Annotated in this window: 48 protein-coding genes, 2 pseudogenes and 1 CRISPR repeat array; of the genes and pseudogenes, 23 read left to right on the plus strand and 27 right to left on the minus strand. The window is 32.5% G+C overall.

The genetic code is table 11. From position 1 onward, the window contains the following. Window positions 1-163: 163 nt before the first annotated feature. The 3 genes from ispD (at window position 164) to Q0929_RS01490 (ending at window position 2383) form a co-directional block, all read left to right on the plus strand. Window positions 164-829 (plus strand): 2-C-methyl-D-erythritol 4-phosphate cytidylyltransferase, encoded by a 666-nt coding sequence (gene ispD, locus Q0929_RS01480; protein WP_299237818.1) that lies wholly within the window; start codon window positions 164-166, stop codon window positions 827-829. A gap of 403 nt (window positions 830-1232) precedes the next feature. Then, window positions 1233-1808 (plus strand): class II aldolase/adducin family protein, encoded by a 576-nt coding sequence (locus Q0929_RS01485; RefSeq protein WP_299237819.1) that lies wholly within the window; start codon window positions 1233-1235, stop codon window positions 1806-1808. Next, window positions 1778-2383 (plus strand): hypothetical protein, encoded by a 606-nt coding sequence (locus Q0929_RS01490; RefSeq protein ID WP_299237820.1) that lies wholly within the window; start codon window positions 1778-1780, stop codon window positions 2381-2383. The genes Q0929_RS01485 and Q0929_RS01490 overlap by 31 nt, the downstream gene beginning before the upstream one ends. Here the strand turns inward: Q0929_RS01490 and Q0929_RS01495 are convergent. Next, a complete protein-coding gene (locus Q0929_RS01495) occupies window positions 2380-2730 on the minus strand; it encodes a rhodanese-like domain-containing protein (RefSeq protein WP_299227734.1) in 351 nt (116 codons plus the stop codon). The two genes, Q0929_RS01490 and Q0929_RS01495, sit on opposite strands and share 4 nt — an antisense overlap. A 326-nt stretch (window positions 2731-3056) precedes the next feature. Here Q0929_RS01495 and ccsA point away from each other — a divergent pair, with 326 nt between their 5' ends. Next, window positions 3057-3857: a cytochrome c biogenesis protein CcsA gene (gene ccsA, locus Q0929_RS01500; RefSeq protein WP_299237823.1), complete on the plus strand. Its 801-nt coding sequence runs from the start codon at window positions 3057-3059 to the stop codon at window positions 3855-3857. On the opposite strand, the gene Q0929_RS01505 is transcribed toward ccsA, so the two are convergent. Both Q0929_RS01505 and Q0929_RS01510 read right to left on the minus strand, forming a co-directional pair. Continuing rightward, the gene (locus Q0929_RS01505) at window positions 3854-4222 is read right to left on the minus strand and encodes a c-type cytochrome (protein ID WP_299237824.1); all 369 of its coding nucleotides are present in this window, start codon (window positions 4220-4222) and stop codon (window positions 3854-3856) included. The genes ccsA and Q0929_RS01505 overlap by 4 nt on opposite strands. A 41-nt stretch (window positions 4223-4263) precedes the next feature. Then, window positions 4264-4587 carry a c-type cytochrome gene (locus tag Q0929_RS01510; protein ID WP_299237825.1) on the minus strand — a complete coding sequence of 108 codons (324 nt, stop codon included), beginning with the start codon at window positions 4585-4587 and terminating at the stop codon, window positions 4264-4266. A gap of 486 nt (window positions 4588-5073) precedes the next feature. Between Q0929_RS01510 and Q0929_RS01515 the strand changes: the two genes are divergently transcribed. Then, on the plus strand, window positions 5074-5679 hold the full coding sequence (locus Q0929_RS01515) for a peroxiredoxin (protein ID WP_299227748.1): 606 nt from the start codon (window positions 5074-5076) through the stop codon (window positions 5677-5679). Window positions 5680-5687: 8 nt separating this feature from the next. After that, window positions 5688-6050 carry a hypothetical protein gene (locus Q0929_RS01520; RefSeq protein WP_299237826.1) on the plus strand — a complete coding sequence of 121 codons (363 nt, stop codon included), beginning with the start codon at window positions 5688-5690 and terminating at the stop codon, window positions 6048-6050. Here the strand turns inward: Q0929_RS01520 and Q0929_RS01525 are convergent. Then, window positions 6031-7371: an MFS transporter gene (locus tag Q0929_RS01525; RefSeq protein WP_299237827.1), complete on the minus strand. Its 1341-nt coding sequence runs from the start codon at window positions 7369-7371 to the stop codon at window positions 6031-6033. The genes Q0929_RS01520 and Q0929_RS01525 overlap by 20 nt on opposite strands. Next, window positions 7368-7556, minus strand: coding sequence for a hypothetical protein (locus tag Q0929_RS01530; RefSeq protein ID WP_299237828.1), 189 nt, complete (start codon window positions 7554-7556; stop codon window positions 7368-7370). Before Q0929_RS01530 ends, Q0929_RS01525 begins: the two co-directional genes overlap by 4 nt. A 296-nt stretch (window positions 7557-7852) precedes the next feature. Here Q0929_RS01530 and argH point away from each other — a divergent pair, with 296 nt between their 5' ends. Beyond that, window positions 7853-9232, plus strand: a complete 1380-nt coding sequence (gene argH, locus Q0929_RS01535) for an argininosuccinate lyase (protein ID WP_299237829.1) — start codon at window positions 7853-7855, stop codon at window positions 9230-9232. 206 nt (window positions 9233-9438) lie between these two features. Further along, window positions 9439-10788, plus strand: a complete 1350-nt coding sequence (locus tag Q0929_RS01540) for a sodium:solute symporter family protein (protein ID WP_299237831.1) — start codon at window positions 9439-9441, stop codon at window positions 10786-10788. Here the strand turns inward: Q0929_RS01540 and Q0929_RS01545 are convergent. The 7 genes from Q0929_RS01545 to Q0929_RS01575 form a co-directional block, all read right to left on the minus strand. Next, window positions 10778-10963, minus strand: coding sequence for a hypothetical protein (locus Q0929_RS01545; protein WP_299237832.1), 186 nt, complete (start codon window positions 10961-10963; stop codon window positions 10778-10780). The genes Q0929_RS01540 and Q0929_RS01545 overlap by 11 nt on opposite strands. 404 nt (window positions 10964-11367) lie before the next feature. Next, entirely contained in the window at window positions 11368-12213 is an 846-nt protein-coding gene (locus Q0929_RS01550; protein WP_299237833.1) for an NAD(P)-dependent oxidoreductase, read from the minus strand. Between the two features lie 126 nt (window positions 12214-12339). After that, entirely contained in the window at window positions 12340-12924 is a 585-nt protein-coding gene (locus Q0929_RS01555; RefSeq protein ID WP_299237869.1) for a CDC27 family protein, read from the minus strand. Then, complete coding sequence (locus tag Q0929_RS01560) at window positions 12807-13613, minus strand: M48 family metallopeptidase (protein ID WP_299237834.1); 807 nt, start codon at window positions 13611-13613, stop codon at window positions 12807-12809. Before Q0929_RS01560 ends, Q0929_RS01555 begins: the two co-directional genes overlap by 118 nt. A 282-nt stretch (window positions 13614-13895) precedes the next feature. After that, window positions 13896-15125 carry a gephyrin-like molybdotransferase Glp gene (gene glp / locus Q0929_RS01565; protein ID WP_299237835.1) on the minus strand — a complete coding sequence of 410 codons (1230 nt, stop codon included), beginning with the start codon at window positions 15123-15125 and terminating at the stop codon, window positions 13896-13898. Between the two features lie 2 nt (window positions 15126-15127). After that, complete coding sequence (gene carB, locus Q0929_RS01570) at window positions 15128-16720, minus strand: carbamoyl-phosphate synthase large subunit (RefSeq protein ID WP_299237836.1); 1593 nt, start codon at window positions 16718-16720, stop codon at window positions 15128-15130. Next, window positions 16717-17280, minus strand: coding sequence for a YqiA/YcfP family alpha/beta fold hydrolase (locus tag Q0929_RS01575; RefSeq protein ID WP_299229118.1), 564 nt, complete (start codon window positions 17278-17280; stop codon window positions 16717-16719). Before Q0929_RS01575 ends, carB begins: the two co-directional genes overlap by 4 nt. A gap of 385 nt (window positions 17281-17665) precedes the next feature. Here Q0929_RS01575 and bioB point away from each other — a divergent pair, with 385 nt between their 5' ends. The 7 genes and pseudogenes from bioB (at window position 17666) to panC (ending at window position 24703) form a co-directional block, all read left to right on the plus strand. Next, window positions 17666-18664 (plus strand): biotin synthase BioB, encoded by a 999-nt coding sequence (gene bioB, locus Q0929_RS01580; protein WP_299237837.1) that lies wholly within the window; start codon window positions 17666-17668, stop codon window positions 18662-18664. Between the two features lie 687 nt (window positions 18665-19351). Continuing rightward, window positions 19352-20374: pseudogene (locus Q0929_RS01585) on the plus strand (IS200/IS605 family accessory protein TnpB-related protein); the annotation flags it as partial. 174 nt (window positions 20375-20548) lie between these two features. Further along, window positions 20549-21547, plus strand: a complete 999-nt coding sequence (locus Q0929_RS01590) for an NAD(P)H-dependent glycerol-3-phosphate dehydrogenase (RefSeq protein WP_299237838.1) — start codon at window positions 20549-20551, stop codon at window positions 21545-21547. Beyond that, entirely contained in the window at window positions 21544-22767 is a 1224-nt protein-coding gene (locus tag Q0929_RS01595) for an MFS transporter (protein WP_299237839.1), read from the plus strand. The genes Q0929_RS01590 and Q0929_RS01595 overlap by 4 nt, the downstream gene beginning before the upstream one ends. Then, window positions 22754-23419 (plus strand): rhomboid family intramembrane serine protease, encoded by a 666-nt coding sequence (locus tag Q0929_RS01600; RefSeq protein WP_299237841.1) that lies wholly within the window; start codon window positions 22754-22756, stop codon window positions 23417-23419. Before Q0929_RS01595 ends, Q0929_RS01600 begins: the two co-directional genes overlap by 14 nt. Window positions 23420-23423: 4 nt before the next feature. After that, window positions 23424-23861: a hypothetical protein gene (locus Q0929_RS01605; RefSeq protein ID WP_299237842.1), complete on the plus strand. Its 438-nt coding sequence runs from the start codon at window positions 23424-23426 to the stop codon at window positions 23859-23861. Then, window positions 23861-24703 (plus strand): pantoate--beta-alanine ligase, encoded by an 843-nt coding sequence (panC, locus tag Q0929_RS01610; protein WP_299237843.1) that lies wholly within the window; start codon window positions 23861-23863, stop codon window positions 24701-24703. The genes Q0929_RS01605 and panC overlap by 1 nt, the downstream gene beginning before the upstream one ends. Before the next feature lie 75 nt (window positions 24704-24778). Here the strand turns inward: panC and Q0929_RS08930 are convergent. Continuing rightward, window positions 24779-25656, minus strand: a pseudogene (locus Q0929_RS08930) (transposase). A gap of 365 nt (window positions 25657-26021) precedes the next feature. On the opposite strand from Q0929_RS08930, the gene Q0929_RS01625 reads away from it, so the two are divergent. From Q0929_RS01625 to Q0929_RS01635, 3 genes are read left to right on the plus strand one after another with little or no spacing between them, the layout of a single operon-like run. Then, the gene (locus tag Q0929_RS01625; RefSeq protein WP_299237846.1) at window positions 26022-26696 is read left to right on the plus strand and encodes a polysaccharide deacetylase family protein; all 675 of its coding nucleotides are present in this window, start codon (window positions 26022-26024) and stop codon (window positions 26694-26696) included. Further along, a complete protein-coding gene (locus Q0929_RS01630) occupies window positions 26678-27781 on the plus strand; it encodes a glycosyltransferase family 4 protein (protein ID WP_299237847.1) in 1104 nt (367 codons plus the stop codon). Before Q0929_RS01625 ends, Q0929_RS01630 begins: the two co-directional genes overlap by 19 nt. A 4-nt stretch (window positions 27782-27785) precedes the next feature. After that, entirely contained in the window at window positions 27786-29438 is a 1653-nt protein-coding gene (locus Q0929_RS01635; RefSeq protein WP_299237870.1) for an ABC transporter ATP-binding protein, read from the plus strand. Between the two features lie 123 nt (window positions 29439-29561). On the opposite strand, the gene Q0929_RS01640 is transcribed toward Q0929_RS01635, so the two are convergent. From Q0929_RS01640 to Q0929_RS01655, 4 genes are all read right to left on the minus strand, one after another. Beyond that, window positions 29562-30626 carry a glycosyltransferase family 9 protein gene (locus Q0929_RS01640; RefSeq protein WP_299237848.1) on the minus strand — a complete coding sequence of 355 codons (1065 nt, stop codon included), beginning with the start codon at window positions 30624-30626 and terminating at the stop codon, window positions 29562-29564. Then, entirely contained in the window at window positions 30610-31737 is a 1128-nt protein-coding gene (locus tag Q0929_RS01645) for a citrate synthase (protein WP_299237849.1), read from the minus strand. The genes Q0929_RS01640 and Q0929_RS01645 overlap by 17 nt, the downstream gene beginning before the upstream one ends. Window positions 31738-31746: 9 nt before the next feature. After that, on the minus strand, window positions 31747-32592 hold the full coding sequence (locus tag Q0929_RS01650) for an RNA polymerase sigma factor RpoD/SigA (RefSeq protein ID WP_299237850.1): 846 nt from the start codon (window positions 32590-32592) through the stop codon (window positions 31747-31749). Window positions 32593-32662: 70 nt separating this feature from the next. Then, window positions 32663-33247: a hypothetical protein gene (locus Q0929_RS01655; protein ID WP_299237851.1), complete on the minus strand. Its 585-nt coding sequence runs from the start codon at window positions 33245-33247 to the stop codon at window positions 32663-32665. A 106-nt stretch (window positions 33248-33353) separates the two neighbouring features. On the opposite strand from Q0929_RS01655, the gene gmhA reads away from it, so the two are divergent. The 5 genes from gmhA to Q0929_RS01680 all read left to right on the plus strand — a co-directional run bounded on the left by gmhA (window position 33354) and on the right by Q0929_RS01680 (window position 37996). Then, the gene (gene gmhA, locus Q0929_RS01660) at window positions 33354-33938 is read left to right on the plus strand and encodes a D-sedoheptulose 7-phosphate isomerase (RefSeq protein WP_299237852.1); all 585 of its coding nucleotides are present in this window, start codon (window positions 33354-33356) and stop codon (window positions 33936-33938) included. A 430-nt stretch (window positions 33939-34368) separates the two neighbouring features. Next, window positions 34369-35508, plus strand: coding sequence for an alanine--glyoxylate aminotransferase family protein (locus tag Q0929_RS01665; protein WP_299237853.1), 1140 nt, complete (start codon window positions 34369-34371; stop codon window positions 35506-35508). A gap of 15 nt (window positions 35509-35523) precedes the next feature. Further along, the gene (locus Q0929_RS01670; RefSeq protein WP_299237854.1) at window positions 35524-36159 is read left to right on the plus strand and encodes a phosphoserine phosphatase PspA; all 636 of its coding nucleotides are present in this window, start codon (window positions 35524-35526) and stop codon (window positions 36157-36159) included. A gap of 18 nt (window positions 36160-36177) precedes the next feature. Beyond that, complete coding sequence (gene hisZ, locus Q0929_RS01675; protein ID WP_299237855.1) at window positions 36178-37425, plus strand: ATP phosphoribosyltransferase regulatory subunit; 1248 nt, start codon at window positions 36178-36180, stop codon at window positions 37423-37425. An 88-nt stretch (window positions 37426-37513) separates the two neighbouring features. Beyond that, on the plus strand, window positions 37514-37996 hold the full coding sequence (locus Q0929_RS01680; protein ID WP_007545443.1) for a peptidylprolyl isomerase: 483 nt from the start codon (window positions 37514-37516) through the stop codon (window positions 37994-37996). 286 nt (window positions 37997-38282) lie between these two features. Here the strand turns inward: Q0929_RS01680 and rnr are convergent, their stop codons facing one another. The 10 genes from rnr to Q0929_RS01730 all read right to left on the minus strand — a co-directional run bounded on the left by rnr (window position 38283) and on the right by Q0929_RS01730 (window position 50430). After that, the gene (gene rnr, locus Q0929_RS01685; RefSeq protein WP_299237857.1) at window positions 38283-40388 is read right to left on the minus strand and encodes a ribonuclease R; all 2106 of its coding nucleotides are present in this window, start codon (window positions 40386-40388) and stop codon (window positions 38283-38285) included. Beyond that, window positions 40389-41552, minus strand: coding sequence for an aspartate aminotransferase family protein (locus Q0929_RS01690; RefSeq protein WP_299237858.1), 1164 nt, complete (start codon window positions 41550-41552; stop codon window positions 40389-40391). A 7-nt stretch (window positions 41553-41559) separates the two neighbouring features. Then, window positions 41560-42522 (minus strand): Rpn family recombination-promoting nuclease/putative transposase, encoded by a 963-nt coding sequence (locus Q0929_RS01695; protein WP_299237859.1) that lies wholly within the window; start codon window positions 42520-42522, stop codon window positions 41560-41562. Next, window positions 42522-44123: a CTP synthase gene (locus Q0929_RS01700; protein ID WP_299237861.1), complete on the minus strand. Its 1602-nt coding sequence runs from the start codon at window positions 44121-44123 to the stop codon at window positions 42522-42524. Before Q0929_RS01700 ends, Q0929_RS01695 begins: the two co-directional genes overlap by 1 nt. Window positions 44124-44137: 14 nt before the next feature. Then, on the minus strand, window positions 44138-44596 hold the full coding sequence (smpB, locus tag Q0929_RS01705) for an SsrA-binding protein SmpB (protein ID WP_299237862.1): 459 nt from the start codon (window positions 44594-44596) through the stop codon (window positions 44138-44140). A 29-nt stretch (window positions 44597-44625) separates the two neighbouring features. Continuing rightward, window positions 44626-45420, minus strand: coding sequence for a Dam family site-specific DNA-(adenine-N6)-methyltransferase (locus tag Q0929_RS01710; RefSeq protein ID WP_299237864.1), 795 nt, complete (start codon window positions 45418-45420; stop codon window positions 44626-44628). Further along, window positions 45421-46467, minus strand: a complete 1047-nt coding sequence (gene hemE / locus Q0929_RS01715) for a uroporphyrinogen decarboxylase (protein ID WP_299237865.1) — start codon at window positions 46465-46467, stop codon at window positions 45421-45423. Then, on the minus strand, window positions 46448-46747 hold the full coding sequence (locus Q0929_RS01720; protein ID WP_299237866.1) for an HU family DNA-binding protein: 300 nt from the start codon (window positions 46745-46747) through the stop codon (window positions 46448-46450). The genes hemE and Q0929_RS01720 overlap by 20 nt, the downstream gene beginning before the upstream one ends. Next, window positions 46744-49563 carry an isoleucine--tRNA ligase gene (ileS, locus tag Q0929_RS01725; protein ID WP_299237867.1) on the minus strand — a complete coding sequence of 940 codons (2820 nt, stop codon included), beginning with the start codon at window positions 49561-49563 and terminating at the stop codon, window positions 46744-46746. Before ileS ends, Q0929_RS01720 begins: the two co-directional genes overlap by 4 nt. A gap of 369 nt (window positions 49564-49932) precedes the next feature. Beyond that, complete coding sequence (locus Q0929_RS01730; RefSeq protein ID WP_299237868.1) at window positions 49933-50430, minus strand: DUF3592 domain-containing protein; 498 nt, start codon at window positions 50428-50430, stop codon at window positions 49933-49935. Between the two features lie 829 nt (window positions 50431-51259). Then, window positions 51260-52150: a CRISPR direct-repeat array (repeat unit 28 nt; unit sequence GTTTGTAGCCTACCTATGAGGAATTGAA). Window positions 52151-52405: the final 255 nt, after the last annotated feature.

Raw genomic sequence — 52405 nt, forward strand, 5'->3', positions numbered from 1 at the left:
AATTTCAATCTTATAAGTAGATGGAGAAAGGTTAAGACTTTTGTTGCTTATCTATATGCATATGCTATTGGTTATAGCTTTTTTAGAAAAAGTAAACTATGGAGGTAATTTCTCACCCGACGTATTGATTTATAATTATATTTTAAATTCTTTGGAGTGCAATATGATAGGATGCATACTTTTAGCAGGTGGGAAAGGTAATAGATTTGGTTCAAAAAAACAATTTTTAGAAATAAATGGTTTAAAGATTTTTGAATACTCTTTAAAAACGATAGAAAGGGTGGAAGAGATAGATTTTGTAGTTGTTGTTTTACCAAAAGAAGATTTGGATATTGAGATAAAATCTTCCAAAAAAATATTAAAGGTCGAGGGTGGTAGCGAAAGACAGTTTTCTGTATTTAATGGCTTAAAAGCAATTGCAGATTGTGATATTGTAGCAATTCATGACTCTGCACGCCCTTTTGCTACTGTAAATATGTTTAGAGATGGAATTAAAAATGTCAAAGCTGGGTGGGATGGTTCTATTACTGCCTACAGGTCTCCGGATACAATAAAGAGAGTGATAAACAATAAGATTATTGAAACTTTAAACAGAGAGGAGATTTATGTAGTTCAAACACCCCAGGTTTTTGATTTTAAAAAGCTCTTAAAAGCTCATGAGTATGCATCAGAGAATAATATTTTAGCAACAGATGATTCAGCATTGATGGAAAAGCTTGGTTATAGAATTACTGTAAATGAGGGCAGTTTTTTTAATTTTAAGATTACTTATTTAAAGGATTTAGAGATGGTTGAGTGTTTTATCAAAGGTGAAAAAGTGAAGAGTTAACGGCTTACGAGCAGCCCCCAACTGCCTGATTGAATAATGAAAGATAAAAAGCAAAATTTTCATTTAACTTGTTTCACTTACTTCTAAACTCTTAACCATGCCAACCCGTCAAAATATTACTTTCTAGTTTGATCTACATAGAGAGTGTTCCAAAATTCCCGTAAGCTTACCTTTCCGTGTCATTCCGAGGCTGTAAGGTCGAAGGATCTCGTTTTTGATTTTTTGATTTGAAAAGAAAATTATGAGATTCTTCGCCGGCTGCAGAATGACGGTTTGAATTTTTGGAACACCCTGGATCTACATAAAACTTATGCGAGCCAACCTTATAAAAAACCAAGCTTATTAAAACTTAAAAAAATTCTGATATAATTAGATAAAACAAAACCCAGAAAGGATTTTAACCTTGAATGATATAATCCAGCAAATAATCTTTACTGGTAGAGTTTTGCATGAGTTAAAACTCGTATCATCCCACGGTGGAAATCTTAGCATAAAAGATGGAGAATATCTTTACATCACAAAAACAGGAAGGATGGCAGGCTTTTTGACAGAAGAAGATATTATAAAACTTCCAATCCACCAAGAAACAAAGCAAGATAAAGAAGCATCGATAGAGCTTATCGTCCACAGACAGATCTATAAAGACAATCCAAGCATAAATGCAGTAGTCCATGCTCATCCAATTACAGCCACAGCCTTAGGCTACTTTCTAAGAGAATTCATACCAATGGATATAGAAGGAGAATTATTCATAAAAAAAGTACCAATCTTAGAAGTAGAAAAACCATCAGCATCCTTAGAGCTTGCTATTGGGTTAAGTAAATTATTTCAAGAAGGTTATAAAATCTGCATAGTCAAAAATCACGGCTCATTTTCAACGGGAAAAACCATCAATGAAGCGTTAAAATATACATCAACCTTAGAAAACTCAGCGGAGATATTCTACAAATGGATGACTCTAAAAAAGATGCAGTCATAAATCACTATCTAAATAAGTTTAACATCCTTCCTACTCAGCTAAACCCAAAAGAAAGAGAATTTTTAGAGTCTTTAACCGAAAAATATGAACTTCAAGATATCATCGAAGCAATCAACTTGCTTGAAAAAAGACCGAAAAGTTTAAAAACTCTTGAAAAAGAATTGATTAAACATCTAAAAGATTTATCATTTGTCAAGCATAAAGAAATTGAAAATAATCTTCAAACTAAGCCACCGGAAAATAAAGAAACTCCAAAGCCTAAAGCCAAAGTTTTAAATTCTAAATCTTCCTTGCCTGAAAAATGGAGTTTATTATTTGATAAATACAGCATTCCTGAAAGTATTGTAAATATCTCAAAGCTTGAAATGTTAAACGACTATCTTAAAAATGTCTACTTATCCGACCTTGTAGCTGATTATCTGCTAAAAAATTTACCATCTGAAAAATTAAGCAAATACATAAAAAAAGCAGAAAAACATTTTTCAAAAATAAACTTAACAGAATCAGAAAAGGAAGAAGCCTATAAAATTTACATTAAGTATTTGATTAAAAAAGATTTAAAAATCTTATTTTAATATTTTGGCACGGTTGGGTCTATTTCGTCAGACCAAGCTAAAATGCCGCCTTCTACGTTTTTAACACGGGTAAATCCGTGTTGCAACAGCCATAAAGTAGCCTGAAGACTTCTGTTTCCACTTCTACAAAATACATATATATCCTTATCTTTTGGAAGGCTGTTTATAACTTTTGGAAGACTCATAAGTGGAACAAGCATCGCATCTTTCTCTTTAATTCTTGAAAAAGCGTATTCTTGCGGTTCTCTAACATCTAACAATATAAAATCTTCACCTTTATCTATCTTTTCTTTTAACTCTTTAACGGATATATGTATTTTTTTGTACGTCTCTTTGTCTAAGTACATTCTTATCTCCAATTTTCTTATTTTGTAAATTATTATAATATTTTAATATTCTAAATACAAAATCATGATGATAAAAGTCATTTCTAATCATATTGAGAGTGCTGTAAAAAATTTTGTAAGCCTACCTTTCAGTGTCATCCTGAGGCTGTAAAGCAGAAGGTTCTCTTTTAAAAAGTGAGAAGAAATGAGCGAGAGGTAAAAGGATGAAGATTCTTCCCACGGCTGAATAATGACGATACTGGTTTTTTCAAGCAGTCTCTATTCGTCATAGTTAAAATCGTAAATTTTCTGTTATAATTAAAAATAAAAACCTAAGAAGGTGCTGGATGTTTAAGCTTTTTACGATTTTATTCATAGTCATATACTTTTTTTCTTCCATTAGCTTTTGGGTTTATTTATATACAAAAAACTCTAAATACCAAAAACTCGGCTATTCTTTCTTTGGAGCTGGGTTTACACTTCAAATTTTAGTATTCTTATTAAGAACCTATGAAATTAAAGCCTTGCCTTTAAACACTTTGGAAGAACTTTTAAGCTTTTTAGCAATTATTATATCAGCTGTTTTTTATGGGTTTTCCTTTGTTTACAGAAAAAAATTAATAGAGTTTGGCTCTCTGATCGCTCCTTTGGTTATGTTTTTGACTGCTTTTTCTTTGCCTTTACACTCAGAAGCTCAAAATATCTATAACAACATCTGGTTTTATCTTCATGTGGCATCTTTGATTTTATCTTACGGATTGATAGTTTTTTCTTCTATTGCTGCAACTTTATATATTCTTACAGATAGAGATTTGAAAAATAAAAAACTAAACTCTTTTTTTGTCTCTAAATTTTCTTCTTCTTTAACATTGATTCAAAATCTTGAGTATAAATCTGTCATTTTAGCTTTCATATTTTTAAGTCTTGGATTAATAGCATCTTCTATATGGACTGCTATTTACATAGGTAAACATTGGACTTGGGATATAAAGCAGACAATGTTATTTTTACTTTGGATTTTTTATGGTTTTATTTTACATACAAGAATCATTAAACAGATTAAAGGTAGGAAAGCTTCTTATTTAACATTAATCGGTAGTTTATTTGCTTTTATAGTATTTTGGCTTATAGGCCATCCAACTTTTTAATAGTGGTCGCTTTCTAAGTCATAAGATTTAGTTTGACTTGGTTTTTCTTTCTCCGAGTAAATCAGTACATACTCTGCTAATTTTCTTGCTTCTTCATAAGGAATGTTAAAAGGTGGCATATATGCAAATCCTGGCCAGTTTGATGGATTTGGTTTTATGATAAGTTTTGCGACTTTATCAATAGCTTGCTTACTTTTTCCATACCTTTCTCTTATCTCTTTAAAAGAAGGTGCTGCAAGTCTTTCTGTTGGTGAGTGACAAGAACCACATCCATACTTTTTAAATAAAGATTTTCCGTCTTCCGCAAAAGAAATGTTTGATATTAGAAGTATCAATAAGATTGAAATATTTTTTGAAAATTTCATGACAAAAGAAAATCAGGGGGCTGCTGCCCCCATTTTTAGAATTACTTGTGTGAAAGAATGAATTGTGCTAATGCTTTTAATTCATCGTCTTTCATAGCTTTTGTTGTGTTGATTTGTGGCTTCATTACAGCTTCTTTAGCTGGGTCAACGATAGCCTTTCCTTGTCCTTTTAAGAACTTGATAAGGTCAGCTTCTTTTCCAGCGTAAGCACCTGCAATTTTCTTTAAAGCCGGTCCAACTGTGTCCTTGTCAGCTTGGTGGCAAGCTGTACATCCTTTTTGTTGGAAAAGAGCTTTTCCGTCAGCCGCAAATGAGCCAGCAGCTAATACTGCTACTGAGAGTGCAGATAAAACTAACTTCTTCATGCTTCATACCTCCTATTAAAAATTTTCATTTAATAATCTAACCTATTCTAAATACTCTGTCAATTACAAATTTTTAATTTAACTTTAATTTTTAATTACTCAAAAACCATGCCAAAATAAAATGTTAATCTGTTAGCTTTTCCATAAGCTTAGATTTTTAATTTTGCAATTTTTCAAAAAAGTTTGCAAAAGTTTTTAAAGATTGTATATTTATATTAGTAGGGGATGATACCTTGAGAGAGAAATTATGTGGTTTTTATATAATTTAAAAAAGGAGATCCTTCGGCCTCAGGATAACAGAGAAAGGTTGAATGATAAGCATCAAAGGAAGGATAACCTTATTTGTCATTCTGAGCGAAGCTAAGAATCTCATTCTTTTATTGAATTTTTTACCCGACTATATTTATATAGGATGATTTAAGTCATAACAAAATAATAATGATTACTGATAAGATTGATTAAAACTTTTAAAGGGAGGTGTATCACATGGAAGAAAAAGTAATCTTAGTAGGTCAGCAAGTACCGGATTTTGAGATGGAAACTTACGACCCATCAACAGGGAAGTTTGGAAAGTTCTCTTTGGCAGATGCTAAAAAAGAAGGAAAATGGACAATTTTATTCTTCTATCCGGCAGACTTTACATTTGTATGCCCAACAGAATTAGCAGATTTAGCTGAAAAGTATGAAGAATTAAAAAAACTTGGAGCTGAAGTTGTTTCTGTTTCTACGGATACAAAATTCGTTCATCTTGCATGGCAAAGAGATGAAAAATTACTTGCAAACGTAAAATATCCGATGGGTGCAGACCCAACAGGAAAAATTTCAAGAATGTTTGGAGTATATGACTGCAATACCGGTTTAGCTTTAAGAGGAACTTTCATCATCAACCCAGAAGGAAAGCTTGTATCTTCTGAAGTTAACTTCTACAACGTAGGAAGAAATGCAGATGAGCTTGTAAGAAAGATGAAAGCTAACGCATACTTAATGTCTCATCCGGACGAAGCTTGCCCAGCTAAATGGGAACCAGGTAAAAAGACATTAAAACCATCTGAAGAGCTTGTAGGACACGTTTACGAAGCTTTACAAGATTAATAATATATATGGGGGCTGTTTTTCGCCCCCTTATACAAACAACCATGATATTTAAACTAATTAGATATACACCACAAAAAATAGAGATAGAAATTACAGAAAATCAAGTAATCCAAATATTCCCTATAGAACTTACAGAGCATCCAAATTTTGGTATAATCCAAAGATTTTGGAAATCAGAAAATCAAACTTATAGCATAGATAATTCTGATGCCTCACAAATTTTAGACCTATCGACAACAAAAATATATAAAAGATTAAAAGACGATGTTATGTTAGATATTTTAAACAAAGAAGAAAAGCTAAAAATTGTGCTTATTTACAATAATACAGAGGATGTTTATGATCTGATTAAGTTATATCCTCAATAGATTTTCCTTTTGCTTCAACGCCAAACTTAGACCATATAAAAAATCCTGCAAAACCTACAAGCCACAGCATACTTAAACCTAACACGCTCAATTTATAATCTATAGTTGCAAGATAGGTTAGTATTGGTGGAGCTAGCATTCCGGAGATTCTTCCAATGACAGATAAAACACCGATAGCAGTAGCCCTCAAATAAGAAGGATAAACCTCCATCGCAGACACATAAGCAACGCTTGCAAAAGAGTATGCAACCAATGAATAAACAAAAACTGTAGTATAAATATCCTGCGATGTTAAAAAGAAAAAAGATGTTAAGAAAGAAAATAAAGCTACGGTCGTTCCTGTTATTTTTCTACCAAGTTTGTCAGATAAAAAAGATACAACTATACCACCGATTAAACCACCAATGCTTGCAGTTAGTAAAAGATTTGGAATTTCTTTTGTAGGAAGATTATACTGATTTGTAATTACCAAAGGTAAGATAGTAATAAATCCATAGTATGTTGTCAAAATTGTAAAACTCATAGCCGTTCCAAATAAAAACCTTCCTCTGTACTTTTTAAGAATAATCTTCACTGCATCTAATAAACTACCCTCAAATACAGGAATTTCGCACTGTTTGTTTATTGGCTTTACATGATATTTCTTTTCTAATTTAAATACAATCTCTTCGGCTTTTTCTATTAGCCCCTTTGATATTAGCCATCTTGGAGATTCTGGAATGAAAAATCTTATAAATACTATCAATATTGCTAAACTACCGCCAAATAAAAACGCATACCGCCAAGCTTTTTCTTCAGGAAATGAAGACAGTAGATACATTCCAACCAAAGAAGCAAAAATACTTCCAAGATTCCATGATGCAGTTATAAAACCATCAACCCTTCCCCTAAATCTTGATGGAATAAACTCATCTATCGCCGAATGGATAGCAGAAAACTCACCGCCAAGTCCAAATCCTGTGATAAATCTTAAAAGTAATGCAATTTCAAAAGAGTTAGCAAAACCCGTTAAAAATGTTCCAAGAGAGTATAAAAGCAGGGTTATGAAAAATATTTTCTTTCTTCCGAACTTGTCAGCTAAATAACCAAAAATAAACGCTCCAACCAAAGCACCAATTAAAAAACTACTAACAAGCCAAGATGATTGAAAAACAGATAGATTTAAAGATTTAGCCATAGACTTTAAAACTACGCTTACAATTACAACTTCAAAAGCATCTAATATCCAAGTGATGCCAAGAGCTATAACAAACTTAGTATGAAACCAAGTCCATGGAAGGTTATCAAGCCTACAAGTTAAATCTGTTTTTATGTATCTCATTTGTTATCTTTCTTCTTCAGAGCTTGTTTGATAAGATTTCTCCCGGGATTTTCCTGCATACATGACTTATACGCACACATTCTACATAAAATGTCATTTGGATTATATCCTTTTGAATATCCATTTTTTATTACTTCTTCCGGTAAACTTTCTATTTCTCTTTCTAAATCTTCTTTTTTTATCATTTAGATTTCCTGTGTCTTTAATATTTTATTCTATTTTAGAATAAGGAAAATTACTTAAATTATGAGATTCTTCACAATAAGATTTTATGTCATTTACTTAAATCGTTTACTTAAAGCATGGCTTGAAACAAACTCGGAAAATGCAGTTAACAAAAGAAGTGCGAATTTAACAATAACTTATTACAATAGTATAGCCAGGAAAAGATTCAGTAAAAGCAGAAGATTTTTAGTATATTTACAAAATGACGAATGAGGAGAATTTTTTCATCTATAATATTTTGTTAAGGAGGTTAAAAATGCAAGAAAAAAAGCTTTGGGGTGGAAGATTTTCTGAGAGTACAGATGCTTTTGTAGAAGAGTTTACGGAAAGTATATCTTTTGATAAAGAGCTTGCTTTATATGATATAAAAGGAAGCATAGCCCATGCAAAGATGCTTGGAAAGCAAGGAATTATTCCACAAGAAGATGCTGAAAAGATAATAAAAGGCTTGCAAGAGATAGAACAAGAAATAAAAGAAAACAAAATTGCTTGGAAGAAAGAGTTTGAAGATGTTCATATGAATATTGAGAAAGCTTTAACAGATAAGATTGGGGAAGCGGGCGGAAAGCTTCATACTGGAAGGTCAAGAAATGATCAAGTTATTACAGCTTTTAGGCTTTATTTAAAAGAAAATACACAGGATATAATAAATCTTTTAGAAGACTTGCAAAGAAAACTGTTAGAAAAAGCAAAAGAATATATTGATATTGTAATGCCGGCTTATACTCATCTTCAAAGGGCACAGCCAATAAGGGTAGCTCATTACTTTTTAGCATACTTAGAGATGTTTCAAAGAGACAAAGAAAGATTTATTGATAATCTAAAAAGAATTGATATGCTACCGCTTGGCAGTGGAGCTGTTGCCGGCGTAGATTTTCCAATTGATAGAGAGTATGTAGCAAAAGAGCTTGGATTTAGTCAGATTATGAGAAACTCTATTGATGCAACAAGCAGCAGAGATTTTGCTTTGGAGTTTTTATCTAACTGTGCAATCTGTATGGCTAATATGTCAAGATTTAGTGAAGATATGATAATATACTCATCTTCTGAATTTTCTTTTGTAGAGCTTCCTGATAAATTAACAACAGGTTCATCAATAATGCCCCAGAAAAAAAATCCCGATGTACTGGAGCTAATTAGAGGAAAAACTGGACGAGTTTATGGAAATTTGGTTTCTCTTTTAACAGTAGTAAAAGGTTTACCTCTTGCCTACAACAGAGACTTGCAAGAGGATAAGGAGCCGGTTTTTGATAGTGTAAAAACGATAAAAGGTTCAATAATAGGAATTGCTAAGATAGTTGAAGGTTTAAAGATAAATAAAGAAAAAACACAGCTTGCAGCAGGTGGTTTTGCACTTGCAACAGACTTAGCTAACTACTTGGCTGAAAAAGGTGTACCATTTAGACAAGCTCATCATATTGTAGGAAGCATAGTTGGATATTTAGTAAATCAAGGAAGAGAGCTTGAAAGTATAACCTTAGAAGAGCTAAAACAGTTCAGCCCTCTCTTTGAAGAAGATGCTTTAAAACTTTTATCTCCTTTTGTAGTGGCAGACAGAAGAAAATCTTTTGGTGGAACGGCTAAAGAACAGATTTTATTTCAAATAGAATATTGGGATAAAATATTAAACAAATGATTATTTTTATTGGATTATTATACATTGGTTGAGAAATTAGCGGTTTTTGTAGAATTTAAAAAGAGATCCTTCGGACTTCATCCTCAGGATGACGAAGAAAACTTGATAATCATATACTTGACTAGGGGCAACTTTATTCGTCATTCTGCAGCCGGCGAAGAATCTCATGCTTTTAATAAATTTCTCACCCGACGTATACTAAACAAATGATTATTTTTATTGGATTATATTTACTATCTCTTGTAATCATAGCTTTAGTATCAAAGAGACTTATATCTTCTGAGAAAGATTATCTTCTTGCAGGTAGGTCGCTGCCTCTTTCTTTGTCTGTTTTTGCATTATTTGCAACATGGTTTGGCTCAGAAACGATTCTTGGAGCAACTCAGGAAGTTTTAGAAGGTGGATTTATAAAAGTAATAGAAGAACCTTTTGGCGCTGCCCTGTGTTTAATTTTGGCAGGACTGTTTATTGTTAAGCCATTGTATAGAATGAATCTTCTAACTTTTGGAGATTTTTTTAAAGTAAAGTATGGTGAGAAGATAGAAGTTTTAGCATCGTTTTTTTTGATAATATCTTACTTTGGATGGATAGCTGCTCAGTACGTAGCTTTTGGATTGGTCTTAAAAACTATCACAGGTTTAAATTTAGAAATATCAACATTTATAGCTTTTTTGATTTCGCTTTTTATGACGTTTTTTGGTGGCATGTGGTCTGTTGCTTTAACAGACTTTATTCAAACAATTGTAATTCTTATAAGCATCTTTTTTATTTTTGGAGAAATTTTAATCAAAGCAGGTGGATTGCAAGCGTTAGAAAAAATACCAACAAGCTACTTTAAAATCTTACCGGATTTAGACATAAAAAGTATAATTCTATACATAGTTGCATGGATTACCATTGGACTTGGATCTCTGCCAGGACAAGACCTTTTTCAGCGTTTTATGTCATCTAAATCTGAGGATGTAGCTTATAAGTCTTCAATAATAGCCGGATTTATGTATCTTACAGTTGCACTTATTCCACTGATTACTGTTTTAGTCATATACTTTAATTTTGGATTTAAAACAGATAAAACTTTGCTTGATTATGTATATTTAAATACTTCTCCAATTACAAAGTATCTATTTTTTGCAGGTCTTTTATCTGCTGTATTAAGTACGGCAACAGCTGCAATTTTAGCACCATCGGCATTGTTAAGCGAAAACATTATAAAAAAATTTTTTAATCATTTATCAGACTTAGCTTTGTTAAATATAACAAGATTGTCGGTCTTTCTGGTTGCTTTAATATCTCTTTTGTTAGCATACTCCGGAGAAACGATTTACAACTTGGTAGGGTTATCGTCTGTTTTAACTCTCGTGTCGTTGTTTGCTCCGTTTATATTCGGACTGTATTGGAAAAAGGCTAATTCAAAAGGAGCCTTGGCATCAATGGTTTTAGGGTTTTTGGTATGGTTTATCTTTTATTCTTTTCTTAAAGAAGAAGAACTTGGTATTTTCTTTGGCTTTATTGTAAATATTTTAGCTATGGTAGTTTTTTCTTTGATCAAGATTTAACAGAAATAACTTTATTATCATACTCAACTATAGCCCTTCTTCCGCAATTCTTACATTTTACATCATCAAAACCATAACCATTGATTACTAAAATCACTTTCTTGTTTTCTTCACCACATTTACATAAGAAACTTACTTCTTTAAAATCAACTTCTAACTTTTCTAAAGTTTTCATCTTAAACACCTCCTATAGTTTTGCTATTAATATACACAGAAGGCGTTAAGGGAATATGAAGGTTAGGTTAAGATTATGTAAATTAAGATGCTGTGTTGTGTCATCCAACAACGAAATAAAAGATAGTATTCTAAAATTTTTAGAAGTTGTAGAATGTATATGTAGATATAACCTTACCTTTGGCTGTCATCTTGAGACCGTAGGATCTCTTTTTTGATTTTTTTGACTTGAAAAGAAAAATAGGAGATTCTTCGCCGGCTGCAGAATGACGATGTGGATTTTTGCAAGCAGTCTCAGTGGAAATTAAAACCTGTCATTCTAAAGCAGTGTGAGCTTGTAAATTTTTGCTTTTAAATTTTAACTGCCCAAAGATTTTGAATTTCTTGTCCCTGGATATTTATAACCTACTTCTTATAAAGCTTTAATATGGCCGAAAAGTCTAAATCCTCCAATCCGTTTTTTATTGCAAGACCGTACATTTCTTTTACAGATGCCATACTAAAAGAAGAAAGCTTAAAATCTTTAAGTAGATCCTGTGCATAATGAAGGTCTTTATAAATTGCTTTTATAGAAAAATGCGGAGAAAAATCCTCTTTTAAAAGTTTTTCTTTCTTAACATTCAAGATATAAGAATTGCCTGCGCCAAGTTCTAAAATTTTTAAAACAGTTTCTTTTGAAAATCCAATACATTCACCGATGCCTACAGATTGAGATATAGCATCCATAAATATTCCAAGAACAATATTGTTTAAAAGCTTTCCATAGGTGCCATTTGGAACAGGTCCAAGATAAATTTTTTCTTTTGTAAATAGTTTTAAAACATCTTCAGCTTTCTTAAAAGCTTCTTCGTCACCGCCAATCAACATTACCAACTCACCTTTTAATGCCGGTATCACAGACCCAAGAACCGGAGCATCAAGGTAGTAAGCTCCTAAGCTTTTTAGATTTTCATAAGCTTCTTTTACATAGTTATAATGATTAGTGGTTGTATCTACTACTATTTTGGATTTTATATCTCCTTTAACTAATCCATGTTCACCAAATATAACTTCTTTGGAAGCTGAGGAATCAAAAACATTAATGACAATAATCTCTGTTTCTTCTAAAAGCTGATAAGGATAATCTACAGTTTTAAAATCTTTTACCTTTGATTTAGTTCTGTTATATACAATAACTTCTACACCACACGAAGAGAGCCTTTTTGCTATTGAAGAACCAAGGTTGCCAAATCCTATGAGTCCTACTTTCATTTTAAAACTCCTTTTATCTTAATAGAGATCTTTCGGCTTTTACAGCCTCAGGATAACAAAGAAGGACCTCGTTCTAAAACCGGTTAAAAAATCTTATACTTTATTTAAATTTTTCAGCCAAGATTCCTACCTTACCAACATTCTTAATCTATTTTGTGCGTCTTGTTCCCATCCTCTTCTGCCATCGGTAAGTTTTAAAGCTGTAGCAAGGTTGTTGTATGCGTTTTGTCTGTCTCCGATGCTTTGATAGCTCACACCAAGGAAGTAGTAAAGGTCTGGATTAGAATCTATTAAATTTTTAGCATTTTCTAAAACTCTTATACTTTCTTGATAGTTTCCAAGCTTTGTTAAAGAAGCTCCCATTATAAGCTGCGGCATAAAGTACATTCTATCAATGTTATATGCTTTTAAAGCATCTTCATAAGATTTTTTAAAGTCTTTAAGCTGATAGTAAACATAAGCTCTGTATGTATATGCAACATTGTTTTCGGGATATGTTTTTATAGCTTTATCTAAATTTGTTATTGCAACGGCTAAATTTTTATTTTTTATGTTGTCTCTTGCATTTTCGACGTATTTATAACTGTCTGAAGTTAAGACAAGACGCTTTTTAATCTCTTGAAATTTTTCACTGTCTTTTTTAGGAGTAATTTGTCTGGATATTTTGTAGCTATTAGCTGAGAAACATTCTGTATTCTTTCTTCCGGTAATGGGTGAGTTAAGAGCCATGCAGGAGCCTGGGTTTTTTCCATTTTTTTAAATTTTTCAAAAGTTGCAATTAAACCTCTTGGGTCGTAGCCTGCTTCGTAAGTAAACCTAACACCTAAAGCATCTGCTTCTCTTTCTTGGTCTCTGCTATACTTTAATTGTAAAAGACCTGCCGATACTTGTGCAAGTTGCATAATGATTTGTTGATACTGAGATTGGGAAGTTGCTACAGCTAATATATTTAGAAGTATGTTTAGTCCGTAGGTTTTTTCTAAAAATTTTGCATGGTGTCTTGCGTTAATGTGTCCAAGCTCGTGTGCTATTACTCCGGCAAATTCTGATTCGTTATCAAGGGTGAGTAATAATCCTCTATGAATAAAGACAGGACCACCCGGCAGTGCAAAGGCGTTTACTTCCCCTGAATTTACTACATAAAACTGATAGTCTACTTTTCTGGGTGTTATTGATGCTAATTTATACCCAATGCTTTTAACATATTCTTGAACTTCTCTATCTGGATACAGTCCATCGTTTTCATTTATGGCTTGTGGAACAACCTTTTTACCAATTGCTATTTCTTCGCTTTCTGGCAAAAGTGTTAGAGTTGGCTTTCCTGTTAACGGATCTTGAACTTGAGCGCAAGAAATTACAAAGAAGAATCCTATTATCAAGGATTTGAAAATCTTCTTCATTTTACTACCTCCCACAAATCTAACAATAAAAGATCTACCTCTTAATAAATATACCAAAAGTATGAGATTCTTCGCCGGCTTCAGAATGACATATAAGGCTATCCTTTTTCTGATGCTTGTTATTCAACCTTTTCCTGTCATCCTGAGGACGTAAGTCCGAAGGATCTCTTCTTTTAAAAAATGAAAAAAAGGGGATTCTTCGCCGGCTTCAGAATGACAAGGTTGAATTTTACAAGCAGTCTCAAGGTTCACTTATTCAATTAGTAAAATCTCGCCAAGACTTTAAATCTCCCTATCAAAAAGGATAAACCTTACCTTTTCTCCTGCTTCTATTTGATGAATATCTTTATCAACAAAAACCAATGCGTTAGCACTTACCATACTTGTAAGCATGTTAGAAGCTTGTTTACTAAATGGTTTTACGTAAAAATTATCTTCTTTGTATTCAACATATGCTCTTATAAATTCTAATCTATCTGCACTTTTTCTTTTAAAATCTTCTGTTAAGATTCCTGTGAATATCTTATTTTCTGGATTTTGATATCCCATCATCTTTTTTATGGCTGGTTTTACTAAAATCTCATAAACCACCATGGAAGCAACAGGATTTCCTGGAATTCCAAAGAAGATTTTTTCACCCTCTCCTCCCCATGTACCAAATGCAACCGGTTTACCCGGCTTTATTGAAACTTTCCAAAAGTGAATATCTACATTCAACTCTTTTGATACAAAGTCTTTAACAAGGTCATACTCACCAACAGATACTCCGCCCGTTGTAAGTAATACATCGCAGTTTTTAGCCCATTTTAATTTTTCTTTTATATCCTCTGGATTGTCCTTAGCAAAGCCTATGATTGTTGGGATAGCTCCTGTCTCTAAAACTTGTGTATAAAGTGAGTATGTGTTTGATGTTCTTATTTGAGATTCTTTTGTGATGTTTTCTCCTATATCTAAGATCTCGTCTCCTGTTGTAATGATTCCAACTCTTGGAACTTGTTTTACATAAACGGTTGCTTTATTTACAGAAGAGAGAACTCCAATTTCAGCAGGTCTTAACCTTTTTCCTTTTGGAATTAGTAAATCTCCGGCTTTATAGTCTCCGCCTTTTTCTCTGATGTTTGCACCTTTTTTTAATTCTTTAAGAATGAATACAGTGTTTCCTTCCACTTTTGTTAATTCTTTTTGGATTATTGTGTCTGCACCTTCTGGAATTAATGCTCCTGTGTATATTGGAATCGCAGTACCTTTTTCTAATTTTGGCGGTAAATCTCCTGCTTTGCTTTCACCGATGATTTTTAAAGGAACTGGATTATCCTCAGATGCTCCGATGATGTCTTCATGTCTTACAGCAAAGCCGTCCATACCGCTGTTATCAGCAGGTGGATTGTCTCTGTCAGCATATATATCTTTTGCTAATATTCTGTTTAAAGCCTGATGTATAAAAACTTTTTCATTTCCAAGTGGTTTAGTTTTTTCCAAAACTATCTTTAAAGCCTCTTCATATGTAATCAATTTTAAACTCCTGCATGGATTTCTTGTAATGATTTTACTGTTAATCCTTTTTCTTTGTACGATTTTATTGCCATGACAGCAGCTTGGGCACCCCTTACAGTTGTAAAGTATGGTGTTTTTGTTGCAACTGCCGCCCTTCTAATATAGTATGCATCAGACCTTTCTCTTTTACCGGAGGGTGTGTTTATGATTAAAGCTATTTCGTTGTTCTTAATTCTATCAACGATGTTTGGTCTTTCTTCTGAAAGCTTGTTTACAAGATTAGCTTCTATGCCATTTTGTGTTAAGTATTTATAAGTTCCCGTTGTTGCATAAATATTAAATCCAAGATTTTTAAGCTCTTTTGCAATATCTAAAATGTAAGGTTTGTCCTTGTCTGCTACTGATATAAACACATTTCCTTTTTCTGGTAGTATTTGTCCTGCTGCAGCCTGTGCTTTCCAAAATGCAAGACCAAGGTCTTCATCAATGCCCATCACTTCTCCTGTGCTTTTCATCTCTGGACCAAGTAATGGGTCTACTTCCGGAAATCTATTCCAAGGGAAAACTACTTCTTTAACTGCAAAGTATTTAAAGTCTTTTGAGTGGAAATCTGTTGCCGGATGTGGGTCTTTTATCTGGAAAACTTCCGGAACGATTTCTCTTAATTTTTTGCCAATCATAACCTTTGATGCAATCTTGGCAAGTGGATATCCGATAGCCTTACTTACAAATGGAACTGTTCTTGATGCTCTTGGGTTTGCTTCAATAATGTAAATTTCATTATCCTTTATTGCATACTGTATGTTTATAAGTCCTATCGTATTTAAAGCTTTTGCAAGCATTCTTGACTGCTCTTTTATCTTAATTACTACCTCATCCGGAAGTGTGTAATGTGGAATGCAAGTAGCACTGTCTCCTGAGTGGATGCCGGCTTCTTCTATATGCTCCATCACTGCACCAACTAAAACATCCTCTCCATCACAAACACAATCAACGTCAACCTCTATACTTCCATCAAGGAATTTATCTATAAGAATTGGTCTGTCTTCTGTAACCATGACAGCTTCTTCTATGTATTTTAAAAGCTCTTCCATGTCATAGACCAATCTCATAGCTCTACCGCCAAGGACGTAAGAAGGTCTTACAAGGACTGGAAAACCTATTTCTTGGGCTACTTTTACAGCTTCATCCTTTGATTTTGCTATTGCACTTTCTGGCTGTTTTATTCCAAGCTTTATGATTAAATCTCTAAATCTTTCTCTGTCTTCTGCAATGTCTATACTTTCTGGAGATGTGCCAAGAATCGGTATATTTAATTTTTCTAATGGTTTTGCAAGCTTTAACGGTGTTTGTCCTCCAAACTGAACAACTACACCAAATGGTTTTTCTTTTTCTATAATGTTTAAAACATCTTCAAGTACAATAGGTTCAAAGAATAACTTGTCAGAAGTATCATAATCTGTTGATACAGTCTCTGGATTGCAGTTTACCATTATAGCCTCATATCCTTCTTCTCTTAAAGACCAAACACAGTGAACGCATGCATAATCAAACTCTACACCTTGACCAATTCTATTTGGACCACTTCCAAGAATGATTATTTTCTGCTTCATAAAGCCTCCATCTTTTTAAAATCTTCAATAAGCTCTTTCATGTGAGTAAACCTATGATTTCCGCCCGGATACATCACAACATGAAAACCGTCAAAATATTTTGCTGTTTCTTTACTGTCTAAAAGTTCATCCTCTTCATCAAGATATACGTAAACAAGATTTTTTAAACTTAATAAATCTTTTACATAAAAGTTTTTTAGACTTTCTAAATTTTCTTGAGAAAAATAATACTCTTCACCGGTTTTAAAGTTTTTTTGAGGTCCGACTTGCTTTTGTAAAGATTTGTATGGGTCTATTGATGGGTTTATCAAAACCGCTTTTATTTTAAACTTATCTGCTAAATATAAAGCATAAAATCCACCAAGGGACGTTCCAAAGATATAAAGTTTATCTTTATCTTTTATTGAATCTGTCAAAAATTCTAATAACTTCATTGCTTTGTCGGGTTGATAAGGTAATGTAGGAGCTATGATGTTTTCCGGACCAAAGGCTTCTTTCAGATGGTTTATTTTATCGCCATAACCGGCAGAGTTAAATCCATGAATGTACAAAATTTTCATCTCTAAGACACCTCAGATTGATTTAATATATTTTACAATATTTGAAATTTAAAAATATTCAAGAGATCCTTCTGACTTCGTCCTCGGAACAACACGGAAAGGTAGGCTTGCAAGAATTTTGGAACACCTCGGTCCTTAAGATACTGATAGAAATGTATCTTGAGAGACTAAAAGGGTGCAAGGGTTCTCCCTTGAATATTCTAAACCTTTGTCAGAGTCTAACGCTGAGTTAGGTAAGCATGGATAGATATTTCGCTATACGTGGAATATTTGTTTAATGCAAAGGAAAACTCTTAAGATTTCTATAGCATCTTATACATCAACTTGAAAAGTCATGTTTTTTAATGTAAACTTTTCTGTAAAATTGGGTTAACGAGAGGAAATAATGGAAATTTTAAATAATCTTGCAGAGAGAGTAATATCCGGAGAAAAGCTTACAAAAGAAGAAGGGCTTCAGATTCTATCTATTCCTGATGAGTTAGTAATGGAGCTTGTTGAAGAAGCTTCAAAAGTTAGAGAGTATTTTTTTAAAAATCAGATGGAGTTTTGCAGTCTGATAAATGCTAAAAATGGAGCTTGTACAGAAGATTGCTCATTTTGTGCCCAATCTTCACATTATAAAACACCCATCAATGCTTATGGATTAGTTAGTAAAGATGAGATGCTTTCAGGTGCAGAAAAAGCTGTTGCTATAAATGCTAACAGATACTGTATAGTTGTTAGTGGAAGGAGAGCTTCCAAGGAAGAAGTAGATAAAATAGCAGATGCTGTAAAGGAGATTAAAAAAAGTTATCCAATAAAAGTTTGTTGTTCACTTGGAACGATCGATGAAGAAGATTTAACTAAGTTAAAAGATGCAGGAGTAGATAGGATAAATCATAATTTAGAAACATCTGAAAGATATTTTCCGAAGATTGTCTCTACTCATACCTGGAAAGAAAGGTATGAAACGATTAAAAAGATTCAAAAGGTTGGTTTATCTACATGTACCGGTGGAATTTTTGGTATGGGAGAGTCTGACGAAGACATTGTAGATTTGGCAATGACTTATAGAGATTTAAAAGTAGATTCAATACCGTTAAATTTTTTAATCCCAATTCCCGGAACACCTCTTGAAGATAAACATAATCTAACACCTTTAAAATGCTTAAAAATTATTGCGTTGTTTAGATTGTTTAATCCAAAATCTGAGATTAGGTTGTGTGGCGGTAGGGAGCTAAATTTAAAGGATTATCATGATGTTGCTTTTGAGATTGCTAACTGTCTTATGGTAGGGGGTTATTTAACAAGAGCAGGAAGAGAACCAGGTAAAGATGAAGAAATGGCAAGAAGATTAGGAAGAGAACTTATTAAAAATGGTGCAAGTTTTAGTGTGAGTAAATAATTTAAGCGAGATTGTTCCAAAATTTTTAATGTATAAGTTAAAAGAAATAGAAAGAAATACCTTGGGGTGAGAAATTGGCGGTTTTTATATTATAAGAATTTTAAAAAGAGATCCTTCGGACTAAAGTCTTCAGGATAACGAAAAAACTTGATAATCATAGGCTTAACTAGGGGTAACTCTATTCGTCATCTTGAGGACGTAGGCCGAAGGATCTCCTCTTTTGATTTTTGACTTGAAAAGAAAAATAGGAGATTCTTCGTTTCACTCAGAATGACGATGTGGATTTTTACAAGCAGCCTCCCTCCATAATTTACTTTTTCTAAAAAGCCATAACAAATAGCATATTTATATACATGAGCAATAAAAGTCTTAACCTTTCTCCTTCTGATTTTGATTTTCTAAATAGATGCCGAGATCGAATAGAGGATGAATTAGGAATCTGGCAAGTGTAAGAATATTAGATATCAGAGATTTTTTGAAATAGTGTAAAATAAAGATTGGAGTTTTGCATTTTTACCTCCTTGGCGGAATTTCTGCTATTAAAATTTTAACTACCACCAAGGAGTTTTTTTAGGAGGTGCTCAGGCAGTTACTATTTTCTGTAAAAAAGTGTAAAAAAGCGTATATTGATAATATAAAAACAAATGGCGTAAAATTGTAAATTGTAAGAAAAGAGAGTAATTAAAGATGACAACACTCCAATGCCTGCTTGAATTTCAAAATACGCAAGATAAAAAGATAGTATTAGATTTAATGCGTAGATTTTCATCTGCTATGAGATATGCATACCAGAGATTGTTAGAGGGCGAAAAAGAGAAAGATTTAAAAAAACAACTATCAAAATTATTTGGCATAAACACAAGATACTCGGGCGATGCTATACTTTTAGCACGATCTACTATCTCATCATGCGAAGAAAGACAGCAAAATCCAAAAAAGCTTATATTTGGCTCAAGAAAAGTATTTGAGCAACTAAAGAGAAACCATTTAACAGGAAAAAGAAGAAAAGAGTTAAAAGCAAAATGGAAAGAAAGCAGGCAGGGAAATTTATACTCAAGAGGAGATAAATCTAAACAAGGAAATCTGAATTTAAGGTTTGAGTGGATAAATGATGAATTGTATTTAAGAATAAATACAGGAAATAGGCAACACATCTACGCAAGAGTAATTAGAGATGTTAAAAGAAAAAATGACAAATGGATAGATTTTATGTTTATGCTTGAAAATGCATACAAATACGGAGAATGGTTTCCGTATAGTGTTAGATTAAAAACAAAGAATGGCAAAATATATGCTTTTATATCTATCGAAGAAAAAATACCACCCATTACAATCAAAAAAGACAACGGAATAATAGACATAGACTTAAACGCATATCCATTTCATCTTGCATTAGCTTTTACAAGTAAAGACGGAAATTTAGCGAAATACGAAAGAATTGATTTAAACGAATTATTAGAAGCAACCTCAGAAAAAAGACAGTATTTAGAATGGCAAATAGCACATAAAATAATAAAGATAGCAAAAGAAGAAAAGAAAGCTATTGCTATTGAGAATTTAGAGAAACTACCAAAAGGCAAGAGAGGAGATGGGTTTGCAAAATTAAGAAGAAGGCTACAAAAATGGAGCTATAAGAGATTATTAGAAAAAATAGAAGTTTTAGCAAGAAGAAATGGAATAGAAGTAAGAAAAGTCAATCCTGCATATACATGGGACTATGACACTTCCAAAATACCGCCTGTCAGGGTCGGAAGTGTCTGAAATGGCGGACTATAAATACCCTGACCCAAACTGTGCAAACTGATACACTTTTTCACGTTTCACGTTGAACGTTGAACGTTTCACGTTTTTACAGTTTTGTACAGTTTGGTTGACCAGGAGAATTTGAATTTAGGAGTAATTGGTGCAGGCAGTTGGGGAACTGCATTAGCCCAGGTTCTTAGTGTCAATTTTGAAAATGTCTTTATCTGGGATATAGACAAAGAAGTTTTAGATAGCGTTAAAAATTCAAACATAAATGTAAAATACCATCCGGATATTAAGCTAAATACAAACATTAAGCCAATCCATGATTTACAAGAATTGATAAACAAAAGTGATATTCTCATCGTAGTAATTCCTACCCAGTATATTAGACAGACACTATCAAGAGTAAAGATAGAAAATAAGCCGGTAATCTCTGCATCAAAAGGAATAGAAATAGAAAGTCTAAAGCTTGTGTCTGATATCATAGAAGAAAGTCTCGGTACTGATAAAAAATATATATTTGCTTTATCCGGTCCATCATTTGCAAAAGAAGTAATAAAAGGACTACCAACGGCCGTTGTCTTAGCCGGAAATACAGAAATAGGTAATAAGCTTTTAAGTTATTTAAATACAAAGACTTTTAGAGTATATCTTTCTGATGATTTGGTAGGTGCAGAAGTAGGAGGAGCTATTAAAAACGTGATAGCAATAGCTACCGGGATTAGTGATGGACTTGGTTTTGGGAATAATGCAAGGGCAAGTATAATTACAAGAGGCTTGTATGAAATCAGTAAAATAGTAAAAATATATGGTGGAAATCCACAAACAGTTTACGGACTATCTGGACTTGGAGACTTAGTCTTGACTGCAACGGGAGAATTATCAAGAAATAGGACGTTTGGAATGCTTATTGGTCAAGGCTACTCGGTAGAAGAAGCTTTAAAAAAGGTAGGTCAAGTTGTAGAAGGTTATACAACAGTGAAAGCAGTTTATGATATAAAAAATAAATATAACATTGAGCTACCAATATCTTATCAGGTTTATAGAGTTCTTTATGAAAATCTAAATCCAAAAGATGCTGCCATGGAGCTTATGAACAGAGGATACAAATTTGAATTTATGGAGGAAAACAAATGATAGATAAAGATTTTTTACCGGAAGAGAAGAAGATTACCTTAGGCTTGGCTTTTATCTTTGCACTAAGAATGCTTGGACTATTTTTAGCTTTACCGGTGTTAAGTATTTACGCTAAGAATATGCCAGGTTCAGATGCATTTTTGGCAGGTCTTGCAATAGGTGCTTATGGTCTTACTCAGGCTATTTTTCAGATACCATACGGGCTTTGGAGTGATAAGATTGGTAGAAAGCCAATCATAATAACAAGCACAATAATATTTATTCTTGGTAGCTTTTTGTCAGCCTATGCTGCAAGTATAGAAAATATACATCTTTTAATCATTGGTAGATTTTTGCAAGGTATAGGGGCTGTTTCTTCTGTAGTTATTGCACTTCTTGCTGATATGACAAGAGAAGAGATAAGAACAAGAGCAATGGCTACTATCGGTGCATCTATTGGTATGGCGTTTGCTTTTGGTATGGTATTAGGACCACTGATTGCTTCTCATTTTGGTTTAGCTGGCATATTTACATTTACAGGAATACTTGGTCTAATTTCTCTGCCCTATATAATCTTTGGAATAAAAGAGCCTCCTGTAGTTAAACACCATGATGATGCAGAGTTTACATCTTCATATTTAAGTGTCGTTTTAAAAGATAAAAATCTTCTAAAAATGGACTTTGGAATGTTTGTATTACATATGACTTTAACGGCGGTATTTACAGCAGTTCCTATTATCTTTGCACATCAGCATACGATTAACGTAAAAGATTTATGGAAAATTTACTTACTTATGTTTTTTGTAGGATTAACTATAATGGTTCCATCCACAATAATTGCCGAAAAGAAAAACAAGATAAAAGAAGTTAAAATGCTTGGAATTTTAGTGTTGATAGTTTCATTTATAATGTTTTTAATGTTTAAAAATAACTTTTATCTTACAGTTTTAGCGATTGTTGTCTACTTTACCGGATTTATGATGTTGGAGCCAATCATGCCATCGTTGATGAGTAAGTATGCAAAACCACATGTTAAGGGAACAGCTTCTGGGGTGTTTAACACTGCTCAGTTTGTTGGTGCTTTTGTTGGAGGTGCTGTTGGCGGTTATTTATTAAAATTAGATGATTCAGCAAACTTTAATTTTATATTTTTAATCATACTAACCGTTATTTGGCTTGGCTTGGTTTCTACAATGGAGATGCCTAAGAAAAAAGAGGTTTTAAATAATGATACCAATTAAAGATGATGTACCTACAAGGTCATTCCCATTAATAACTTTACTTTTGATAGGTTTTAATGTAGGTGTTTTTCTTCATGAAATGAGTTTGTCCGATGAAGAGCTCGAAATATTTATTAGAACTTACGGACTTCTTCCTCTTGACCTTATTCACTTTAATCTTTTAAATTTTATAACACATATGTTTATTCATGGAAATATTGCACATATTTTTGGAAACATGCTGTTTTTATGGATCTTTGGCAATAATGTTGAAGATGCACTTGGAAAATTTAGATTTTTAATATTGTATTTTATGTCCGGGTTTGCTGCTGCAATACTTCAATCTGCAGTTGCTATATTAGTAGGAGACATAAACATACCTATGGTTGGAGCATCAGGAGCAATTAGCGGTATAATAGCGGCTTACGGAAAGCTTTATCCCTTTGCAAGAGTTTATGCAGTAATTCCACCGTTTATATTCTTTATCTTTGCTCTTCCTGCCTGGTTTTTTATAGGTTATTGGTTTGTTATTCAAGTTTTATCAGCCATGTTTATTCCAACATCTCTTGGCGGTGTGGCTTGGTATGCCCATATTGGTGGATTTCTTGCAGGTTGGTATCTAATAGATAATCTATATCCAAGAGCTAAAAAAATTGTGATATATACGAGGTAAAACAATGAAAAAATTTATTTTTGGACTCGGATTTTTATTAACATTGATAAGCCCATCTTTCAGTTCTTCTCAAAATGATTATGCTTGGATGGATAAATACTATCTTGTAGCAAGGTTTACACCATATGATCCATCTTTACTTCAAAAAATGGATTTGGAATTATCTCCAAAACAGATTAAACTTATAAAAGCTGAGTATGATAAATACTTTCCAATAATGCTTGGAAAAGCAAGAATTTTAAAAGATAAAGAGGCAGAACTTACAGATACAGTTTATAAATCTAACGACCCACAGAAAATAAAAAATCTTATTATAGAAATAGCAAAGTTAAAAACAGAGCTTACGGTTTTAGATATAAATTTATTCAAAGCAGTTCAATCTATACTAAACAAAAGTCAAAACGAAAAGTTTATCAAATACTTAACATCGGGCAGCATGTGATGGAAGTAATTACAAATCCAAGACAAATGCAAACTTTGATGCTATCTTTAAAAAGGCAAGGTAAAAAAATAGGCTTTGTTCCAACGATGGGCTATCTTCACGAAGGGCATCTGTCTTTAATCAGATGTAGCAAAAAAGAAAATAATATTACAGTCGTTAGTATATTTGTAAATCCAATACAGTTTGGAGCAAACGAAGATTTTGGAAGATATCCAAGAGATTTTGAAAGAGATAAAAGTCTTTGTGAAAAAGAAAATGTAGATTATATATTCTATCCAAGCTATGAAGAAATGTATCCTGACGGGTTTCAAACTTATGTTGAAGTTTCAGAGCTTTCAAAAGGTTTGTGTGGAGATTTTAGACCGGGTCATTTTAAAGGTGTGGCAACAGTTGTAGCAAAGCTTTTTAATATAGTTTGTCCAGACAATGCATACTTTGGAAAAAAAGATTTTCAGCAACTTAAAGTTATTCAAAGGATGGTCAAAGATTTAAACTTTCCGGTCAATGTAGTTGGCTGTCCGGTTGTAAGAGAGCCGGATGGTTTAGCTATGTCTTCACGAAATAAATATCTATCGACTGAAGAAAGAGAATCGGCACTTTATATTAATAAAGCATTGTTTGAAGCAAAAAGAATGTTTGAAGATGGAATAACAGACCCAAATCTTATAAAAGAAAGAGTAAGACAGATAATATCCCAAGCAAAACATCTAAAAGAAATTCAGTATGTAGAAATCGTTGATAGTAATACATTAAAGCCGGTAGATAAAGTAAAAAAATCAGACGTGTTGGCAGTAGCGGTATATATAGGAAATACAAGGCTTATTGATAATATTGAATTTTAAAGATGATATCTTAGGTGAGAAATTTTATATAGAATTTTGAAAAAGGAGATCCTTCGGCCTACGGCCTTAGATGTTCTATGTTAAATGTCGAGTACAAAAATTTTCATCAAATGGTCTTCTACTTTTTAATACACCAATGCCTGCCTTAATAACTTATGTGCTACAGCTACTAATGCTAACTTTTTAGCTTTACCTTTACTTATTAACCTTTCGTATAATTCTCTACAGTATTTGTTAAACCTTATTGCTGATAATGCTGCCATGTATAGCATCTTTCCTGCATATAGATTTCCCATCTTCTTTATCTTGCCACTTTTCTTTACACTTGATCCACTTTCATATGGACTTGGATTTAAACCAGCAAAGCTAGCTGCTTCCTTTACACTTTTAAATCTTTTAAATCCTCCAAATATTGATATTACTACTCCTATAACCCTATCACTTACACCAGGTATACTTTTTAAAAGTTTGTACTCCTCTTGAAAATTCTTCTTAGACAATTCTTTTATCTCTTTCTCAAGCTCTTTTATGCTTTTTTCTATTTTTCTGATTAGCTCATCGTAATATTCCAAGTTCTCTTTCAATTTTTTCATCGGTACATGACTTAATGATTCTCTTTTATTTCTTAGCATTGTAAGCTGATGCTTTAAGTCTTCTAATATCTTTAGTTTTACTTCTATTTCTTTTTCTACATCTGGTTTTGGTTTATAAAGCTCTCCATCGAAAAACGTTCTTCCATATTCTGCTGTTGTAGTATGAATCAGCTTTATATGTTTTGACTCTTGACATTTTAGCTTCCATAAACTTCTTTATTGAAAAAGGATTTACTACTTCTCAAACTCTACTGGGTCAGATTTAACTTCAAAAGTTTCTTTCTTGTTATCATACAATACTGTTGCAGTAAATGATTTTTTAGATACATCTACTCCTACGACAATTTTATAGTTGTTCATAAAAGCACCTCCTTTCATAAAATACTTGACATGAGAGAAACTTCCTGATAACCTATCATCGTAATCAATACAGGCTTGAAAGCCTAATGTTCTGATTCAGGTTTTAGGAAGTTTTAGGAAGGACAGTCTAAAACATCCTACAGCGGCCTTAAAAGACCAATGACAGAAACTTGATCTGTCCTTCCCTTTTCTCTCATGTCTGTAATTATTATAAAACTTATTCTCTTAAAGTTTAAAAATTTTTGGTATACTTAATATACGATGGCAGATAAGGTAATAATTCACTACTCTAAGCGAAGAATATCTTGCTTTCTTGGATTTTTTGAAAGTCTTATTACAATTTATTTAGTATTGGAGTAATTTTTATGAAAATCTTTATGTATCACAACATAGACATACCACCAAAAGAAGCTAAATTAAAATCGTTATATGTTAAACCAAACAAATTTGAAACACAGTTAAAAGTCTTAAAAAAACTTGGGTACAACTTTGTGAAAACAGAAGACCTTGAAAACTATCCAAAAAAGTCTATTTTACTAACATTTGATGATGGTTTTAAGGATTTTTACGATAATGCTTTTCCAATAATTAAAAAATACAACGCTAATGCTATTGTCTTTGTCCCTGCCGGATTGGTAGGTACTTTTAACCAATGGGATTATGAAAAGTTAAACGTAAGAAAAAAATTAATGAACTGGGAAGAGATAAAGACAATTTATAAAGAAGGCATTGAAATAGGATCTCACACATTGACCCATCCATTTTTGACAAAAATACCAAAAGAAATGGCAAAAACAGAGATTCAAGACTCAAAAAAAATATTAGAAGATATGCTATCAACAGAGATAACGTGCTTTTGCTATCCATACGGAGACTATAACGAGACTATTAGAGATTTAGTCATAGAAGCAGGTTATAAGTATGCTTTTACAACAAAAGAAGGAAGTTTAGAACAAAGCGATAATTTTTATGAGATAAAACGAGTAATGATTTCAGGATTTTACTCATTGCCAAAGGTTCTATGGAAAACAATTATATAAAAATTCTATGGATTAATGCAAATCCAAATCCAAATCCCGGTGGAACAGAGCAGCATTCTATTGACTTTATTAATGCATTAGAAAAGATAGATAATCTTACAATCTATAAAGCTGTTGCAAAAGGAAGCTTTGTAGACAAAAATACATCAGATAAAAATAAATTCTATATAACTTTAAAGTCTGAATTTTCACCAATAAACACGATAAAACTAATAAGATTAGCAAAAAAATTAAAGCCTGACTTTGTAATTGGAAACAACGGCAATGAATATATAAACACTTTTTTAGCCGGTAAACTCTCCGGAAGTAAAGTCATTCTTTTTAGACATATGCTTAACTATCAGCCGTTTTTCATAAAAAAGTTTATACTTCCAAAGGTAGATAAGATTTTTGCAGTCAGCTATGCAAGTAAATTAAGACTTATGAAAGATGGAATAGCAGAAAATAAAATCACGGTTTTATATAACTTTATTGACGAAGAAAAGTTTTATTACTCGGAATTTGAAAAAAAGCAAGTTAGGCAAGAGCTAAAGATCAGTCCAAATGAAAAAGTTATAACATTTATTGGAAAGGTTGCAGAGGGTAAAGGTATTTTTGACTTTGTAGAAGTGTCTAAGCTTCTTGCCAAAAAGTATGATAATTTAAAATTTTTGATAATAGGAGATGGAAAAGAGCTTTCAATAGCAAAAGAGATGATAAAAGAGTATGGACTATCCGATAAATACATAATAACAGGATATACAAACAAACCTGAATACTTTTTAAAAGCTTCTGATTTTGTACTTGTACTATCAAAAGGAGAAGAGAGCTTTGGAAGGACTGTTGTAGAAGGTTTTGCAGTCAAGAGTTTGGTCGTCGTTTATGATGTGGAGAATTTAAAATATTTAGTAGAAGATTTTAAAACTGGCATAGTAGCAGAAAAAGGAAATTTTAAACAAGTATTTGAGAAATTAGATAAAATTTTATCAGATGAGAATTTATATAAAACAATCGTTGAAAATGGCTATAATGAGTTTAAAAACAAATACACAAAAAAGATAATTTTAGAAAAATTTTTAAAGGAGCTACAAGATTTTAGCCGCTAAGTTTATATACGAAAACTTTAAAAAGTATAAGCTACTTCTTTTTTTAGCACTCATCGGAAGTATTGTAGAAGCCGGAGCTTTAGCAGGATTAACCTTTATAGTCAAAGATGTTATAGATAAAGTCTTTATAGAAAAAGATTTAAACAAACTTAAACTAATCATTCTTGTACTTTTACTGCTTGTAATCATCAAACAGATTGGATTTATCTTTAAAGAGTACATGTATCCACTGGCACTTTATAAAGTGATGAAAAATCTTCGGGAAAATATCTTTAAAAAAATCTTAAACGCAGATATGTCTTTTTTCTTTGGAAAGCAGTATGGAGAAATACTAAGCAGGACTACAAACGATATAGAAGCTTTTAAATCTGCAATGATTTTAATTGGTGTGGATTTTTTCACTCAGCTATTTACAGTGATTGCAATGGTTGGAGTTTTGATTTATAGAGATTGGAAGCTGTTTTTAATCTTTTTGTTTGCAACACCACTTTTTGTTATCTCATTTAACTACTTTGGAGAAAAAAGGAAAAAATACTCACAAAGAGTTCAAGAATCGGCAGGAGAGTACACACAGTTTATAAATCAGCTTTTGTATGGTCTTGAGACAATAAAACTTTTTAGTAAAGAGAAAATTCTATCAGTTTTTGAATCTATAAATGAAAGATTTTTTAAAAATCAAAGAAAAAACGCACTTTATGATGTATTTTTCTTATCATCTATAGAGATAGCTTCATACTTGGCAGCTGGCGGGATTATATTCTACGGTGGAGTAAGAATAATAAACGGAGAGCTAACAACAGGAGACCTTTTCTCATTTTTATCTGCTTTGCTGATTTTAGTAAACTCTTCTCAAATTCTACAAAGAGGATTAATACAGATAAAAGCTGTAAATCCTGTTATAGAAAGAATAAAATTTTTACTTGACATTCCACAAGAAAAAGAAGATGGTATAGAATTTAAAGGCTTGAAAGAAAAGATAGAATACAAAAACGTTAGCTTAAAAATAAACGAAAATAAAATACTTGAAGATGTAAATGTATTGATAAGGAAAGGTCAAAAAGTTGGGATTATTGGTCAAACAGGTTCTGGAAAAAGTAGTTTTATAAAGCTTTTATATGGAGTTTTTAGAAATTACGAAGGAAAGATACTTTTAGATGATACAGATTTGAAAGAGTATAACATTAAAACAGTAAGAGATAAAATTGCAGTCATTACTCAAGATGTGTTTATTTTTAATGATACGATAGAGAATAATTTAAAGATTGCAAAACCTGATGCCACAGAAGAAGAAATCATAAACGCTCTGAAAAAAGCTAAAGCAGATTTTGTTTTTAGATTAAAAGATACGATTAAGACAATAATAGGCGAAAGAGGAAGCAGTCTATCAGGGGGAGAAAGACAAAGGCTTGCAATAGCAAGAATCTTTCTAAAAAATCCTGACATTATCATCATAGACGAAGGCACTTCCGCGTTGGATGAAGAGACAGAAAGGTATGTGATGGAAGAGATTTACTCTCATTTTCATGATAAAACAATCTTGATAATAGCACATAGATTAAAGACTTTAGAAAAATGTGATATGTTTATAGTGTTTGAAAATGGAAAAGTGAAGGAGATAAGGGATAGTTTAAATGCTAAGGATAGTACACGTAGTTAACACTTTATCTGGCGGCGGAGCAGAAAGGGTAGCAGTTAGCGTTTATATAATTATCTACTAGAAAATGTATAAAAAAGATTAGTAAGCGTTTTAACCAAAGATTTTATAAAAAGGCGTTTAAGATTATCCCATCTTTAAACTATACAAATAATCTAAATCCTTTTCTAACTGATTAAAGTCTGGTGGATTGACTAATCTGCAAATGGTCCAAGGATTAAAATGATAATGTGGAGTATTTTCAAAGTTAAACAAAGCTAAGTTTGGCTTTTTTAAAGCTACCGCTATATGATATGGTCCGCTATCGCTTGATATAACAATCCGTCCTGCATTTATTGCTCCAACAGACTCTGTTATCGTTGTCTCTCCTGCTATATCAAAAATAGGAATTTCTTTGTGTTTTAAACTAAATTTTTTTATAAAATCCTGATTTATGTCTTTCTCAAATTTTGCACCGATTAAAACAGGGATTAAACCGTACTTTTCATAAGCTTTTGATATTAAAAATTCATAAATGTTAAAATCCGGTCTTTTTGGGATAGCATCTTCAGTACCGCAACCTATATTTACAATCAAAATCTCTTGATTTTCAGGCAATCCTAAGCTTTTTCTCAAATTTTCTCTAAATTTTATAGCTTCTTCTGTCTCTTTAATTTCTATTTGAATATCTCCTCTTTCTATACCAAGTCTATCCAAAACAACAAAATCCCTGTCTGTATAGTTTAAAACATCCATGTTATGCTTTTTCATAAATTTTTTCACAGAGTCTGCATGATAGGTGTATAAAAGACCTCTTGGAAAAACTTCATTTATTCCTAAGGTAGGAATTTTGTATTTTAATCTTCCAATCAATGAAACTATCGTTGTTTCTAAACCATAAGGTTCAAAGTCTATGATAAAGTCAGGTTTAACATCGTTTATAACTTCATATGCCAACTTTATTGCCTTTTTAAAATCCTTAATATTGTTAAAGTACTCTTTGTTTATAGTGTGAAAGCTTGACAGTAGATGATGTTTTTTTATAAGCTCTTCTGAAGGATAGCCTGGGTGGTTTGTGATAAATAATAAATGAAGATTTACATCAGGACTTTTATTTTTTATAGCTTTCCAAGCTGCTGAACTTCTTAAAATATCACCAATTCCGGCGCTATGGGACTTTAAAAGTAGAATGTTTTTAAACTTTTCTATCATTGTATTTTTTATTTATTTCTCCGATGTATATCTCTGTTGGTCTTATAAGTTTGTTGTCTGTTATGTATTCCTTCCAATGGGCAAGCCATCCGCTTACTCTTGCTAATGCAAACAATGAAGTGTACATATCTTCGTCAAATCCAAGATATTTATATACTAAGCCTGAATAAAAATCTACGTTTGGATACACACCTTTATGTGATAATTTTTCTAAAACATACTTTTCAACTTCTTGGGCGATGGAGTAAAGATTTTTTAGCTCTTCATCTTTGATTTCTAAATTTTCTAACATTTTTTTAAGAAGTTTTGCTCTTGGGTCGTAGGTTTTATAAACTCTGTGTCCAAAGCCGGGAATTTTTTTCTTGCTTTCAAGTTTTTCATCTATGTATTTTTTGACGTTTTGCACGTTTTCTATTTCTTTAAACATTTTTATAACATCTTCGTTTGCTCCACCGTGTAATGGTCCAGACAAAGCACCGATAGCAGAAGATATAACAGTAAATGGGTCAGCCAAGGTAGAACCAACAACAATGGCTGCAAAGGTAGATGCGTTCATGCTATGCTCTGCATGAAGAATTAAGCATTTTTCAAGAATTTCAACCTTTTCCTTGGTTGGTTTTTGTCCAAAATACATGTATAGAAAGTTTTCTACATAATCAAAATCCGGATTTGGTTCTAATGGATTATCGCCGTTTCTAATTCTATTCCAATTTGCTATTATCAAAGGAATTTTTGCTAAAAGCTTTACGATGGATAGATATTGGTAATCTTTATTTAAGACATTTTCTTTTTTATAAAACATTCCAAGACAAGATACGACAGATTGCAAGACTTCTATCGGGTGCGCCTTTTCTGGAAAGTTTTTCATCACATCAATAATCCGAAATTTTAATCTGCTGTGAAGTTTAATATCTTTTTTGAAATTTTCATACTCAACTTTAGATGGTAAATCTCCAAAAATTAAAAGATAGGCAGTTTCTAAATAGTTTGATTTTTCAAATAATTCTTCTACATCATATCCTCTGTATATGAGCTTTCCGTTTTTTCCATCAAGTAAACAAATTTTTGTATGAGCTACAGGTACATCTGCCAATCCGGGTATTATATCCATAACTAATCCTTATGATAAGAAATCTTTCAAATGCTTTTTTAAAGCGACAGCTTTCAACTTTTTTAATGCTCTTTGTTCTAACTGTCTGACTCTTTCTCTTGATATTCCAAGCTTTTCACCTACTTCTTCCAAAGTTTTTGGCTCTTCTCCGTTTAATCCGTATCTCATTTTTATGATTTCTTTTTCTCTTTGATCTAAAACATCTAACATACTTTCCAATTCTTTATGAATAGTCTCTTCTATCAGCTCTTTCTCGATATCTTCTGTTCCTTTTTTAGACAAAACATCTAATAAAGTAAAATCTTCTTCACCACCTTCACCAAGTGGCATATCAAGCGAAATTGGTAATCTAACTATTGATAGTGCATTTTTTACCTTTTTAACAGACGTATTTAATCTTTTTGCGATCTCTTCTTCCGTAGGCTCTCTTCCAAGCTCTTCTTTTAATTTTTCATAAGTTTCTTTAACTTTTGCTATAAATAATGACTCTTTAACTGGTATTCTAACTGCTCCTGTTTGCTGGAATATAGTTTGCATTATTGCTTGTCTGATCCACCAAACAGCGTAAGATATAAATTTAACATTTTTATCCGGGTCAAATCTTTTTGCAGCTTCAATCAATCCTAAGTTACCTGCAGCTATTAAGTCAGTTAAAGGTACACCCCAACCCATAAAGTTTTTGGCTATGCTTACAACAAATCTTAAATTTCCTTCAACAAGTTTTTTTAAAGCTTCTTTATCTCCTTGTTTAGCTCTTATGGCAAGCTCTTTCTCTTCTTCCGGAGAAAGCATCGGATGCTTTCCCATCTGTTGCATATATAATTGTAATGTTGTCAATTCATCTTGTTCAGCCATAGGTATTTACCTCTAAGTTTACAGTTTGCCTAATTATTCACCTTAAAACAAAATTTATCAATGATTTTTCTCAAATTGAGTTTAAAAACTCTATACTACCATCAGAAAATTCAACTTTATTAAACTTAAGCTCTACTTTGATTTCATTTAAGCTTATATCTTTAACGTATCTTAAATTTGGCTTATCATCTTCATAGATAATTTCTAATGTCTTTCTAAATGTTTCTCCCGGTCTAATTTTGTTGGTTTTTAGTATATCTAAAGGTTTATAAACTTTTACAGGTTGAACTAACAGCTCGTTCCCATTTTTATCATAAACAATAAGGTTTCCATAAATCACATCTACATCTTTTTTAAAATTGCTTGTAATGTTAAAAACAAACAGTATCTTATCGTCTCTATCATAAAGTTTATTCTCGCCTTTATGGAATTTTTTTTCTAATAAAGCATATTCAACTGCCGGCTCATTTTCATTTAGAAGTATAGATTCTTTTTGTTTATTTTGAATGATAGGTCTGCCTTCCAACTGGTTAAGTCTGTCTTCAAGCTGCTTAACTTTCTGTTCAAGCTGATTTACTCTATCTTCTAAGCTATTAGCTGATGAAAAGTGTGCTACTGTTAAGACGCTTAAAAAAATAGCAGTTGTTTTTTTCATTGTCTCTCTCCATTTTGAAATAGGTTTTAGAGATAAGTATATCATAATTTTAGTATCTTACTCATATGTTAAAATAATCATACTATCAAGAGTATGGGTTTAGAAAATGTTAGAAAATGAAATTATAAGCATTTTTGAAGAAAGTGCTAATTTAAAAAAAGAGTTTGTTTATGAATATGCAGAAGATATTGTTAATTTAGGAATATTGATAGGAAAAAGATTAAAGCTTGGAAATAAATTACTGATTTGCGGCAATGGTGGGTCTGCTGCAGATAGTCAGCATTTTGCTGCAGAAGTAGTTGGAAGATTCGAAAAAGAAAGAAAAGGTTTTTCTGCAATAGCATTGACAACAGATACTTCTGCGTTAACAGCCATAGGAAATGATTACGGATTTGATAAAGTTTTTTCAAGACAAGTTGAAGCTCTTGGTCAAAAAGGAGATATATTAATTGGAATTTCTACAAGTGGAAACTCTAATAATGTGATAGAAGCTGTCAAGGTTGCAAAAGGTCTTGGAATTTTTACAGTTGGTTTGCTTGGTAAAGACGGTGGACAGCTAAAAGACTTAGTAGATAAAGCATTTATAGTAAGGTCTAACAACACAGCAAGGATACAGGAGGTTCATATTACTTTCATCCATGCAATTTGTAGAGTTTTAGATTTATACTTAACAGGTAAGATAGAAGAATAAATGAGAGCAAGACTACTTTAAATTTCCTCAATTTCTTACAACGACATCCTGCCAGTTTGAAGCTGGACCAACCTTCTACTATCCTATCCAATATTCCATCAAATCATTAATGCTTTAAATAGGAACAATCTCTTATAGAAAGCTTTCCAAGGATGGAAAACAATAATTATTCTTAAAGTTTAAAAACTGCTGATGCCATCCCAAAATCCATACTGTCATTCTACAGCCGTCAAAAAATCTCTGCCTTTTTAACTAACACTTATCTACTCTTCTTGCTTTTTAAAGAAATAGGTCCAGTGGCTTTACAGCTTCAGGATGAGACACGTAAAGGTAAACTTACTTAAATCTTAGCCTCTCTAAAATTTTAGTCCTGATATAAACAACATGTCTATGTGTTAAAATATTATTAAAATTTTCTTGGAGGAATTGATTGATTAAAGAAAGACTTTTTACACCCGGACCGGTACCACTTCCACCGCAAGTTATCAAAGCCTTAGGACAGCAAATAATCCACCATAGAACACAGGAATTTACTAACATATTTTTACAAACAAGAGAAAAACTTCAAAAACTATTAAATACACAAAGAGATGTTTTAATGTTTGCCTCTTCCGGAACAGGAGCAATGGAGGCATCTATCGTTAACTTTTTCGATGAAGGAGATAAAGTTTTAGTCATAAATGCCGGAAAGTTTGGGGAACGATGGAGAGACTTAGGAAATACATTTGGTTTAAATGTTATAGACTATCAAATCCAATGGGGTAAAACTTACGATAAAGAAGAGCTAAAAAAAATAGTAGAAAAAAATCCGGACATAAAAGGTATTTTGGTTCAGCATTCAGAAACATCAACAGCAACAGTCCATGACCTAAAATTTTTAGCACAGGTTAGTAATTCATTAGAAGACTGTTTATTGGTAGTTGACGGAATTACTTCTGTAGGTGTTTATAAAGTATATCCTGAAGAGATAGGGGTTGATATTCTTATAACAGGTAGTCAAAAAGCACTAATGCTTCCACCGGGCTTATCTGTCTTATACTACAGTGAAAAAGCAGAAAAAAGACTTGAAAGCAGTAAACTGCCAAAATATTACTTCTCTGTAAAAGCAGAAAGCAAAAAACAAGCAAAAGGACAAACAGCTTACACACCTGCTATAAATCTTATCATTGCTTTAAATGAAAGCTTAGATTTAATCTTAAATGAAGGTTTAGACAATTTAGAGAAAAGACATCACATACTTGCAGAGATGACAAGACAAGGATTACAAGAGATTGGATTAAAGCTTCTTTCAGAAAGTCCTTCAAACTCTGCAACTGCTGTATTTACACCGGAAGGTTTAGATGCTGATGTATTTAGAAAAGAGCTTTTAAAAATAGGAATAAGAGTTGCAGGTGGACAAGACCATCTAAAAGGAAAGATTTTTAGAGTGGCACATATGGGATACTTTGATTATCTTGACATAATAGAAGTTGTCGCAGCTGTGGAAATTACACTAAATAAAATGGGCTACAAAGTAGAGCTTGGAAAAGGTGTTAGAAAAGCACAGGAAGTTTATTTAAACAATATATAACAAGGAGCTAACAAAGTGGTAAGAATTATTTTTGTTAGACATGCAGAAAGTTTATGGAATCCAATAGGAAGATATCAAGGAAGATTAGACCCAGAGCTTAGCGAAAGAGGGCATAACCAAGCAAGATTGATAGCAAATGCTTTAAAAAAATACAATCCAACAGCTTTATACTCAAGTCCATTAAAAAGAACTTACCAAACAGCTGAGTATATAAGTAAAGAGTTAAACCTGCCAATCATCAAAAATGAAGATATTATAGAAATAGACCATGGAGATTGGTCTGGATTGTTGGTTGAAGAAGTAAAAGAAAAATATCCGGAGATGTTTAGACAATGGCTTTTTGAACCACATTTAGTCAAATTTCCAAACGGTGAATCTTTGGAAGATGTATTTAACAGAGTAAAAAAATTCTTAAAATATGCGTTAGAAAAGCATAAAAATGAAACGATTGTTGTCGTATCTCACACTGTACCAATTAGAGCAAGTCTTACAGCCGGATTAAATTTAGATATGGATAAGTTTTGGATTTTCGGATGCGATAATGCTTCTTACTCAATTTTAGATTACGACACAGTAAGACCTATACTCTACAAGCTTAACAATACTTACTATCTTGGAGAATACTTCATTCCAGCATTAGATGCACTTTAAAAAGAGAGGATTTAAGATTTGAAAATAGACCTACCAAAAGGTGTAAGAACTTTCAATCCAAAAGAAAGCTTTATCTTAAGCTGGATTGAAAAGAATATAGAAGATAATTTTAAGCTTTGGGGTTATGAAAAAGTAATACTTCCGCTTCTTGAATACTACGATGCACATAAAAACGTTTTAAATGAGGAAATACTTAAAAATACATTTAGATTAGTAGATAGATACGAAGGTGAAACCTTAATCCTTAGACCTGACTTTACAGTTCAGATTGCAAGATACATAGCATCCTTACAAGAAAAAGAATTTCCAATCAGACTTTACTACGCAGGGGATGTTTTTCGGTACGTAGTTCCAAAAGGTGACAATCTTTATGAAAAAAAACAGATAGGTGTAGAGCTGATAGGTGTTGATAAGATAGAAGCAGACGCAGAAATAATAGCCATTGCTATCTCATCTTTAAAAAAACTTTCCATAGAAGATTTTCAGATTGACGTAAACAACGTAAAGATATTTAAAGCAATTACGAAAATTCTAAGCCTTTCACAAGACCAAACAAAAGAGCTGTTTTTATATCTAAAAAATCGAGAAATCTATAATATTCAAGCATTTTTAAAAGATTTTGATGTAAATAACAAGATAAAAGATTTTATCTTAAACCTACCAAAATTAAACATAAAAGCTGATAAACTCAAAGAGTTGGCAGAGGAATATGAAGACATAGAAGAAATTTCAAATGCTTTAAAAGAATTGATAGTAATTTATGAAATACTTAAAGAATACCAGCTTGATGAGTACATAGTTTTTGACCTTTGTGAGCCAAGAGAGTTTAGCTACTATACTGGAATCGTTTTTGAAATCTTTATTAAAGACTTTCCAAAGATTGTTGGATACGGCGGAAGATATGATAATCTTTTAAGCAATTATAACGGCAATCATCCAGCCACGGGTTTTGCTTTTGATTTATTAGCTATTTATGACTATATCACAAAGACAACGGAAATAAAAAATGAAAAAGACTTTTACATAATTGACACAACGGAAGATAAAAAACTTGCCTATAATATAGCTAAAAATTTAAGAACAAAAGGATACACAGTAGCAAGGGATATAATAAAAAGAGATATTGATTTATCAATAGATTTTGCCTTTAGAAATGGATACAAAAACGTAATTTTAATTACAGTTGAAAATTCAGAAAAAAAGGTATATATTTTAAAGGACAAAAATAAAAAAGAAGAAACAAGCTTAGAGGAAATTCTTAAGTAAAGACGGGGGAAATAATAAAGTTCGTCTGTATTTAAGAATTGCCATATAGTACCAAAAGGTACTAAATATTTTTTTAAGGAGTTTTAGTATGGAAGTAGGAGACAGAAAGGTAGTTTCTTTTGAGTACACACTCAAAGACAAAGAAACCGGAGAAGTGATTGATGCAAGCGCAGGACAACCTCTAACGTTTTTAACTGGTGTAGGAGAGATAATCCCAGGTCTTGAAAGCAGAATGTATGGCATGAAAGAGGGAGAAAAAAGAACGATTGAAGTTCCGGCAGAAGAAGCTTATGGTCCATCAGACCCTAACCTAATCCAAAAAGTTCCAAGAGAATACTTCCAAGGTATTCAACTTGAGAGAGGTTTGCCACTTCAAGCTCAAACACCGGAAGGTCAAATCATCAATATGGTAGTTGTAGATTTTGATGATAACACTGTTACTGTAGATTTAAACCACCCATTAGCCGGAAGAGACCTTGTATTTGAAATAGAAGTTGTTAATGTAAGAGAAGCAACACCTGATGAAATTTTACATGGACACGCTCACGGAGCAGGTGGTCATCATCACTAAAATTAAATAAGTGAGAAAGTGAGAAGTATTTAATATCTCAGCTCGAAGGTGTTCTAATTTTGTCATCCTGAGGACGTAAGTCCGAAGGATCTCTTTTTTGATTTTTTAATTGAAAAGAAAGGAAGAGATTCTTCGCTTCGCTCAGAATGACATCTTTGAGGTCAGGATTCTTCGCTGGCTGCAGAATGAAGATGTTGATTTTTGCAAGTAGTCTCACTATTAAAGAATTAAGAAAGTGAGAAAATAGAAGCATTTAACTTCTTATATCTCACCACCACCTTCTTAACTATAACTTTTCCACCAACTTTAAATCTATCCTTTTAGTATCTTCATCAACTTTTACGATTTCGACTAAAACTTTATCTCCAAGTCTAAACTTCATCTTATCACCTATAAGCTGATGGTTTTTTTCATCGTATTTGAATTTACCGGGCAGAGAATCTATTGGAACTAAACCATCAATTATATATCTTTCTATTTCTATGAATAAACCAAAAGCCATAACGCCTGTAATGATACCTTCAAAATTTTCTCCAACTTTATCTTTGAGAATTCTTAATTTTAAGATGTCTAAGGCATCTCTTTCTGCATCATCTGCCACCCTTTCTCTTTCTGAGCATTGTTTTGCAATTATATCTAACTTCTTAGGCAATTCTTCCATATCTTTCTTTGTAAATTTCTTTTTGATTGCTTTTTTAAGAAGTCTATGAACCCATACGTCAGCATATCTTCGTATCGGAGATGTAAAATGAGTATAACATTCTGAAGCAAGGCCAAAGTGTCCTATATTTTCTGGTGAGTATCTTGCCTGCTTCATCGTTCTTAGAGCTAAGAATCTAACTAATGACTCTTCCGGAGTTCCCACTGCCATTTCTATAATTTTTTGAATAAATTTAGAGTCTACATCTTTTTTAGGATACTCTACTTTGTAGCCAAGACTTGCCATTAAATCTACAAATGCCATAACTTTTTCTAATTTTGGTTTTTCGTGGACTCTATAGATAAATGGATATCCGTTTTTTTCCATATGTTTAGCGACTGTTTCGTTTGCTATTATCATAAACTCTTCTATAATTCTGTGGGCTAAATGTCTTTCGTAAGGTACAACATCATAAGGATTACCGTATTGGTCAAACAGTATTTGAGACTCTGGCATGTCAAAGTCTATACTTCCTCTTTTTTCTTTGGCTTTCATTAAAATTTCTGCAAGCTCTTTCATATGTTTAAGTGGTTTAACTAAGTATGGAAAGGCTTTTTCAAGTTCTGGCTGTCCAAGGATTATTCCAAGTGCTTGGTCGTATGTAAGCTTTGCTTTACTTTCTATAACGCTTTCGTATATATCATACTCAACCACGTTTCCTTTTTTGTCTATAAGCATCTCGCATGTGAATGCATACCTTTTTTCACGAGGTTTTAAACTACAAAGCTGGCTTGCAAGTCTTTCCGGTAGCATATGAAGGGCTCTTTCCGGAAGGTAGTAGGTATTTCCTCTTTGGAATGCTTCTTTATCTATGGCAGAACCTTCTTTAACGTAGTGGGAGACATCAGCAATGTGAACATATAGTCTATATTTGTCTCCTTCTTTTTCTATCGCTACTGCGTCGTCATGGTCTCTTGCACTTTCCGGGTCTATGGTAAAACATATCTGTTTTGTTAGGTCTTTTCTATTTTTTGTAATTTTTACAACAGAAGGCAGTTTTTCTGCTTCTTTTATAGCTTCTGGAGAATGGGTAAGTGGTAAGTCATACTTTCTTGCTACTATTTCTGCGACAGTTTGGGTGTTTTTGACTTTTCCAAGGTCTTTTATTATTCTTCCTTTTGCTTCTACTTTTGGCTCTGGATATCTTAAAATTTCAACTACTACGTAGTTATCAAGTTCATATTTTTTTGCTTCTTTTTTATCTACGTATATTTTATGCGGTATTACAAAGTCAAGCAGATAGACAAAATATCTATTGCCTTCTTGTTTTAATTTTCCAACGGCTGTTTTTACTCTTCTTTCTAAGACTTTTACAATTTTTGCCTCTTTTTTTCCTCTATAAATCTTTTCTTCTGCTAAGACAATATCTCCATCAAACAAATATCTCATTTCTATAGGTGGAATAAAAAGGTCTGGCTCTCCATCTTCTCTGATTAAAAATCCAAAACCACTTTCGTGTGCTTCTACTTTTCCTTTTATAAGATTTTCTTTTTCTTGAATTTCTCTTTTTAAGATATAGCCACCATTTTTATAAAGGACAATTTTATTTTTTTGAAGTTTTCTAAGCAATCTTCTTACTAATTTTTTATCTTCTTTTTTGTCTAAATTAAAGGCTTTTAAAATTTGTTTGAGATATACAGGTTTTTTTTGATTTTTAAGAAAATCTACGATGGCGGCTTGTGTTATTTCCACTTACTTCTCCCCCAAAATTTTTTCTAAAATATTTACTGCTAAATCTATATCATCTTTTTGAATTATCAACGGTGGAACAAATCTTAGCGTATTTTTTCCTGCTGTTCCAATTATCAATCCATTTTCTAATGCTTTTTTCATTATCTCTTTTGCCGAAATTTCTTCTGGTAAATCTACACCTATCATAAGACCTAACCCTTTTACCAGATAACCAAAAGTTTTTAATCTCTCTTTTAAATACTCTCCATTTTCAATAACTTTATCCAAAAATCCATCAGATAATATCTCTTCTAACACAACCTTAGCAGCGGCTGTTGCTAAATAGTTTCCGCCAAAGGTTGATGCATGGGTACCCGGAACAAATGATTTTGCTATTTCATCTTTTGCAATGATGGCACCTATAGGAACGCCTCCACCAAGACCTTTTGCTAAGGATATTATATCCGGCTCTATATCGTAATGTTGGTATGCAAAAAGTTTTCCTGTCCTTCCTATTCCTGTTTGAACCTCATCTACTGTAAACAATATTCCATTTTCTCTGCATATAGAGTAAAGCTCTTTTATAAACTCTTTGTCTGCCGGATTTACTCCACCCTCTCCTTGAATAAGTTCTATTAATATTGCTGCTGTTTTATCGTTTATTAATTGTTTTACAGAGTCTATATCGTTAAACTTTGCATGTTTAAACCCTTCTGGAAGCGGCTGGAATCCTTCTTGGTATTTTGGCTGAGCTGTTGCTGTAATCGTTGCCAAAGTTCTTCCGTGAAAGCTTCCTTCAAAAGTGATTATCTCATATCTGTTTTCTTTTTTATCGTAAAAGTATTTTCTGATGAGTTTTATAAGTGCTTCGTTTGCTTCGGCTCCTGAATTACAGAAAAAAACTTTATCACCGCAGGAATTTTCAACTAAAATTTTTGCCACTTCATACTGTGGCTTAACGTAAAAAAGGTTTGATATATGAATTATTTCTTTTGCTTGTCTACAGATGCTTTCAGTCAATTTTGGATGGTTATATCCAAGCTGATTCACCGCAATACCTGACAGCATATCAAGATATTTTTTACCATCTTCATCATACAAATAACATCCTTCACCTTTTACAAAAGAGTAAGGAAGTCTTGCATAATTTGGAAATAAATATTTATCTGCTTCTTTAAAGTTCATTCTTATTTTAGACCTCCATTAACTCGTTAATACTTTTAGCCAAAACAGCTTTCATTAAAAATTCGTTTAAAAAATTTACATCATCAGAAGAGGATATTAATTTTTCTACATCTTCCGGAACTTGTCCAAATTTAGCTTGGATTATTCTTTTTATATCATCACGTTTTGCTTCTAATAGGCCTTGTTGTAAGCCTTGTTGTAAGCCTTGTTGTAGACCTTGTTGTAAACCTTGTTGTAAGCCTTGTTGTAGACCTTGCTGTAGACCTTGTTGTAAGCCTTCTTGCATTGCTTGTTTTTTTGCTAATTTTACTAAATCACCTACGTATGGAAAGTTTTCTACTATTTCTGCATCTAAGGATACTGTGATTGGCATTTTTACTTCCTCCTTTAGGACTTTTTCAAAATCTTTTATTAAGTTATCTCTTAGTCCTAAAATGGTCAATATCTTTGTTATCCAATCGGCTCTTTCCTTTTCTCCTAAGCTGTTTAGTTTTTCTGCTATTTTTTTAAATAGCCTTTCTCTATCTTTTACATTACATAGTGTGGCTATGGCTAAGTCTTCTATTTTGTCGCTGTTTAGAAAAATTTCACAAGGTATATCTCTGATGTCTATCAGTCTATAGTTGTACTGTATATTATAATCAATGATTTGAGTAATCATCTTTGGTTTGTCTTTGCCGATGTATATCACTATTTGGCGTATGCTTTTGTCCGGGTATGTTTCTTTTATTGCGTGATAGTAGCCAAGCATTCTAATAGGCATGGTTTTATCGTTTGTACTTTGAAATTCAATGTGTAGCAAGCTGTCATCTTCAAGTTTTAGAAGTAAATCTGCTATTCTTTCTGCTGTTTTTGGAAAGATAGGGTTTAGTATTTCTACATAGCTGCGAAATCCTAAAATCTTTATTAGCTTATCTGATATGCTTTTAAAAATATCTCTTATTGTTATGTCATACTTTTGTTTTGTCATTATAGCCCTTGCTTGTTTTTATAAGCTGCTTCAACAAATGAAACAAAAAGCGGATGGGGTGCAAATGGTTTGCTTTTAAACTCCGGATGGAACTGACAAGCAATAAACCATTTATGGGATGGAAGCTCTATTATCTCCGGTAGGTTTTTAGCCTTGTAAATACCTGAAACAACAAGACCTTTTTCTTCCAAGATTGGTACATACTTTGGATTAAATTCATATCTATGTCTGTGTCTCTCGTAGATTTCTTCCTGCTTGTAGATTTCATAAGCTTTTGTTCCTTTTTTTATATGACATTTATAAGCTCCAAGTCTCATAGTTCCGCCTTTTTTATCTACATGCTTTTGGTCTGGCATAATGTCTATTACTGGGTGTGGTGTAAATGGGTTAAACTCTGTTGAATTGGCACCTTCAAGCCCTGCTACACTTCTCGCAAATTCAATAACGGCAATCTGCATACCAAGACATATTCCAAAGTATGGGATGTTGTTTTCTCTTGCATATTTGGCTGTTAATATTTTACCTTCTATGCCTCTATCTCCAAATCCACCTGGTACAAGAATTCCATCTAAACCTTTTAAAACTTCTTGGCAATTTTCTTGATTTATCTTTTCAGAGTTTATCCAATGGATATTTACTTTTACTTTGTTGGGTATTTGAGCATGTATTAACGCTTCATGAATGCTTTTGTATGCATCTTTTAGTTCTACATATTTTCCAACTATTCCTATATCAACAGTTTCTTCAAGCTTTGATAAAACGTTAACAATCTTTTTCCACTTTGATAAGTCTGGTTCTTTGTATTCAAGGTTTAAATGCTTTGCTATTGCTCTATCAAGCCCTTCTTTTTTAAAGTAAAGCGGTATTTCATAAATTATATTCAGGTCTGGTGCAGAAAATACTGAATCTTCATCAACGTTTGTAAATAGTGATAACTTTCTCTTTATTTCTTTTGGAAGTGGTGTTTCAGCTCTGCCAATTAGTATATCCGGCTGGATACCTATCGCTCTAAGCTCTTTTACTGAGTGTTGACTTGGCTTTGTTTTTAATTCTCCTGCTGCTTTGATATAAGGAACGTATGTCAAATGAATATAAATAACATCCTCTTTTTTGTTTTCTATTCCCATTTGTCTTATGGCTTCTAAAAATGGTTGACTTTCAATATCTCCAACTGTACCACCAATCTCAACCAATGTAATATCATGATTTTCTGCTACTTTTTCAATTGATTTTTTTATTTCGTTTGTAAAGTGTGGAATTACTTGAACTGTTGCGCCAAGAAAAGCTCCTCTTCTTTCTTTTTCCAATAGATTAAAGTAAAGCCTTCCTGATGTTGTATTGTTATTTTTTGTCATAACTGCATTTGTAAATCTTTCATAGTGTCCTAAATCAAGGTCTGTTTCTGCTCCATCTTCTGTGACAAAAACCTCCCCATGTTGATATGGATTCATTGTACCCGGGTCTATGTTTAGATATGGGTCTAATTTCATCAATGTAATTTTGTATCCCATAGATTCTAAGATTGAACCTATGGCAGCAGAAGTCACTCCTTTACCAAGGGAAGATAAAACTCCGCCTGTTATGAATATATACTTCTTCAATCTATCACCTCTTTTTATAGTTTTATTTTTCCTTTGAAAGACTTTTCTATTTCTCTCTTCAAGTCTTTTTCTTTCATCGCTTCTCTTTTTTCATGCTTAACTTTCCCTTTTGCAAGGGCTATTTCAACTTTCGCTTTTCCATTTTTAAAGTAAACTCTAAGTGGAACGATTGTTAACCCTTTTTCCTTGACTTTTCCCATAAGCTTTAAAATCTCTTTTTTATGAAGAAGTAATTTTCTTTTTCTTGTTGGGTCATGGCCAAATTTTGCCGCCGGTTTGTATGGAGCAATATAGCAGTTATACAGCCATGCTTCTCCGTCTTCAATCATAACAAAGCTGTCTTTTAAATTACACGCTCCTTCTCTTAAAGATTTCACTTCTGATCCTGTTAACACTATACCTGCTTCATACTTTTCAAGTATCGTATAGTCATGAAAGGCTTTTTTATTTGTTGCAACCACTTTTTCTGACATATTCTCACCTTCAAAACATTTTTAACCACTCATTTTATTACCGCTAAAATCTCTTTTACCTTTTCTCTTGACTTACAAGATATTGTCCTTCTTACATCTAAAATCTCAAAATCTTCAAAGTGGTCTATTATAAGATTGTTATAATGATTGCTTAATACCGACGGAATCCCCTTTTTTGCCAAATCTTTTAAAATTTGAATGAGCTTCAGCTGGTCTAAGATTGTAAATTTTTCTTGATAATACTGGGTAAAGTTTGAAGTCTTTGAAATAGGTATGTAAGGCGGGTCGCAGTATATCACATCTCCATAAAAAACATCTTTTAAAGTTTCTTCATAGTTTGAAGTTCTTAACTCTACATCAGCAGTTTTAAGCTTGTTATAAAAAAACTGCATTTCTTCTTCAGGAAAATAAGGCTTCTGGTATCTTCCAAAAGGTGTGTTAAACTCTCCTCTTTGATTGTATCTAATCAGTCCATTATAACAATGCCTATTTAGATATACAAATAATGCAGACTTTAAAACTTTGTCGTTTGTAGTGTTAAATACATCCCTTAGCTCCATGTATCTTTCTTTTGTGTTGTTTTCTGGCGTAAAAAACGTTTTTGTAAAGCTTATAAAATCTTTGCCATAATCTCCCAATGTACGATAAAGGTTTATCAGGTCTTCATTAATGTCTGCAAGTAGATAAGATTTATAATCAGTGTTAAGAAAAACAGCGCCAGAGCCTACAAATGGCTCTATAAGTCTGTTGCCGACCGGTAAAAGCTTTTTTATATCTTCTACAATCTTATATTTATTGCCTGCCCACTTTAAAAAAGGTCTCATCTACTGCCTTCTAACCGAAATTTCTTTTACAGTATCAACTAAAAATTTAACTTTACTTGCGTCCATATCCGGCATCAAACCATGACCAAGGTTAAATATATGTCCTGTATCCTCTCCCCATGATTTGATTATATACTCTGCTTCTTTTTTTATAACATCTTTGTCAGCATACAACACCATAGGGTCTAAATTTCCTTGAACAGATGCCTTTGGATAGATTAAATCTTTTGCTTTTTTTATGTCTATCATCCAATCTATACTGTATACATCAGCGTTAGACTCAAGAATAAAGTCCATAAATCCACAAACGCCTTTTGTAAAGTGTATGATTGGTTTGTTGTAATGCTTAAGATTTTCTATTACTTTCTTAACTGACGGTAAAGCAAACTCTTTATAATCTTTGGGTGAAAGATGACCAGCCCAGCTGTCAAAGATTTGAACAGCATCAGCCCCTGACTCTATCTGAAAGCTTAAATACTTTATAGTCATATCTGCGATTTTATCAAGAAGTATTTTAAAATCTTCTTTGTTGTTATACATAAAAGATTTTGTTTTTTTAAAGTCCTTTGAACCTCTGCCTTCTATCATGTATGCTGCTATCGTAAAAGGTGCTCCGGCAAACCCAATCACCGGAATTTCCCTACTGATAGCCTGATTGACACCTTTTATGATTTCTCCAACAAAATAAACATCCTCAGGGTTAAACTCTTTTAGGTTTTGGATGTCTTCTTTGCCTTTGATAGGATTTTCAAAAACCGGTCCTTCTCCTTCCTTAAAATCAAATTTCATTCCGATTGATTCAAGTGGTGTTAGTATATCAGAAAAAATGATTATTGCATCAACACCGAGTAAGGTGTACGGTAAAATAGAGGCTTTTACAGCCAAATCCACATTTTTATAATAATTCTTAAAGCTTCCTGCTATTTCCCTTAACTGTCTGTATTCTTTCATGTATCTGCCGGCTTGACGCATTAACCAGATTGGTGTTCTTTCTACTTTTTGTCTTCTGCAGGCTCTTAAAAATAAATCATTTTTTGGATTTTGCATTTTTTTCACCTTCTAAGGATACACTTTTTAATGCTCTTTTTAATACTTTACCCGGTTTGAAATGAACAGTTTTTGAATAGCTAACTCTCTTTCTTCCTTTAAGTGGTTTCTTTCTTTTTAAAACTCTAAAAGAACCCAGCTTTCTAATTTCTATCTTTTCACCTTTTGCTAAAGCTTCTGCCATCACTTCAAAGATTTCGTCAACAACATCTTTTATACTTTTTAAATCCATTTCAGGATGTTTTTCTTTTATATATTTAACAATATCGGGTTTTTTCATGCTAATTCCTCCAATTTGATATTCATAATTTCAAGCTGAGTTTTACATCTATCACAAACAGGTTGTCCATTTCTGCCAACAGATTCATCATAGATCCAGCATCTTGGACATTTTTCACCTTTTGCTTTGCTAACAGCTACAACAGAGTCTTTCACAGATTCACCATTAATTACTACATCGCTTGTAGGATTATCTGAAAGCTCTACTTGGCTAACTGTAAAGAAAAACTTAATCCAATCTAATCTTTTTTCTACTATTTCTTTATACTCTTTCGGTAGTTTTAAAATTACTCTTGCTTCATATGGATGTCTTACTAAGTCTTGTTTTCTTGCCTCTTCTATCGCTTTTAGTACATCGTCTCTTATCTCTAAAAGCTTTTCGTAGGTTTCTTCTAAATTTTTATCTATAAATTTTTCATTTACAACAGGCATAATTTCAAGATGAATGCTTTCTTTTAGACTTGAATCAATCTTTCTTACATACTGCCAAACTTCTTCTGCTGTGAATGAGATGATAGGTGCAAGGATTTTGTTTAATGATAAAAGTAATTCCCACAATACAGTTTGTGCCGACCTTCTTTCTAAGCTTTTTGGTGCGTAAACATAGAGTCTATCTTTCAAAATATCGAGATATATTGCTGAAAGGTCTACTATTACAAAGTTTTTAATCGTGTGATAGATTTTATGAAACTTGCCTTCTTCATAAGATTTGTCGGCTATTTGTATGATATTTTGAAGTTTAGAAAGCATCCACCTGTCTATTTCCAATAGATTTTCGTAAGGAACATAGTCCTGGTTTGGATTAAAGTCGTAAAGATTGCCAAGGAAGTATCTAAATGTATTTCTTATTTTTCTGTAATCTTCTGCAATTCTTTTTATAAGATTAAAACCTATCTTTATGTCTTCTGTATAATCCTCTGTAACAACCCAAAGTCTTAGTATGTCAGCTCCGTATTCATTTATAACCTTTTCCGGTGCTACTACGTTTCCGGCAGATTTAGACATTTTTCTGCCTTTTTCGTCAAGTGTAAATCCATGTGTCAAAACTGTGTCATAAGGTGCTCTGTTATAAGATGCTACCGATTCAAGAAGTGAAGACTGGAACCAACCTCTATGCTGGTCTGAACCCTCTAAATACATATCGGCAGGCCATCTTAACTCTTCCCATTCTCCATACTTTAAAACTGCTGCATGAGACACGCCAGAATCAAACCAAACATCGAGTATATCCTCTTCTTTTTTAAACTCTTGCCCGCCGCATTTTTTACATTTATAACCCTCCGGAAGCAATTCTTTTGCTGATTTTTCAAACCATATATCAGCCCCAAACTCATCATTTTTAATTAGATTAGCTACATGCTCAAAAACTTCCATATCTTTAACGATTTCACCGCAGTTTTCACAGTAAAATACAGTTATTGGAACGCCCCAGCTTCTCTGTCTTGAAATACACCAATCCGGCCTGTTTTCTACCATGCTTTTTATTCTGTTTTGTCCGTAATGGGGTATCCATTTTACCCTTTCAATCTCTTTTAATGCTGCTTCTCTCAAAGTTTGATTTTCATTAACTTTTGCTTCCATAGATATAAACCACTGGGGAGTTGCTCTAAAAATTACCGGATTTTTGCATCTCCAACAGTGGGGATAAGAGTGGCTTATCACTTCTTTATGTATCAACGCGTCCACTTCTTGTAGTTTTTCTATGATTAAATCATTTGCATCAAAAACCCTTATTCCTCTAAGCCAATCAGGTGCTTCTTGAGTAAACCTTCCTTCATCATCAACAGGTGCAAAAGCATCTACACCATATCTTTGACCGATGATATAGTCTTCTTGACCGTGTCCTGGTGCCATATGTACCAATCCTGTACCGGTACCAAGCTCAACAAACTCAGAGAGATAAACCTTTGAAACTCTATCTATAAACGGATGATAATACTCTTTAAACTCTAAATCTTTTCCTTTAACCTGCTTTATTACTTCTCCATTTAATCCGGTCTTTTCTTTAAAGTTTTCAAGTAATTCTTTGGCAACTATCAAAATTCCTTTATCTGTTTTGAAATAAACATAATCAAACTCTGGATGAACCATTACACCAAGGTTTGCAGGCAACGTCCAAGGAGTAGTAGTCCAAATTACAAGATAGGTATCATCAGAATCTTTCATTTTAAACTTTACATAGATAGACGGGTCTTTTTTGTCGTAATATTCAATTTCCGCTTCTGCTTCTGCTGTTTTGTCATAGATACACCAATAAACAGGCTTTTTACCTCTGTATGCAACGCCTTTGTTAAACACTCTTCCAAGCTCTAAAACTTCCTGTGCTTGATAGAATGGTCTCATTGTAAGATAAGGTTTTTCCCAATTTCCAATAATGCCAAGTCTTTTAAACTCTTCTTTTTGGATGTTTACAAACTTTAAAGCGTATTCTCTGCATAGCTTTCTAAACTCAGATTTAGAAAGGTCTTCTTTTTTAATTTTCTTCTCTTTTAATTCTTTTTCTACCTGTTGTTCAATCGGAAGTCCATGACAATCCCAGCCTGGAACAAAAGGTGCATCTTTTCCTTTCATGGATTGATATTTAACTAAAATATCTTTTAAGATTTTGTTTAAAGCATGTCCAATGTGTATATGTCCGTTTGCATATGGTGGTCCGTCATGAAGAATATATTTATCTTTTCCTTTTCTATCTTCTCTAAGTTTCTGATAAAGATTTATTTTTTCCCAAAAAGATAATATTTCAGGCTCTTTATTTGGTAGATTACCTTTCATAGGAAATTCAGTTTGAGGCAGGTTTAATGTGTCTTTAAATTCCAATTTTGAGATACCTCCGGCATGATTTTAAAAATATTATTATATCATTTGTTTAAGTCTGTTTTTTATGGAATATAGAGGGTGTTCCAAAATTTTTGTAAATTTACCTTTCTTTGTCATTCTGAGGCTGTAAAGCCAAAGGATCTTTTTTTGATTTTTTGACCTAAAAAGAGAAACATGAGATTCTTCGCTTCGCTCAGAATGACAGTGCAGATTTTTGGAATAGTCTCATGGAATATAGAAACTTTTTGTAAATTTATAAAAGTATATAGATATTCGGGTGAGAAGTTCAATAAAAGTAAGAGATTTTTCCCACAGCTGCAGAATAACACTGTAGATGTATGAAATATGAGCTATAAAGTGTTAGCTAATTTAATTATCAAACAAAGAATGTAATAAATTTCTAACAAAAAGGGCTATATCTTCTTTTGATGCTCCAATACCTATAACTTCCACAAATGCTTGGTAGAGAAACGGCAACATAATTCCGATCAATGCAATTAACATAACTACCATACCAGCATGTAAATTTCTTTTCAGAATGCTTTCTGAAGGATTAGAAGGATTGTAATAAACCACAACCTTTTTGTCATTAAAATCGTTTATTATTTTCTCTGCAGTGTTATAGTCAGATTCAAAAGGAGTTATAAATATCTTATTAGATATATACTCTTTTCCATCTACTTTGTATTTATATTCTATAACCGGTCTATAAGTCTCATATTTGATTATCTCTTTGACTCTTTCAACTCTCTTATCTAAAATTTCTCCTTCCGTCTTTTTCCAAAAGAAAAATCTAAAATATTTATATATAACAAACATAGTCAAAACAGACGCAAATAGCACGTAAGCAACAAACACTTTAAGCATAGTACAACCCTTAAATAACGGGATTTAAGCTATTATTATAAATCAAATTGCTGTTTGTCTGAAAGCAAATTGCTAGCTAAGAGATTCTGTTTGAAAAATTTATCTTAGTAAAAAAGTTAGATGTTCAAAGATTTTTTGAAATAGTGTAAAATAAAGTATTAAAGTTTTTTATTTTTACTTCCTTGGTGAAAATTTTTGCTATTTAAAATTTAGCTACAATCAGGGAGTTTTTTAACTTTTTAATAATTTTATAACTAACTGTACCTTGGCAATTGAATAGGTTAGCCCACACAAGCTTGTTTCACGTAAAACGTGAGACGTGAGATGGGAGAAATTGGAGATTGGTTTATCAATAATTTAATGATTTTTATTTGATTGATTGATGACTTAGTAAGGTGATTTATTAGTCAGTGAAGCTAAGATATTGGTAATGTGATTTTATTTTTTGATGTTTGATTTAAGATTGCTTAATGATGGTTTGAAAGAGATTTTTTGAAAAGTAGTTGTAAGTATTTGTTGAATTAAACTTTTTAATTTTGAATTTTTTAATATCTAATTTTTTGAAAATTTACAGTTTTTTATTTTGAAATTTTTTAAGATCGGGAAGTTAAGGAGTGGTATTTGCAGCGAGCTTCTGAGTTTTGGGTTTTCAGCGGTTGGCTTGTGATGGGATGTTAAAGGATAAAATATAATAATATATTTTCTGTATATCGAGGTTTGCTGCAAAAAACTTCAACTTGCGGATTTTTTAAAAATTTGGTATAATGTTTTATACATTGGCAATTGAATAAGGTTTTTGCGATTTTATTTTTGAGTTAAAATTTAACGGGTTTGTAGCCTACCTATGAGGAATTGAACCTGACCCTTCTATAAACGCATGAAACGCACCTTTTCTCGTTTGTAGCCTACCTATGAGGAATTGAACCTTTTTTAAGCGTTTTATATCTACTCCGTTTTTTTCAGGTTTGTAGCCTACCTATGAGGAATTGAACCATAATGACATAACCTCCTTAAATTATTAATAAAAAGTTTGTAGCCTACCTATGAGGAATTGAACATGTCCAACCCAAAGACATCAAGGATATGGTCCCTCGTTTGTAGCCTACCTATGAGGAATTGAACTTAGCTTCGTCTACAACAGAATTGTCTTCTGTTGGCGGTTTGTAGCCTACCTATGAGGAATTGAACACTGGACAAAGTCAACTAAGAAAACTCTACCGAAATGTTTGTAGCCTACCTATGAGGAATTGAACTATAAAGCAAAAGAACTTGGAAGAAATAGGGTGGTGAGTTTGTAGCCTACCTATGAGGAATTGAAGCTCGGTTCAGATGTAAAGGATGCCAGCCGTGATTGGCGTTTGTAGCCTACCTATGAGGAATTGAAGGCGAACGCAATATTACAAAATTCCTCGAATTCTTTTCCGTTTGTAGCCTACCTATGAGGAATTGAAGGGCACTTGAGAGAAATCCATGTTTCATCACCTCCTTTGTTTGTAGCCTACCTATGAGGAATTGAAGTATTTTCATCAATTCAAAAATCAATCTAACAATTATAGTTTGTAGCCTACCTATGAGGAATTGAAACACTTCTTGGCTACCCAGTGGCAACCATTTTTTACCTTCCCGTTTGTAGCCTACCTATGAGGAATTGAAGCCCGTCAAGCATTCCTAAACTGAACGCATTAGAAATATGTTTGTAGCCTACCTATGAGGAATAAAGTAATGATATTGTCCAAAAACTTTTACAATTTAATTGTAATATCATATAAAATTATACCTAAAAACTTAAAAATTGGTGAGGTTTTTATGAAAAGAGACTGGAAAGAATATAATAAACAACTTGTAAAGCGCGGAGAGATAATAATTGATGAGGATATATTTTTAAGTGAAAACACTTTACCATCAAAAATCCAAAAAGCAGGAAGACCTAAAACCTACTCTGACAGTTTAATCTTATTTGCATTGACGCTTAAAT

This window comes from Sulfurihydrogenibium sp., assembly GCF_028276765.1.
Lineage (GTDB): Bacteria > Aquificota > Aquificia > Aquificales > Hydrogenothermaceae > Sulfurihydrogenibium.

Coding starts and splice junctions, on each gene's coding strand:
- Q0929_RS01710 (WP_299237864.1), bottom strand. CDS start 45,420: ATGAGACCTTTTTTAAAGTGGGCAGGCAATAAATATAAGATTGTAGAA.
- Q0929_RS01525 (WP_299237827.1), bottom strand. CDS start 7,371: ATGAGATACATAAAAACAGATTTAACTTGTAGGCTTGATAACCTTCCA.
- Q0929_RS01625 (WP_299237846.1), top strand. CDS start 26,022: ATGAAAATCTTTATGTATCACAACATAGACATACCACCAAAAGAAGCT.
- Q0929_RS01630 (WP_299237847.1), top strand. CDS start 26,678: ATGGAAAACAATTATATAAAAATTCTATGGATTAATGCAAATCCAAAT.
- Q0929_RS01600 (WP_299237841.1), top strand. CDS start 22,754: ATGATACCAATTAAAGATGATGTACCTACAAGGTCATTCCCATTAATA.
- Q0929_RS01540 (WP_299237831.1), top strand. CDS start 9,439: ATGATTATTTTTATTGGATTATATTTACTATCTCTTGTAATCATAGCT.
- Q0929_RS01575 (WP_299229118.1), bottom strand. CDS start 17,280: ATGAAAATTTTGTACATTCATGGATTTAACTCTGCCGGTTATGGCGAT.
- ispD (WP_299237818.1), top strand. CDS start 164: ATGATAGGATGCATACTTTTAGCAGGTGGGAAAGGTAATAGATTTGGT.
- Q0929_RS01505 (WP_299237824.1), bottom strand. CDS start 4,222: ATGAAATTTTCAAAAAATATTTCAATCTTATTGATACTTCTAATATCA.
- hemE (WP_299237865.1), bottom strand. CDS start 46,467: ATGCAAAATCCAAAAAATGATTTATTTTTAAGAGCCTGCAGAAGACAA.
- Q0929_RS01530 (WP_299237828.1), bottom strand. CDS start 7,556: ATGATAAAAAAAGAAGATTTAGAAAGAGAAATAGAAAGTTTACCGGAA.
- Q0929_RS01490 (WP_299237820.1), top strand. CDS start 1,778: ATGGATGACTCTAAAAAAGATGCAGTCATAAATCACTATCTAAATAAG.
- Q0929_RS01690 (WP_299237858.1), bottom strand. CDS start 41,552: ATGAACTTTAAAGAAGCAGATAAATATTTATTTCCAAATTATGCAAGA.
- Q0929_RS01650 (WP_299237850.1), bottom strand. CDS start 32,592: ATGGCTGAACAAGATGAATTGACAACATTACAATTATATATGCAACAG.
- Q0929_RS01545 (WP_299237832.1), bottom strand. CDS start 10,963: ATGAAAACTTTAGAAAAGTTAGAAGTTGATTTTAAAGAAGTAAGTTTC.
- Q0929_RS01550 (WP_299237833.1), bottom strand. CDS start 12,213: ATGAAAGTAGGACTCATAGGATTTGGCAACCTTGGTTCTTCAATAGCA.
- Q0929_RS01605 (WP_299237842.1), top strand. CDS start 23,424: ATGAAAAAATTTATTTTTGGACTCGGATTTTTATTAACATTGATAAGC.
- Q0929_RS01560 (WP_299237834.1), bottom strand. CDS start 13,613: ATGAAGAAGATTTTCAAATCCTTGATAATAGGATTCTTCTTTGTAATT.
- bioB (WP_299237837.1), top strand. CDS start 17,666: ATGGAAATTTTAAATAATCTTGCAGAGAGAGTAATATCCGGAGAAAAG.
- Q0929_RS01595 (WP_299237839.1), top strand. CDS start 21,544: ATGATAGATAAAGATTTTTTACCGGAAGAGAAGAAGATTACCTTAGGC.
- Q0929_RS01515 (WP_299227748.1), top strand. CDS start 5,074: ATGGAAGAAAAAGTAATCTTAGTAGGTCAGCAAGTACCGGATTTTGAG.
- Q0929_RS01645 (WP_299237849.1), bottom strand. CDS start 31,737: ATGGATATAATACCCGGATTGGCAGATGTACCTGTAGCTCATACAAAA.
- gmhA (WP_299237852.1), top strand. CDS start 33,354: ATGTTAGAAAATGAAATTATAAGCATTTTTGAAGAAAGTGCTAATTTA.
- carB (WP_299237836.1), bottom strand. CDS start 16,720: ATGAAGCAGAAAATAATCATTCTTGGAAGTGGTCCAAATAGAATTGGT.
- argH (WP_299237829.1), top strand. CDS start 7,853: ATGCAAGAAAAAAAGCTTTGGGGTGGAAGATTTTCTGAGAGTACAGAT.
- ccsA (WP_299237823.1), top strand. CDS start 3,057: ATGTTTAAGCTTTTTACGATTTTATTCATAGTCATATACTTTTTTTCT.
- Q0929_RS01520 (WP_299237826.1), top strand. CDS start 5,688: ATGGGGGCTGTTTTTCGCCCCCTTATACAAACAACCATGATATTTAAA.
- Q0929_RS01495 (WP_299227734.1), bottom strand. CDS start 2,730: ATGTACTTAGACAAAGAGACGTACAAAAAAATACATATATCCGTTAAA.
- Q0929_RS01640 (WP_299237848.1), bottom strand. CDS start 30,626: ATGATAGAAAAGTTTAAAAACATTCTACTTTTAAAGTCCCATAGCGCC.
- panC (WP_299237843.1), top strand. CDS start 23,861: ATGGAAGTAATTACAAATCCAAGACAAATGCAAACTTTGATGCTATCT.
- Q0929_RS01680 (WP_007545443.1), top strand. CDS start 37,514: ATGGAAGTAGGAGACAGAAAGGTAGTTTCTTTTGAGTACACACTCAAA.
- Q0929_RS01655 (WP_299237851.1), bottom strand. CDS start 33,247: ATGAAAAAAACAACTGCTATTTTTTTAAGCGTCTTAACAGTAGCACAC.
- smpB (WP_299237862.1), bottom strand. CDS start 44,596: ATGTCAGAAAAAGTGGTTGCAACAAATAAAAAAGCCTTTCATGACTAT.
- Q0929_RS01730 (WP_299237868.1), bottom strand. CDS start 50,430: ATGCTTAAAGTGTTTGTTGCTTACGTGCTATTTGCGTCTGTTTTGACT.
- Q0929_RS01510 (WP_299237825.1), bottom strand. CDS start 4,587: ATGAAGAAGTTAGTTTTATCTGCACTCTCAGTAGCAGTATTAGCTGCT.
- Q0929_RS01720 (WP_299237866.1), bottom strand. CDS start 46,747: ATGAAAAAACCCGATATTGTTAAATATATAAAAGAAAAACATCCTGAA.
- Q0929_RS01695 (WP_299237859.1), bottom strand. CDS start 42,522: ATGACAAAACAAAAGTATGACATAACAATAAGAGATATTTTTAAAAGC.